59 protein-coding genes (2 of these 59 only partly in view) are annotated in these 57,671 nt (G+C 42.2%); 39 read left to right on the top strand and 20 right to left on the bottom strand.

What is annotated here, in order from left to right; genetic code table 11:
- From G400_RS0102590 to G400_RS0102580, 3 genes are all read left to right on the top strand, one after another.
- A protein-coding gene (locus tag G400_RS0102590) for a pyridoxamine 5'-phosphate oxidase family protein (RefSeq protein WP_017262096.1) crosses the window boundary here: on the top strand, positions 1-468 show its 3' portion. 36 nt of this gene lie to the left of the window's left edge; 468 of the gene's 504 nt are visible here — the last part of the coding sequence; its start codon lies beyond the left edge, outside the window; it ends in the stop codon at positions 466-468.
- A gap of 107 nt (positions 469-575) precedes the next feature.
- Positions 576-1,082, top strand: coding sequence for a hypothetical protein (locus G400_RS0102585; RefSeq protein WP_017262095.1), 507 nt, complete (start codon positions 576-578; stop codon positions 1,080-1,082).
- An 88-nt stretch (positions 1,083-1,170) separates the two neighbouring features.
- Positions 1,171-1,587, top strand: a complete 417-nt coding sequence (locus G400_RS0102580) for a pyridoxamine 5'-phosphate oxidase family protein (protein ID WP_017262094.1) — start codon at positions 1,171-1,173, stop codon at positions 1,585-1,587.
- Between the two features lie 82 nt (positions 1,588-1,669).
- Here the strand turns inward: G400_RS0102580 and G400_RS0102575 are convergent, their stop codons facing one another.
- On the bottom strand, positions 1,670-2,416 hold the full coding sequence (locus G400_RS0102575; RefSeq protein WP_017262093.1) for a glucose 1-dehydrogenase: 747 nt from the start codon (positions 2,414-2,416) through the stop codon (positions 1,670-1,672).
- Positions 2,417-2,594: 178 nt separating this feature from the next.
- Between G400_RS0102575 and G400_RS0102570 the strand changes: the two genes are divergently transcribed.
- The gene (locus G400_RS0102570; protein ID WP_017262092.1) at positions 2,595-3,197 is read left to right on the top strand and encodes a nitroreductase family protein; all 603 of its coding nucleotides are present in this window, start codon (positions 2,595-2,597) and stop codon (positions 3,195-3,197) included.
- 302 nt (positions 3,198-3,499) lie between these two features.
- Positions 3,500-4,078, top strand: a complete 579-nt coding sequence (locus G400_RS0102565) for a hypothetical protein (RefSeq protein ID WP_017262091.1) — start codon at positions 3,500-3,502, stop codon at positions 4,076-4,078.
- 88 nt (positions 4,079-4,166) lie between these two features.
- Here the strand turns inward: G400_RS0102565 and G400_RS0102560 are convergent, their stop codons facing one another.
- The 5 genes from G400_RS0102560 to G400_RS15620 all read right to left on the bottom strand — a co-directional run bounded on the left by G400_RS0102560 (position 4,167) and on the right by G400_RS15620 (position 6,566).
- Positions 4,167-4,352, bottom strand: coding sequence for a hypothetical protein (locus G400_RS0102560; protein ID WP_017262090.1), 186 nt, complete (start codon positions 4,350-4,352; stop codon positions 4,167-4,169).
- A gap of 193 nt (positions 4,353-4,545) precedes the next feature.
- Complete coding sequence (locus G400_RS16535; RefSeq protein ID WP_017262089.1) at positions 4,546-4,677, bottom strand: hypothetical protein; 132 nt, start codon at positions 4,675-4,677, stop codon at positions 4,546-4,548.
- 105 nt (positions 4,678-4,782) lie between these two features.
- On the bottom strand, positions 4,783-5,079 hold the full coding sequence (locus tag G400_RS14295) for a DUF2922 domain-containing protein (protein WP_017262088.1): 297 nt from the start codon (positions 5,077-5,079) through the stop codon (positions 4,783-4,785).
- A gap of 25 nt (positions 5,080-5,104) precedes the next feature.
- A complete protein-coding gene (locus G400_RS0102545; RefSeq protein ID WP_017262087.1) occupies positions 5,105-5,308 on the bottom strand; it encodes a DUF1659 domain-containing protein in 204 nt (67 codons plus the stop codon).
- Positions 5,309-5,525: 217 nt separating this feature from the next.
- Positions 5,526-6,566: a DUF3114 domain-containing protein gene (locus tag G400_RS15620; protein ID WP_017262086.1), complete on the bottom strand. Its 1,041-nt coding sequence runs from the start codon at positions 6,564-6,566 to the stop codon at positions 5,526-5,528.
- A gap of 201 nt (positions 6,567-6,767) precedes the next feature.
- Here G400_RS15620 and G400_RS0102535 point away from each other — a divergent pair, with 201 nt between their 5' ends.
- The 10 genes from G400_RS0102535 to hisS all read left to right on the top strand — a co-directional run bounded on the left by G400_RS0102535 (position 6,768) and on the right by hisS (position 18,255).
- Positions 6,768-7,619, top strand: a complete 852-nt coding sequence (locus G400_RS0102535) for a bifunctional hydroxymethylpyrimidine kinase/phosphomethylpyrimidine kinase (RefSeq protein ID WP_017262085.1) — start codon at positions 6,768-6,770, stop codon at positions 7,617-7,619.
- A gap of 147 nt (positions 7,620-7,766) precedes the next feature.
- Positions 7,767-8,768, top strand: coding sequence for a LacI family DNA-binding transcriptional regulator (locus G400_RS0102530; RefSeq protein ID WP_017262084.1), 1,002 nt, complete (start codon positions 7,767-7,769; stop codon positions 8,766-8,768).
- 299 nt (positions 8,769-9,067) lie between these two features.
- Positions 9,068-11,245: an ornithine decarboxylase gene (speC, locus tag G400_RS0102525; protein WP_017262083.1), complete on the top strand. Its 2,178-nt coding sequence runs from the start codon at positions 9,068-9,070 to the stop codon at positions 11,243-11,245.
- Positions 11,246-11,321: 76 nt separating this feature from the next.
- The gene (potE, locus tag G400_RS0102520; RefSeq protein WP_017262082.1) at positions 11,322-12,638 is read left to right on the top strand and encodes a putrescine-ornithine antiporter; all 1,317 of its coding nucleotides are present in this window, start codon (positions 11,322-11,324) and stop codon (positions 12,636-12,638) included.
- Positions 12,639-12,735: 97 nt separating this feature from the next.
- Positions 12,736-13,533 (top strand): PfkB family carbohydrate kinase, encoded by a 798-nt coding sequence (locus G400_RS0102515; RefSeq protein WP_017262081.1) that lies wholly within the window; start codon positions 12,736-12,738, stop codon positions 13,531-13,533.
- 267 nt (positions 13,534-13,800) lie between these two features.
- Positions 13,801-14,970: an MFS transporter gene (locus tag G400_RS0102510; RefSeq protein WP_017262080.1), complete on the top strand. Its 1,170-nt coding sequence runs from the start codon at positions 13,801-13,803 to the stop codon at positions 14,968-14,970.
- Between the two features lie 10 nt (positions 14,971-14,980).
- Positions 14,981-15,472, top strand: a complete 492-nt coding sequence (locus tag G400_RS0102505) for a pyridoxamine 5'-phosphate oxidase family protein (protein ID WP_017262079.1) — start codon at positions 14,981-14,983, stop codon at positions 15,470-15,472.
- 39 nt (positions 15,473-15,511) lie between these two features.
- Positions 15,512-16,084, top strand: a complete 573-nt coding sequence (locus tag G400_RS0102500; RefSeq protein WP_017262078.1) for a TIGR01440 family protein — start codon at positions 15,512-15,514, stop codon at positions 16,082-16,084.
- Between the two features lie 7 nt (positions 16,085-16,091).
- On the top strand, positions 16,092-16,598 hold the full coding sequence (locus tag G400_RS0102495; RefSeq protein WP_017262077.1) for an ECF transporter S component: 507 nt from the start codon (positions 16,092-16,094) through the stop codon (positions 16,596-16,598).
- A gap of 370 nt (positions 16,599-16,968) precedes the next feature.
- Positions 16,969-18,255: a histidine--tRNA ligase gene (gene hisS, locus G400_RS0102490; RefSeq protein ID WP_017262076.1), complete on the top strand. Its 1,287-nt coding sequence runs from the start codon at positions 16,969-16,971 to the stop codon at positions 18,253-18,255.
- A 148-nt stretch (positions 18,256-18,403) separates the two neighbouring features.
- Here hisS and speC (G400_RS0102485) read toward each other — a convergent pair whose 3' ends face one another.
- Positions 18,404-20,581: an ornithine decarboxylase gene (speC, locus tag G400_RS0102485; RefSeq protein WP_017262075.1), complete on the bottom strand. Its 2,178-nt coding sequence runs from the start codon at positions 20,579-20,581 to the stop codon at positions 18,404-18,406.
- A gap of 97 nt (positions 20,582-20,678) precedes the next feature.
- Positions 20,679-22,172: a BglG family transcription antiterminator gene (locus tag G400_RS0102480; protein WP_017262074.1), complete on the bottom strand. Its 1,494-nt coding sequence runs from the start codon at positions 22,170-22,172 to the stop codon at positions 20,679-20,681.
- Between the two features lie 839 nt (positions 22,173-23,011).
- On the opposite strand from G400_RS0102480, the gene hdcC reads away from it, so the two are divergent.
- From hdcC to G400_RS0102455, 5 genes are all read left to right on the top strand, one after another.
- Positions 23,012-24,472: a histidine-histamine antiporter gene (gene hdcC, locus G400_RS0102475; RefSeq protein ID WP_017262073.1), complete on the top strand. Its 1,461-nt coding sequence runs from the start codon at positions 23,012-23,014 to the stop codon at positions 24,470-24,472.
- A gap of 150 nt (positions 24,473-24,622) precedes the next feature.
- Positions 24,623-25,195, top strand: coding sequence for a TIGR01440 family protein (locus G400_RS0102470; RefSeq protein WP_017262072.1), 573 nt, complete (start codon positions 24,623-24,625; stop codon positions 25,193-25,195).
- 12 nt (positions 25,196-25,207) lie between these two features.
- Positions 25,208-25,714: an ECF transporter S component gene (locus tag G400_RS0102465; RefSeq protein ID WP_017262071.1), complete on the top strand. Its 507-nt coding sequence runs from the start codon at positions 25,208-25,210 to the stop codon at positions 25,712-25,714.
- A gap of 275 nt (positions 25,715-25,989) precedes the next feature.
- The gene (locus tag G400_RS0102460) at positions 25,990-27,069 is read left to right on the top strand and encodes an AEC family transporter (RefSeq protein ID WP_017262070.1); all 1,080 of its coding nucleotides are present in this window, start codon (positions 25,990-25,992) and stop codon (positions 27,067-27,069) included.
- A 34-nt stretch (positions 27,070-27,103) separates the two neighbouring features.
- Positions 27,104-28,102 carry an NAD(P)-dependent oxidoreductase gene (locus tag G400_RS0102455; protein ID WP_017262069.1) on the top strand — a complete coding sequence of 333 codons (999 nt, stop codon included), beginning with the start codon at positions 27,104-27,106 and terminating at the stop codon, positions 28,100-28,102.
- A gap of 100 nt (positions 28,103-28,202) precedes the next feature.
- On the opposite strand, the gene G400_RS0102450 is transcribed toward G400_RS0102455, so the two are convergent.
- Positions 28,203-28,889 (bottom strand): response regulator, encoded by a 687-nt coding sequence (locus G400_RS0102450; RefSeq protein WP_026017160.1) that lies wholly within the window; start codon positions 28,887-28,889, stop codon positions 28,203-28,205.
- 1 nt (position 28,890) lies between these two features.
- A complete protein-coding gene (locus G400_RS0102445; protein ID WP_017262067.1) occupies positions 28,891-30,519 on the bottom strand; it encodes an ATP-binding protein in 1,629 nt (542 codons plus the stop codon).
- A 221-nt stretch (positions 30,520-30,740) separates the two neighbouring features.
- On the opposite strand from G400_RS0102445, the gene G400_RS0102440 reads away from it, so the two are divergent.
- From G400_RS0102440 to G400_RS0102430, 3 genes are all read left to right on the top strand, one after another.
- A complete protein-coding gene (locus tag G400_RS0102440; RefSeq protein WP_017262066.1) occupies positions 30,741-31,076 on the top strand; it encodes a thioredoxin family protein in 336 nt (111 codons plus the stop codon).
- 155 nt (positions 31,077-31,231) lie between these two features.
- Positions 31,232-32,023, top strand: coding sequence for an alpha/beta fold hydrolase (locus G400_RS0102435; RefSeq protein WP_017262065.1), 792 nt, complete (start codon positions 31,232-31,234; stop codon positions 32,021-32,023).
- Between the two features lie 125 nt (positions 32,024-32,148).
- Positions 32,149-32,370 (top strand): hypothetical protein, encoded by a 222-nt coding sequence (locus G400_RS0102430; RefSeq protein ID WP_017262064.1) that lies wholly within the window; start codon positions 32,149-32,151, stop codon positions 32,368-32,370.
- Between the two features lie 127 nt (positions 32,371-32,497).
- Here the strand turns inward: G400_RS0102430 and G400_RS0102425 are convergent, their stop codons facing one another.
- Positions 32,498-32,956: an OsmC family protein gene (locus G400_RS0102425; protein ID WP_017262063.1), complete on the bottom strand. Its 459-nt coding sequence runs from the start codon at positions 32,954-32,956 to the stop codon at positions 32,498-32,500.
- Between the two features lie 182 nt (positions 32,957-33,138).
- On the opposite strand from G400_RS0102425, the gene G400_RS0102420 reads away from it, so the two are divergent.
- From G400_RS0102420 to G400_RS0102410, 3 genes are all read left to right on the top strand, one after another.
- Positions 33,139-34,287 carry an NAD(P)-dependent malic enzyme gene (locus tag G400_RS0102420; protein WP_017262062.1) on the top strand — a complete coding sequence of 383 codons (1,149 nt, stop codon included), beginning with the start codon at positions 33,139-33,141 and terminating at the stop codon, positions 34,285-34,287.
- Between the two features lie 168 nt (positions 34,288-34,455).
- Positions 34,456-35,016, top strand: a complete 561-nt coding sequence (gene citX / locus G400_RS0102415; RefSeq protein ID WP_017262061.1) for a citrate lyase holo-[acyl-carrier protein] synthase — start codon at positions 34,456-34,458, stop codon at positions 35,014-35,016.
- On the top strand, positions 35,013-35,897 hold the full coding sequence (locus G400_RS0102410; RefSeq protein ID WP_017262060.1) for a triphosphoribosyl-dephospho-CoA synthase: 885 nt from the start codon (positions 35,013-35,015) through the stop codon (positions 35,895-35,897). The genes citX and G400_RS0102410 overlap by 4 nt, the downstream gene beginning before the upstream one ends.
- A 100-nt stretch (positions 35,898-35,997) precedes the next feature.
- On the opposite strand, the gene G400_RS0102405 is transcribed toward G400_RS0102410, so the two are convergent.
- The 3 genes from G400_RS0102405 to G400_RS0102395 all read right to left on the bottom strand — a co-directional run bounded on the left by G400_RS0102405 (position 35,998) and on the right by G400_RS0102395 (position 37,278).
- Entirely contained in the window at positions 35,998-36,261 is a 264-nt protein-coding gene (locus G400_RS0102405; RefSeq protein ID WP_017262059.1) for a hypothetical protein, read from the bottom strand.
- A 139-nt stretch (positions 36,262-36,400) separates the two neighbouring features.
- The gene (locus G400_RS0102400) at positions 36,401-36,796 is read right to left on the bottom strand and encodes a DUF3021 family protein (protein WP_017262058.1); all 396 of its coding nucleotides are present in this window, start codon (positions 36,794-36,796) and stop codon (positions 36,401-36,403) included.
- Positions 36,797-36,819: 23 nt separating this feature from the next.
- A complete protein-coding gene (locus tag G400_RS0102395; protein WP_017262057.1) occupies positions 36,820-37,278 on the bottom strand; it encodes a LytTR family DNA-binding domain-containing protein in 459 nt (152 codons plus the stop codon).
- A 169-nt stretch (positions 37,279-37,447) separates the two neighbouring features.
- Between G400_RS0102395 and G400_RS0102390 the strand changes: the two genes are divergently transcribed.
- The 3 genes from G400_RS0102390 (at position 37,448) to G400_RS0102380 (ending at position 40,847) form a co-directional block, all read left to right on the top strand.
- On the top strand, positions 37,448-38,191 hold the full coding sequence (locus tag G400_RS0102390; RefSeq protein WP_017262056.1) for a glucose 1-dehydrogenase: 744 nt from the start codon (positions 37,448-37,450) through the stop codon (positions 38,189-38,191).
- 576 nt (positions 38,192-38,767) lie between these two features.
- Entirely contained in the window at positions 38,768-40,276 is a 1,509-nt protein-coding gene (locus G400_RS0102385; RefSeq protein ID WP_017262055.1) for an NlpC/P60 family protein, read from the top strand.
- Between the two features lie 388 nt (positions 40,277-40,664).
- On the top strand, positions 40,665-40,847 hold the full coding sequence (locus tag G400_RS0102380) for a hypothetical protein (protein ID WP_017262054.1): 183 nt from the start codon (positions 40,665-40,667) through the stop codon (positions 40,845-40,847).
- 72 nt (positions 40,848-40,919) lie between these two features.
- On the opposite strand, the gene G400_RS0102375 is transcribed toward G400_RS0102380, so the two are convergent.
- The 4 genes from G400_RS0102375 to G400_RS0102360 all read right to left on the bottom strand — a co-directional run bounded on the left by G400_RS0102375 (position 40,920) and on the right by G400_RS0102360 (position 45,110).
- Positions 40,920-41,906 (bottom strand): ADP-ribosylglycohydrolase family protein, encoded by a 987-nt coding sequence (locus tag G400_RS0102375; RefSeq protein WP_017262053.1) that lies wholly within the window; start codon positions 41,904-41,906, stop codon positions 40,920-40,922.
- Between the two features lie 68 nt (positions 41,907-41,974).
- Complete coding sequence (locus tag G400_RS0102370; RefSeq protein WP_017262052.1) at positions 41,975-42,943, bottom strand: diacylglycerol/lipid kinase family protein; 969 nt, start codon at positions 42,941-42,943, stop codon at positions 41,975-41,977.
- Between the two features lie 178 nt (positions 42,944-43,121).
- On the bottom strand, positions 43,122-44,894 hold the full coding sequence (gene rnjA, locus G400_RS0102365) for a ribonuclease J1 (RefSeq protein ID WP_017262051.1): 1,773 nt from the start codon (positions 44,892-44,894) through the stop codon (positions 43,122-43,124).
- A 3-nt stretch (positions 44,895-44,897) separates the two neighbouring features.
- A complete protein-coding gene (locus G400_RS0102360) occupies positions 44,898-45,110 on the bottom strand; it encodes a DNA-directed RNA polymerase subunit epsilon (RefSeq protein WP_017262050.1) in 213 nt (70 codons plus the stop codon).
- Positions 45,111-45,436: 326 nt separating this feature from the next.
- Between G400_RS0102360 and G400_RS0102355 the strand changes: the two genes are divergently transcribed.
- A complete protein-coding gene (locus G400_RS0102355; RefSeq protein ID WP_017262049.1) occupies positions 45,437-45,964 on the top strand; it encodes a hypothetical protein in 528 nt (175 codons plus the stop codon).
- Between the two features lie 99 nt (positions 45,965-46,063).
- Here G400_RS0102355 and G400_RS14285 read toward each other — a convergent pair whose 3' ends face one another.
- Together G400_RS14285 and G400_RS0102345 are read right to left on the bottom strand one after the other, a co-directional pair.
- Positions 46,064-46,513: a MarR family winged helix-turn-helix transcriptional regulator gene (locus tag G400_RS14285; RefSeq protein ID WP_017262048.1), complete on the bottom strand. Its 450-nt coding sequence runs from the start codon at positions 46,511-46,513 to the stop codon at positions 46,064-46,066.
- A 20-nt stretch (positions 46,514-46,533) separates the two neighbouring features.
- Positions 46,534-47,145, bottom strand: coding sequence for a peptide deformylase (locus G400_RS0102345; protein ID WP_026017157.1), 612 nt, complete (start codon positions 47,143-47,145; stop codon positions 46,534-46,536).
- A gap of 558 nt (positions 47,146-47,703) precedes the next feature.
- Between G400_RS0102345 and pdhA the strand changes: the two genes are divergently transcribed.
- The 9 genes from pdhA to G400_RS0102295 form a co-directional block, all read left to right on the top strand.
- Positions 47,704-48,822, top strand: coding sequence for a pyruvate dehydrogenase (acetyl-transferring) E1 component subunit alpha (gene pdhA, locus G400_RS0102335; RefSeq protein ID WP_017262045.1), 1,119 nt, complete (start codon positions 47,704-47,706; stop codon positions 48,820-48,822).
- Positions 48,823-48,824: 2 nt separating this feature from the next.
- Entirely contained in the window at positions 48,825-49,802 is a 978-nt protein-coding gene (locus G400_RS0102330; RefSeq protein ID WP_017262044.1) for an alpha-ketoacid dehydrogenase subunit beta, read from the top strand.
- Positions 49,803-49,866: 64 nt separating this feature from the next.
- Positions 49,867-51,204 (top strand): 2-oxo acid dehydrogenase subunit E2, encoded by a 1,338-nt coding sequence (locus G400_RS0102325; RefSeq protein ID WP_017262043.1) that lies wholly within the window; start codon positions 49,867-49,869, stop codon positions 51,202-51,204.
- Between the two features lie 7 nt (positions 51,205-51,211).
- Positions 51,212-52,642, top strand: coding sequence for a dihydrolipoyl dehydrogenase (lpdA, locus tag G400_RS0102320; RefSeq protein ID WP_017262042.1), 1,431 nt, complete (start codon positions 51,212-51,214; stop codon positions 52,640-52,642).
- A 261-nt stretch (positions 52,643-52,903) separates the two neighbouring features.
- Complete coding sequence (locus G400_RS0102315; protein ID WP_017262041.1) at positions 52,904-53,854, top strand: Rossmann-fold NAD(P)-binding domain-containing protein; 951 nt, start codon at positions 52,904-52,906, stop codon at positions 53,852-53,854.
- Entirely contained in the window at positions 53,835-54,113 is a 279-nt protein-coding gene (locus G400_RS0102310) for a UPF0223 family protein (RefSeq protein ID WP_081495853.1), read from the top strand. The genes G400_RS0102315 and G400_RS0102310 overlap by 20 nt, the downstream gene beginning before the upstream one ends.
- A 50-nt stretch (positions 54,114-54,163) precedes the next feature.
- Entirely contained in the window at positions 54,164-54,943 is a 780-nt protein-coding gene (locus G400_RS0102305; RefSeq protein ID WP_017262039.1) for an inositol monophosphatase family protein, read from the top strand.
- Positions 54,944-55,053: 110 nt separating this feature from the next.
- Positions 55,054-56,901: a translational GTPase TypA gene (typA, locus tag G400_RS0102300; RefSeq protein ID WP_017262038.1), complete on the top strand. Its 1,848-nt coding sequence runs from the start codon at positions 55,054-55,056 to the stop codon at positions 56,899-56,901.
- 305 nt (positions 56,902-57,206) lie between these two features.
- On the top strand, positions 57,207-57,671 hold the 5' end (the start) of the coding sequence (locus tag G400_RS0102295; protein ID WP_017262037.1) for an FtsW/RodA/SpoVE family cell cycle protein. 711 nt of this gene lie beyond the right edge of the window; only the first 465 of its 1,176 coding nucleotides appear in the window; it begins with the start codon at positions 57,207-57,209; its stop codon lies off the right edge, out of view.

Below are 57,671 nucleotides of genomic sequence, written 5' to 3'. Positions count from 1 at the left end.
GATCTTAGCAAGATAACTGCAATTTTGAATGGATCACACATTATTCACACAGCAATCAACACGGAAGACTTTCCCTATGTGGTGCCGACCAATTATGGTTTTGAAATAACGGACGATGGTAAATTAACGCTGTACATTCATGGTGCGCCGGAAGGTCAGAAAGTTGATTTGATCAAACTAGATAATCGGGTCGGTTTTGAGATTGACGACGGGGGTTCCTTGATGCCGACTGAATCGACAGAGGCTAGTCATAATTCTTGGCTTTATCACAGTATTATCGGTACTGGTGTGGCTCATCAAGTGACAGACACAGAAGGTAAATTACACGCATTACAACAAGTACTGATTCACGAAACAGGTCATGCATGGAAAAACATTGATCCCCATGGTGTTAAGTACGTAAACGTTTATCGAATTGATGTGCAAGAATACAAGGCTAAACAACACGAGACACCGCAGGCTCAATAGCGGCCTGAACGCACCAAAATCAAAATTTACACGTCGGCCTTGTTAGTTCAAACTATTTGAGTCTCACAGACTGGGACACGAATTTAAAAATTTTGGGGATAATATAAATGACAAGTGGATTAACCACACACCTGATTGCTAATGCAGGTCGTGGTCAACGTTTTTTACTTACCAATGAAGATGGTCACGAATTGGGCCGTGTTAAAAATCACGGTTGGACGAATTTGTGGAACCAATTCTTTGGCTGGGCTGTGGCAATGCCAATTCATGACGAACTCACCGTGGAAGGAATGACGTTAACGGTCGAGTCCAAGACACATTTATTGAGTGGTAAATACCGTTTGGAGATCAACCATCAGCCGGTGGCATTAGTGGTAACTCATAATTTTCAAAACGGTTATCTCATCAACGTGAAGAATGAACGCTACCAGTTGAAGGCAGGGCTTGGCAACGTTAGCTTTCAAATATTTCGTTCAGCCGATCAAACACCGGTAGTTAGTATGCGACAGCAAATTGATAATCCAGATGCGTTTTCGGTCACTGTAAATGAATCCTTCGGCCTGTTGACCGGTATTGGGTTAGCAATGATCATCATGCGCGAACAGGGAAAGTAATAAAGAATCGCTACTAAAGAACAGAAAAATAGCGCGACAATGGGATGTCTTATATACTGGATTCAATTAAGCTTGAGGAGGTTTCAGTATGGCAAAGTTGACATCCGAAATGAAAGATTTGATTTCACAAGCGTTTCCGTTTATTGCAACCGTTGATGAGGATGGAAATCCACAAATTGGTCCAAAAGGCACGCTGAGAGTCATGGACGATGAACATTTAATCTATAATGAGGAAACTGGGCGCCAAGCTTGGCACAATTTGCAGGCAAACCATAAGATAGCCGTTGCCGTTCATCCTTATCCAGGTAAGATTGGGTTGCGAGTTGAAGGGTACGCAACAATCTATAAAGATGGCCCCGTGTTTGAGGCGGCTCATCAGTATGCAGTAGATAATCAATTGCCTGATTTAATTGCAGCGGTTGTCATTTCCGTTGACCGAATTGTGAGCCTTAATGCAGGTCCTGACGCTGGTACAGAAATCGCAAACGAACCAGTTTCAGATTAATTTAATCAATGAAATGCTAAAAGCCCAATTTGTCGGAATTGGGCTTTTTATAATACGCGTAAGAGTGAACGTAAAGTCTATTTTATTGAGCAGTGTAGCCACCGTCGACGACAAATTCTGATCCGGTAGCGAACTTAGATTCGTCGGAGGCGAGGTAAACACAGATGTTTGCAATATCATCAGGTTCACCGATGTGACCAACTGGTGTTAATTTTGTTTGAGCTTCTTCCATTCCTGGTTGGGCTTCCACTAATGGTGTCTTGATGTACCCAGGATGCACAGTGTTGACGCGTACGCCGTAGCCTTGTTTTGCGGCATACAATGCTGCAGACTTGCTGAATAAGCGAACGCCACCTTTAGATGCATTGTAAGCAGCTAATAGTGGGTCACCGATGAAGCCTTCAATGGAGGACATGTTGATAATAGAGCCGCCGTGGTCCTTCATTGCAATCATGCCGTACTTCGTACCGTAGAAAACACCGTCCAAGTTAATTCCCAGCAATTGATGCCATTCATCAGCTGTGGTGTGCTCAACATCTTTCGCAATGGCGATACCGGCATTGTTGACAATGATATCAAGCTTACCAAACTTAGCAACGGTATCGTCAATAACTTCTTTAAAGCGAGCTTCATTAGAAGCATCTTGTTGCATATAAAGGGCGTTGTCACCGCCGTTTAGACCATCAAGTGCCGTTTTACCGTCATCCTCATTACGCGAGGTGATAACGACTTTCGCACCTTCTCGCAAAAAAGCGGCAGCGGTTGCCAGTCCAATACCCTTGGTTCCACCTGTGATAATTGCAACTTTATCCGTTAAACGATTTGCCATTTTCATAACCTCCATTGGTTTAGGTTGCTACTACACCGTTATTTTCGCATGTTTGGTAAACAATGTGAAGCAATATACAAGGTGAAAATAATTGAAAATATTGTTGCTTACTTTTCGTAAGTGCGATATAGTAAACCCCGTTATAGAAAACAATGACAAAACTTTGGAGGACGATGACATGGAAACAGAACTTTTAAGCTTGATGAAACAACGTCGATCAATTTACAACTTGGGTAAAAAGGTGGATCAGTCGCAAAAAGATATCACTGCGATGCTTAAGGATGTAATCAAGGAGTCACCGTCCGCTTTTAATAGTCAAACAACGCGTGTGGTTTTCGCTTTTGGCGACGCTCACGAGAAGGTTTGGGACATTGTGTTAGACGAACTGAAAAAGGTTGCGCCTGCGGAAGCATTTGAAGGCAGCAAGCAAAAGGTTGAACAGCAGTTTAAGGCTGGATTTGGAACGATTCTGTGGTTTACCGATATGGATAAAGTTAAGGAATTGGAAGATGGTTTCCCACTGTATGCTGATAATTTCTACGACTGGTCTGAACAACATATTGGTAATAGTCAATTTGCCGCTTGGACTGCATTGGCCGAGAACAATTTAGGTGCATCGGTGCAGCACTACAATCCGCTTATTGACGAAAGTATCGCCAAAGCTTTTGATTTACCAAGTAGCTGGCGCTTACGCAGTGAAATGCCATTTGGGTCGATCGAAAGTACACCTGACGATAAAGATTATATGGACGATGAAGATCGTTTTAAAACAATCGATTAATAGAAGTGGTTTCAGTAAAAGCACATCTTAAATGATGTGAAGGTCCTGTTTGTATAGGGGATTTACCAATTTTAAAGCGGCTTTTCACAATATTGGTATATATTATACTGATAAGTGGTAAATTGTTTTACTGGCTTAACTAAATGCCTGTATAAAAACATTTGTAACTGATGATAAATAAAACGCGTACAACTTAAAAAGTTTATTTTTAAGATTTGGTATATCCTTTTTATGAAAAAACGGTTATAATGTCCATATAGCAATTATCAATGGGCATTAACTGTTTCAAAGGAGGGTGTACCATGGCAAACATTCTATTTATCAATGCGGATCAGCAGAGTACACAAACGTTGATTTCGGCAATGGCTGCAGCTCAACCTGCGGATCGCTTGCGTTTGACCACGATGCATCCCCACAGCTTATCGAAGCAGGTACGCGCACGTTTTGAAATTCTGGTTGGTGCGGCTGACGATGGTCTATTCATGGCTGAGGCCACGGCCGGTATCGACGCTGTGTACCTAACTTCAGGGATGGCGACAGTTAAATACTTGCACACCTTGAGTTGGGCACTGACTAATTTCAAACGGCCGGTAAAACGGATCATTTTAACGAACAGTGCTGCGTCCGATAGTGAAGCGAAGACCGTAACACCATTTTGTTCGGATCGATTGGCGGTACTGACGGCATTAGGTGCAACACATGTGGCATTTGTCTTTGTCCAACAGGTTGCTGCCAAAGTTGCTGATCGTGTTTTGATTGAGACAGTTGATGCCCGTAGTCGAGTTTTGCGCCAGGTTATTGAGTTGCAGCAGTGGAATCAATGGTTGATTACACTGTTGTCAGCAAATGTTGCCAAACCATGGGTCGGTATCGCAAATTAAGCGATTTTATATTTGAAATGAAGAACGGCGATCACTGAATTTCAGTGATCGCCGTTCTTGTGGATCGATTAAATTTTAAATTACTGAACTAGTCGTCAATTCGGGCAAATTGCAGGCTCAACAGACTGTTGAACAGTGACTGATCAAAACGATGATTTTCTGACCGAACGCTACTTGGTACGATAACAGTTCGATCTTCTTTTGTCTGTGCCTTTGTTTTAAATAAGCGACGTAGTTTTGATGTAATGATGTTGCGATGTGCTTCAGTTTCCATCTGCTGTCCCTCCATGCGAGAAATCTAAAAAAATTGACTACTTATAAATACCATCTTTTTTAAGATGGGTCAATAGAAATGCTCGATAAAAGTCAGAAAAGGTCAAACTTTTTACAAAAACATATGAAAGCGCCATCATTGGTCCTTGAAGTGATTGCTTTTTTAACGTGCTCGAGGTAAAAAATAAGCAATGTTAAGAGTTCATCATGAAGATTGATTCGATAAGATAATGACAAATTTTAGATGGCGATAGAGGCATGTTAAAGATGGTCACGGCAATCCACCAGTACAGTAGACCAACGGTTAAAGTGGTTAAACGTTTCATGTAATCTCCTCCAGAAACAGTTTTAGAGTTTAACGTTACGCATACATAGAAAGAGGCACGCCTCCAGCAATGGAAGGGCGTGCCATTTTTGCTAAAACTTGAGGGTTAAACTTGTGGTTGTGCGGTGGTGCCTAGGACAGATGATGCAGGCGGTGTTGGAACATGAGGTTTCTTGGCCGGCTCATCGTCAAAGATCACCGTATTCACAGTGTCGATATACTGAGCTGAAACAGGGGTTACATAAGTCAGATGGTTGTCTTTATCAACCACCACGTTTGATTCTGCGATGGTCTTCATTGCGGCACGGACTGCGGATTCAGTTAAGTCTTCACTAACGTATCGTAATTTTAGGTGGCTGGCCTTGCCGTCACCGTTTTTAAACTTGAGACTCAATTCTTTCATAAACTAATTCTCCTTTGATTGTGAGTTAGGCGTTCGCTTCTTGCTTTGTGGTAACAAAGATGTCGTTAACACTGTCGTTGGACAGACTTGCAATTGCTGCGCCAAACTTGTTCAGTTGATCATCAGTGATGTTTTGAGCAACGGTATTATAGTTCCGTTTGATCGGCGTACTGTGACCTTCACCTGAAATAAGATATTGAACGCTCGTTTTAAGCCATTTTTGTGACATGTGTTTCGCTCCTTAAATGTTGAGGTATTTGTATATCGTGGCCACGACTACATCATTAGTAACGAAATGAAGAGCGCACTTTGTAAAGGGAAGGTAATTTTTATGGCGTAGGAAGTCTACAAAAGCTTCGCGCAAGTGCATTTTGGCATAAAAAAACTTTGCCAATCCTAAGTAAAAAAGTACCAAGGTGACAAAGTTTAAGATGCTCCATATTTAATTAACGCTGTTGAACGGCTGCGTCGTATTGTTGCTGAAGCAGGGCAATGGCACGTGGCTCTGCCCGTGGACTGGTGTATGGCTTCATTGCCAGTCGACGAACCATCGGGTCATTTTCGCCATAGTTTACGTCAAACAAAGCGTGCCGACTTTCAGGTTGACCATAATCGTTTGTGTCAGCATAATTGAAAGATGCCCCATTAACTAGGGCGTTGCGTTCTTCTAAGGTCAGACCGCGAACGTATGCCGGCACATCATTTACATTAGCAATTTGTCCCAGTGGCACAATGATAAACGTCGGTTCGGGAACGGGGGCAATTACAAATTCACTATGAAAATCGACTAACCGTTTGAAATTAGCGGTTGGAAGTGCCGGCAACACGCCGCGTGCTAAAGCCTCTGGCTGCTTGTTGTGCATGCGGGAAGAATCCGCTTTACTGGCAATATTGCCGTGAGCGATGGCGTCTTTGTCAAACGCAATGAGCGCTTCAAGATCGTTTTCTCCGTTGAGCTCAAATGAACGTCGCACAAACGCGACGTTATGGGCGTCGATTAGGTACCGTAACTGGTGAACCATGCGGACCGTTGCGTCATCTTGAGCCAGTCCGTTTGGAAAAGCTGCCTGAACAGTATGAGCAAGTTCGCGCCAGAAGGGGTCGCTGGGACCGGCTTCACGGGCGAATTCATGATCCGCGACTAAATCGCCAGTGTTACTGTTGAGATGAGCACCAAGGATTGAAAGCAATTGACGCATTTTGTCCATCGGTGCCATCGAACTGGCGGCAAATAAAGTGGTAAATGCTGAACTGCCTACGGTGGCACTGGATGCTTGCCAGTTACTAAACTGGGTCTTTAAATTGGCGTCGTTAACTGTTGACGCGATTTTTTTAGTTAAAGCTGTTAAGGCAGCTTCGTCCCACTGCTGATGATCTGCCAACCGTACCAGCAAATCGTAAGTTCCTTCGACATAGGCTGACATGTTACTGTCAGACAAACTGACAGGTGGTTCAATTAGCGAAATAAGTCTTTGATGTTGCGCCATAATGCGCCTCCTCGTTCTTCTTAGCGTAAGGGTAACACATTGCGATGGGTAAAAAGGAATATTTGAATGAAAATTATCCATTTGATTAGTTTAAATGGGATTTGCGAACGCTAATCTACATGAACAGTGGTAAATTGAGAGAAAGTTCTCGAATAGCCGAATTCGATTTTTATTTCAGAAGAAAGGGTCATTAATTATTCAATGGAAAAGCAAGCGAGCAATGTTTTAAGTACACTCATTATTCAAGATTTTACTGCTCTTGGACAGATGTCCATGACATCTGCATTAACGGTAAGCCAATCGATGAATATTTTGACAGCCTCTTTGCCTGTACAAATGTTATCAACGCAAACAGAGGGGTTTGGTCAACCTCATAGAGAAATAATGGCTGACTGGATGGAACAAGTTTGGCATCATTGGGATACCATTGATATCAAGCCGTTTACTTCGACACTTATTGGATACTTAGGAACAAATGAGCTGGCTCAACTAGTGAATATGGAAATTAGGCAGCATCGCAATCCAAACCTTATTGTTGATCCAGCCATGGCTGATCAGGGCAGACTCTATCCATCTCTGACGAAAAGTTACGTTGAGGAAATGAGACGGTTAATGAGTGGTGCGCAAATTGCTTTGCCTAACGTTACCGAACTGGGGCTGTTGTCAGAAAACGATTTAGAAATGACCCCGTCGGATGACAAATTGCGGCAGGCACTGAAACGGTGTCAAAGTTTTGCTCCTGACTGTCAGATTATTGCAACGGGAGTCAAAAAGGGCAGCGCGATTGGTTGTGCTTGGCTCCGTGGTAATGAAATTGTGTGGGCTGGCAAGAACATAATCAAAGGGCACTTTTTTGGTACCGGTGATTTGTTTAGTGCCACGTTTAATGTATTGAAACTTAGATTCCCAAAGCTTGATGTGGACCAGCTGGTTTCAGAGGCGATGGCGGTTGTTTACGCAGCAATCCAAGAAACAGCAGCTCTTCCAGCCGCTCAATGGAAGTTAGGCCTTCAGCTTAAAGATGCAATTTCGTTATTGATGACTTTTGAATAAATTTATCATCAAAAAATGATGGCGGGTACAAAAGGCTGAATGTGTCCATATTAAAGGGCTTACATTTCACTATGTTTTTTTTGTTAGTTGGCTTATGCTATGTAAAGTGACGAATAAAAGAGTTATTTATGAAGAGTAGGGTAAATTATGTCTAAGAAAACGACGATAACTGATATTGCAAACGAGGCAGGCATTTCGCCAACAACTGTTTCACAGATTCTTAATGGTAAGGGTGAGCGCTTTAGTGCCACGACACGGCAAAAAGTGCTCGGTCTCCAAAAAAAGATGGGCTATCACAATACGGGGAATGATAAGCCATTTGAATCAAAAGTGACGGTTGGAATGATCGTGCCGAGCTTGGATAATCCGTATTACCGTGAATTGATCCATGGGGTGCAGGACGGTTTGGTGTCACAGTTTGCAGAACTGTCAGTGGAATTTTCAGAAAATTCTGAGGGCATCGGATATCATATTCATGAATTAAGCGAACGACCAGTAGATGCAATTATCGTTGCAGGAGATAATATGGATCTTGCTTTTGTGCAAACGCTGCTGGCCAATACTGGTCTGCCTAGCATCATCATGGATCCGCAACAGGACAACGAGTCTTCTGTGGCCATTAATGAACTTGAAGCCGGCAGTAAATCGGCCGAATATTTACTTGATAATGGACACAGAAAAATTGCCTTGCTAATGAAGGCAGGAAATAGTGAAAGTAAACTGCATCGAATCACAGGCTTTTCAAATGGTTTGAAAGAATATCATTTGGATTTAGACCCAACATTATTTTTTGAGCAGCCTGATGATTCTAAAGTAAGTGGTTTTAATTCAGCCAAACAGGTTATTGATAGCGGCGCAACCGCAGTTTTTGCTTTCTCTGATGAGCTCGCTGTTGGATTGAACCGTGGCCTCCTTGCTCATGGCAAACGTGTGCCGGAGGATATTTCTATTCTTGGCTTCGATGATATTGAAATTACGCGCTATGTCCAACCAGAATTATCGACGGTTCATCAACCAATTCAAGAAATGGGTGAGAAGCTAGTTAAAATATTATTCGCCAAAAAAAGTGACGAGGAATTTAAACCGGATTCAGATGAAAGACTCTTTTCAGTTGTTCTGAAAAAACGCGGAAGCATTAAGCACATCTAATTGAATCCATTAAAAAGATAAGACAAGACAATCAATTGTGATAATTGATTGTCTTTTTTTGTGTTCATTTGGTCAGGTAAAAAAACGTAAAATTATAAAATGCTAAGAAAATCGCAAAAAAGATGCGAATTAGTAGGCGTAATAGGGGTGCTAAACTAGACAAAAAATGAGCAATGTAAAAAAAACGTAAAAGAAAACGTTTACAAAATTGCATTGTAAATGCAAAAAACGGGTAGTAAAAATATAGCCGTGGCAAGTTTTACTTGTTCTTTACCAACAATATTTTTAGGAGGTACGACATGGATAAGCTCAAAATTGCGTCAACGGAAAAGGCCATGAACTTTTTTGAAACAGACCGAGAAATTGTGTCTGCAACAGAAACTGACTTTGTTGACGTCGCGGCTGTAGTGGTCATGGATGAAGATACATCTGTTGTTGAAGCGGCAAATGCAACAAAATTTGGGATTCCCGTTTTTGTCATTTCTGATGACAGTTCCAAGATTGACGGTTCTACGATGGAAAAGATCTATCACATTTTGGATCTCAAAAATCAATATGACCATCAGTTGTATAACCGTGAAATTGAGGCAGCTGCCTCAAAATATGAAGATGGCGTTTTACCACCATTCTTCAAAGAATTAAAGGCTTACGTTGAACGTGGGAACATTCAATTTGACTGTCCTGGACACCAGGGTGGTCAGTATTTCCGTAAGCATCCAGCAGGTCGTCAGTTCTATGATTTCTTTGGCGAAAATGTCTTTCGTTCAGATATCTGTAATGCTGATGTTGATCTCGGTGACTTGTTAATTCATGAAGGCCCAGCGATGGACGCCGAAAAACATGCGGCACAAGTATTTAATGCTGATAAGACGTACTTCGTTATGAACGGAACGACGACCTCAAATAATATTGCCATCACCGCCGCCGTTGCTCCAGATGATTTAGTTTTATTTGATCGAAATAATCATAAGTCTGTCTACAACGCGGCATTGGTTAAAGACGGCGGCCGCCCAGTTTACTTAGAAACTTCACGAGACCCATACGGTTTTATCGGTGGTATTTATTCCCGCGATTTTGACGAGGATTATATCCGTAAACAGGCTGCAAAAGTGGATCCAGAAAAGGCTAAGCAAAAACGGCCATTCCGATTAGCCGTTATTCAGTTAGGTACTTATGACGGCACTATTTATAATGCCAAACAAGTTGTTGAACGCATTGGTCACTTGTGTGACTACATTCTTTTTGACTCTGCATGGGTCGGTTATGAGCAATTTATTCCAATGATGCGTGATTCTTCACCATTGTTACTTGATCTGGGACCTGAAGATCCGGGTATTTTGGTTACTCAATCAACGCATAAGCAACAAGCTGGTTTTTCTCAAGCATCACAAATTCATAAAAAAGACGCACACATTAAGGGGCAAAAGCGTTACATCGATCACAAACGATTCAACAACGCTTATATGCAATATGCTTCAACATCCCCGTTCTACCCATTGTTTGCAACCTTGGATGTTAACGCCAAGATGCAAGAAGGCGAAGCCGGTAAAAAGTTATGGCGTGATGCTTTAATCACTTCAGTAAATGCACGTAAAAACTTGATGAAGAATGCCACAATGATTCGTCCGTTTGTGCCACCAGTTGTAAATGGTAAAAACTGGGAAGATGCTGACACTGAAGAAATTGTCAGCAACATTGATTATTGGCGATTTGAAAAGGGTGCAAAATGGCATGCTTTCGATGGCTATGAGGATGATCAATACTTTGTTGATCCAAACAAATTTATGTTAACAACGCCTGGTATTAATGTCCAAACGGGTGAATATGAAGACTTTGGTATTCCGGCAACAATCTTAGCTAACTACTTGCGTGAACACGGAATTATTCCTGAAAAGAACGATTTGAATTCTATTTTGTTCTTGATGACGCCAGCAGAGACACCAGCCAAGATGAATAACTTAGTATCTCAAATCGTTAAGTTTGAATCACTTGTTAAGGCTGATGCGCCATTGGAAGATGTGCTTCCAAACCTGTGTGCACAACACAAAGATCGTTACGCGGGTTACACGATTCGTCAACTGTGCCAAGAGTTACATGACTTCTATAAGGGAAACAATGCTAAAGAATATCAAAAAGAGATGTTCTTGGCCGATTACTTCCCTGAACAGGCAATGACGCCATATGAAGCAAACGTTGAGTTGCTGCACAATAACGCCAAGCTTGTACCGTTGAAAGATATTGAAGGTGAAGTCGCCTTAGAAGGTGCACTTCCATACCCACCTGGCATTTTCTGTGTTGTCCCAGGTGAAAAATGGAGCAAGGTTGCTCAAACCTACTTCTTAATCTTGGAGGAAGGGATTAACCGTTTCCCAGGATTTGCGCCTGAAATTCAAGGTGTCTATTTCGAGAATGAAAATGGACAGACTACTGCATACGGGTATGTCTACGATCCTAAGTCAGAAAACAAGGGTGAGTAGTTCCATTCAACGTGGTGGACGTCATGTCTACCACGTTTTTTTTATAAATTTTAGAAAAACGGATAGAGGTAAAATCATGGCCCAGGAAAAGAAAAAGATGAGTGTGGTTCAGCTCACGATTATTACGGCCATTAACATGATGGGTTCAGGAATTATCATGCTGCCAACCAATTTAGCGCAGGTTGGTACGATGTCGATATTATCTTGGATTGTCACAGCTGGTGGTGCAATGTGTTTAGCCTATGCTTTCTCGAGAGCAGGGATGTATACCAGAAACTCTGGTGGTATGGGCGGTTATGCTCAGTATTCTTACGGTAAAGCAGGATCGTTCATGGCTAACTATACGTACGGTGTTTCACTTGTGATTGCTAATGCAGCGATTGCAATTTCTGCGGTTGGTTACTTTGATGTCTTATTCCATTTACACATGTCACCAGTTGGCGTTGCTTTGGCCACAATTTTTACGCTTTGGTTGGCTACGGTTATGAACTTCGGTGGTGCAAGAATTACTGGACAAATCAGTACCTTCACTGTTTGGGGCGTTATCATTCCGGTTGTCGTTATTTCACTAGCAGGCTGGTTCTTCTTTAGTGGCCACCTTTATGCAGCATCTTGGAATCCACACAATATGGGATTCTTTAAGGGGATTAGTAATTCAATTTCGATTACATTGTGGGCATTTTTAGGCCTGGAATCAGCTTCGGCAAATATGGATTCTGTTGAAAATCCTAAGAAAAATGTTCCCATTGCTGTTTTAGGTGGAACCATTGGGGCAGCCGTAATGTATATCGTTTCGACAAACGTTATGCAGGGGATTGTGCCTAACGCTAAGTTAGCCGCATCAAATGCACCGTTTGGGGTGGCCTTCAGTCAGATGTTTACACCGATGGTCGGAAATATCGTTATGGGATTGATGATTATTTCATGTTTTGGATCATTATTGGGTTGGCAATTTACTATCGCTGAAGTCTTTCGTAGTTCCGCACATGAAGGGTATTTCCCGAAAATATTTGGGAAAACAATTGCCAATGGTACACCTATTATTGGTATGATTATTATTACTGTTTTGCAGTCTTTATTGGCTCTTATGACGATCAGCCCATCCCTGTCAAAACAGTTCACAATTCTAGTAAATTTGGCGGTGGTGACAAATGTTATTCCATACTTGCTATCAATGGGTGCGCTTAAAACAATGCAACTCGATGCCAAGGTATCGGCATCTGCACGACGCACGACAAATATCATTGCTACGATTGCATCGCTCTACAGTCTCTATGCACTGTACGCAGTCGGCTTTGAAGAACTTGCATACGGTGCACTTGTGACATTTGCAGGTTGGACCTTGTACGGATTTGTGTCACATAAATTTGATTTGTCCAAGACTACGAATTGATGACGCATCCTCGATTGAATAAAGTAGTGCGAAAAAAGCAATTCGCGCTTTGGTTCTTCGGCAAAAAACTAAGTTGAGGCTGAATGAGGGTGAGTAAATGGATGAAAGCATACCGTTGGCTTTAACTGTAAACGGGCTATATTCAATGGGCAATCGCTATTTACAAGCGGACTTAAACACCTTTTCAGTGAAACGTGTTTATGGCGTCACAGTTTTGACCTCGATTTTTAGCGATGGTGAAATGTCATCGAAAGATGGCATTGTGTTGTCGGCAACTTCAGTTGATCGTCAATTTGGTTCGATTTTAAATGGTCTGCATATCTCTAGCTGCAAAGTTGGGTATTTGCCTAATTTGGATTTAATTACGGCAGTTGAACAAGCATGTCGGAATCAAAGTGTCGGTCCGGTTGTTTTAGATCCAATATTGTTTGATGAAACTGGTTCACCTATTTTGGACGACACAGCTTTCTCAAAGTATGTGACTGATTTGATTCCCTTAGCCAATGTTATTACGCCAACAATTGAAGAAGCCGAAAAAATAGTTGGCTTTGAAATTACATCAGATGATGATGTGATTCACGCAGCGAATGAACTTCGCGGTATCGGTGTTCAGAATGTTCTTATTAAGGGAAGTAACGAACATCAAGGTCGGGATAACATTCGTGATTATGTATTGCTTGAAGATGGCGATGATTTTTGGCTAACAGATAAACACGCACCTTTTCCACAACCATCTGGTAAGGATGATGCTTTGTCTGCATGCATTACGGCAGAACTAGCAAACGGACAGAAAACGGAGAATGCAATTCGGACAGCTAAGGAATTTATCACTGACGCGACCCGAAATGTTCTACAAGTTGGCGATTCGATTGAATCGATTAATTTTTGGTCATAGCCTTGTTGAAGGAGCTGTGACATAAGTCCGATTTGAGAATAAGCATTAACGTAGAACTGACCCATTCCCGAACCCTGGGAATGGGTCAGTTTTGGGTTAAGCGGAATGCTCAGAAATTTGGGTGCACAATATTGCTTACATTATTATTCGTTCCAAATGAACTTATGTCACAACCGCTTGTGTAATTCGTGCTTAAAGTTCCGCAATTGATTTTGGTAATATGGACGTGTAGCAATCGATTTTGAAGATAGTTGAGGAGTGAATAAATTGGCGGCCAAGTTACAGATCAACCGTATTATGATAATGGCATTCTTAGTGAATGCTATTTATAGCATGATCTGGCCGGTCAGCACTTTATATATGCATGACGCCTTCGGCTTATCTCTGCCAATAATAGGTGTCATACTAATGTGCTACTCCTTGGCTAATGCAGCCGGCAGCGTAATTTCAGGATACTTATTTGATCGGATGTCTCATCAAAGGATTTTGATGAGTGGTTTTTATTTATTGCTGACTGTATCTTCTATTGGAATGTTTGGCGATGGGTTAGTTGCCTTTATATTATTTTTGGTGCCATTTGGATTTATTACAGGTTGGTGCTTAACAGTTCAATATGCTTTAGTGAGTGATTTACAAGTGCCTAATCCGGAAAATGATTCGAGAAAAAACTTTAATTTGCTTTATTTGGCCGTCAATTTGGGATTAGTAGCCGGATCCGGATCATTAGGATTACTGTATCGGCATAATGAAATTAAAACGTTGATGGCTACAGTAACGGTGATTGCATTAATTGTAACGTTAATTGGAATAGGGACGGGTCAGCACAATGTTGCAGAGAATGCCAATCAAGTAAGTGTTCAGGAGGATGACAGTCAAGGCGAAACGGTCCTCAAAAGAGATGTAATCATCCGTATTTTTATCACCTTATTTTTATTTTGGATCGTGTATGTACAGTGGATGACCAATTTTTCCGTCTATTTTACAAGCTTGGGCTATTCTGCTGGGTTTTACAGTCACGTCTGGGTGATTAATGGCATCGGAATCACACTTATTCAAGTGTTTTTACTTCGATTCGCTCACTTTTTTAAAACATCAATTATGCAGTCCAGATTTGGCATTTTCTTCTTGATGCTTTCGTTTAGTTGTTTAATTTCTGGTACCAATAAAATGTGGTTATTAGTGGCGGCCGTATTTTTAACAATTGGTGAAGCGCTTTTTGTGCCAGCTGCGCCAGTTGTTGTGGATCAAAATTCGCCAGTGAAAGTTAAGGGACGCAATCAGGGGCTAGTGAACGTGTTTTCGTCTATTGGGAAAGCAGTTGGTCCCGCTTTAGGCGGAGTGGTCATTGTGAAGGGTGGTTACCAAACACTGTTTTTGATGGCAATATTGTTGCTATTATTTTCAGAAGTTTTGCTTTTGAATTTTAAAAGGAAATAAGGAGGACGTTATGCGGTTACAAGATCGGCAAATCGTGGATCAAGGGTTAATAGATTCAATTTTAAAGGACAGTCACGTTTTACACCTGGCACTAAACGACGGTGATTTTCCATATGTGGTGCCCACAAATTATGGTTACAAGATGAATGAAGATGGCAAACTCAGTGTGTTCTTTCACGGCGCACCGCAGGGAAAAAAGTTTGATTTATTAAAGGCCAACGACAAGGTTGGCTTTGAAATAGATGATGGCGGCGCGCTGATGCCAAGCAAAAGCGCCGAAGCTAGCGATAATTCTTACTGGTATAGAAGTATTATCGGGTATGGACAGGCCGTTCAATTAATGACACGTGACGAAAAAATGATGGCCTTACAAACGTTACTAGTTCATGAAACTGGTCATGAATGGTCACAAATTGATAGACAAACTTTGGATTTTGTCAGTGTCTTTAGAATTGTTGTTGAAAACTACACGGTAAAGGGACATATTGAACCTAAGCTGTAGATAATGCTTAAGATGCCATGCCAAACAGGGAGTTAAAAGATGACTAGAGAAACTATAAAAAATGACCTCAATGAGCTTTTAACTGAATATTTTGAAAAAGTTACATTGCCGGAAAATGGAATTTTTGTCGTTGGTTGTAGTACCAGTGAAATTTTAGGTAAGTGGAAAGGAACAGATTCGAGTTTAGACGTTGGTAAAACTGTCGTAGAAACGGTCCAATCATTTCTTAAACCCCGTCATCTGAACCTAGCTGTTCAAGGGTGTGAACATATTAACCGGGCACTAGTTCTCGAACGTGCGGTAGCTGAACGCCATGGGTTCGAAATAGTTTCGGTTAAACCCGCTATTCATGCCGGCGGTGGTACGCAAGTGGCTGCTTACCAGCAGTTTGATGATCCAGTCGAGGTGGAACATATCGTTGCGGATGGTGGCATTGATATTGGTGGCACGGAAATCGGGATGCACGTGAAGTTTGTGCAGATTCCGGTTCGCTTGACTCATCGAGATGTTGGTGAAGCGCGTGTTGTAGGCCTTTCATCTCGGCCTAAACTGATTGGTGGGGAACGAGCTCGGTATACGTTTACTGAAGATAATTTGAAGGATATTCGGTGATTGGATAATGAACGATTCGTTTATGTCGCACCAAAAGCTACGGCGTCTGACATTGACCATGATGTTGGTGGCAGTCACTGTGGTTATTAGTAGAATCTTTCTCATTCCCATCCCGCTAACGCGTGGGAACGTAAATCTATGTGATGCTGGAATATTTTTAACAGCGTTGAGTCTTGGACCTCGAGAAGGGGCCACAGTAGGTGCACTAACGGGTTTTATATTAGATTTACTGTCCGGTTACGCCCAATATATGTTTTTTTCTTTGGCAATTCATGGAATAGAAGGACTCGTCGTTGGCCTGTTGGCCGCTAAGTTTTTAGGAAAAGCAGGTCAAGCATTAGTTCTATGTATTGGAACGCTGATTATGGTTAGTGGGTATTTTGGATCGGACAGTTTATTGTATGGAATTTCAATGGGACTAATTGGAATTCCTGCCAATTTAATTCAAGGCATGGTTGGGGCGATTGTTGCCTTTTTTCTGAATGATAAAATTGGTGGCTTGTTACGGCGATAATGATTCCTTAAAAATGAGAAGACGTAAGTATTGACTTTACAAAAAATAGTTATACGATGATGTCAGAGGTTATGAGTAGAGCAAAAGCTTCATTGTAAGTATTAGAGATCCAACGGTGGTGAAAGTTGGCGTTTGAGGTGAAACACATCTACGAACCAAATTTGCGAAGACAATTAGCATTCGAGTAGCAAGTTTCGCGTGATTGCGTTAACAATCTTGAGTCTTGGAGCTCGCGATCTGAGACTCACTGAGGTAACAGTTGTGAGACTGTTATGAATTTGAGGTGGAACAGCGTTTTGACGCCCTCCAAAGTTACATTATGTAACTTTGGAGGGCGTATTTCTTTTTATACAGAAAAGGGGACGTTTATATGACTGAATATGATTATCAAAGACCAAAGGGCACTGCAGACATTTTACCAGGTGATATTGAAACTTGGCAGAAACTTGAAGGTGTTGTCAGAGATCTCTTTCCGAAGTACGGATATCGGGGTATTCGAACCCCGATGTTTGAAGACTACAATGTTTTTGCTCGAAATGTTGGTGATACTTCAGATATTGTTGAGAAACAAATGTATGATTTTGAGGACAAGGGTGGACGAAGAATTGCCTTACGACCAGAAGGTACTGCTGGTACAGTTCGTGCATATGTGCAGAATAAGTTGTTCGGTCCCGAATATCCTAAACCATACAAAGTGTATTACATGGGACCAATGTTTAGATATGAACGACCGCAATCAGGGCGTCAACGGCAGTTTAACCAGATTGGGTGTGAAGCTTTAAATAGCGAATCACCGCAAATTGATGTTGAGGTTATTGCCATGGCACTGCAGTTCTTTAAGACACTTGGGGTAAGTGACTTAAAACTGGTAATCAATTCTCTGGGAGATCAGGAAACTCGTGATAATTATCGTGCGTCGTTGATTAATTACTTGAAGCCATTTTATGATCAACTAAGTGATGACTCAAAGACGCGTCTGTACAAAAATCCGTTGAGGGTCTTGGACAGCAAGGATGAGGCTGATCAAAAGATTGTTGCAAATGCGCCGTCAATTTTAGATTCTTTGAGTGACTATTCAAGAAATTATTTTGAGCAGGTCCAGAGTCTTCTGGATGAACTAAACATTGATTATGAGATTGACTCGGATATGGTGCGAGGTTTGGACTATTACACACAAACTATCTTTGAAATTATGTCAGATGCCAAGGTATTTGGTGGTGGTTTTGTCACAGTTTGTGGTGGTGGTCGTTATGATGGGCTGATTTCGCAATTGGGTGGTCCTAAAGAGGGTGGAATTGGTTTCGGAATGGGAGTAGAACGTTTGCTACTGTTGCTGAAAGCTGAGAATCCTAACTTTGCTCCCCAACCACAAGCTGATATTTTCTTTGCATCGGCGGATGAGGATGGCGACAATCTTGCGTTTAAGTTATTGAACGGTATGAGGCAGAAAGGTTTAGCGGCTGATAAAGATTATCAAGGCATTAAGGTTGGTTCACAAATCAAAGAAGCAATTCGGAAGAATGCCCGTTATTATGCTGTTGTTGGACAACGTGAAGTCACGGATAGAAAAATAGAATTGGTAAAGGCCGATTCAGACGTGAAACAAGTAGTTGATATTGACGACTTACTAATGAATCCAATGACATATTTAAAATAGATAAATGATTAGCGTTGATCTTAGATAAACAATACAAAAGATGACATTGCTGAGGGTGATAAAAATTCAGCAGTGTCGTTTTTATATAGAACAAAAAAGAAGACATCAATAAGATGTCTTCCGTGAAAATACTGAGAAAATAGATGAACTAATCTTTAGATGCGTTGGGATCGTAAACATATCCGTAGGCAACTTCCTGACCGTTTTCTTCCTTATAATACATTCCTTGAACCTCAGTACTAAATCCGGGGAACTTATTCGTAGATTCTTCAAGCACTTTAAAGTAGTTCAAAATCGTTTGAGTCCAACGTTCGCCAGGGGCGATGGCAAAAATACCAGGTGGATAAGGAATGATTCCTTCCACGGCTATTTTCCCTAGAATGTCATCTAATTTGACGAGCTTAACATTGTTACGGCGATATTCTGTATCAGCTTCTTCCAACGTCATCGCTCTTTCTGGCAGATGCTCCTTGGTGAAGATGTCCTTTTGATATTTCTTTGCATTGTGTGATTTGTAGAAATCATGAATTTCTTGGCAAAGTTGACGGATTTTGTAATTTTTGTATCGATCTTCATACTGCTGGTACAGATGAGGCAATACTTCCTTAAGTGGGGCATCTTCGTTGATGTATTTTTCCAGCTTAAGGATTTGGTCAACTAAGTTGTTCATCTTTGCATCATCTTCGGCGGGTGTAATTAAGAACAGCACCGAATTTAAATCATTCTTTTCATTGATAATGCCGTGTTCGTGTAAGTAGTGAGTCACGATTGAGCCTGGCACACCAAAGTCTTCATATTTGTCATTTGGAATATCAAGACCAGCAGTGACGAGCATGAGCTTATTTGGATCAATGAAATATTGACCTTTGCTATAACCATCAAAACCGTGCCAGTTTTCGTCGGGATCAAAAGCCCAGTAGGCTTTGTCATTGACGATTTCCTGATCATCTGCGTCTTCCCAAGGTTTTCCATGGACCATAGGTGGAACGAACGGACGAATCATTGTTGCTTCGCGTAATAAGCGTTTACGTGCTCGAACAACGGTTAACATGGTGTCGTTCCACATCTTTTTACCAGTTTCGCCTTCTTGCATTCTTGCTGAAACATCGATTGAAGCAAAAATACCATAGAATGGGGATGTTGAGGAATACTTCATGAAAGAGTTGTTGAACTGTTTGTGACTTATATAGCGACGCTGGCCCTTGATATGGCTGTCTTTTTTAAGAATTTGTGACGCTTGAGAAATACCAGCCTGCTGTTTGTGGATTGATTGAACAACGAGCAAACCGGGATCTTCAGGGCCAAGGTTAACTAAGAGGGGAGAAGTCTCTTTCATCATTGGAATAAACTGTTCATAGCCTGCCCAAGCAGAATCGAAAAGAATATAGTCACAAAGATGACCTATTTTATCGACAATTTGTTGTGCGTTTGCCATAGTACCGTCGTATGTGTCGTGTTCAATGATTGCTAACCGGAATGGTCGTTTTTGATCAGCCTTTTCGGGTGCTACCTTACGAATTTCATCGCGAAGTGTCTTTTCGTCGTACCCAGAATCCTTGATGCCACCGATTAATCCATACGAATTATGACTTGTTTCCAGATAAATTGGAATACCGCCGTTCATTACGAGGGCATTATTGTAAGCAGATTTATGGTTATTGCGATCAAAGAGTACTAAATCACCCTTTGTGACAGCTGCGGTGATAGCAATGTTATTTGACGTTGTTGATCCATTTAGTACAAAGTATGCTTTGTCCGCATTGAATACTTTTGCTGCGTGCTTCTCTGCTTTTAAGGCGGCGCCATCATGAGTTAGAACATCACCAAGTCCATCTTCCGAGATTGAAACATCTGCTCGGAAGAATCGTTCACCATAAAAGTCGTAGAATTTACGGCCAACGGGGGACTTAAGATAGAATGCGCCTCCTTGATGACCAGCACATTCAAATTGCCACGATCCACGGTTAACAACTTTGTTTAATTCTGCAAAGAATGGTGGCATTAAATTCTCTTCATATTCACTAGCAGCGTGCTCAACTTCTCGAGAATAAATTTGTTTGTTAAAATCATTGTTTAGATCAATTAGGTGATCAACAGCATTGAGATGCTGATTATTATCAAGTGCATTAGTATCGTGTGTGGCTAAAAAAACGGGTATTCCAAAAGTCGTTTTTTTGACCGTGTCGGCGATTTCTAGCTCATCATCCGTCAATACAACTGCACCAACGTTGGTCCAGTCTGTAACGGATGCGACATCAACGACCTCCCGATCAGATTGTACATAGTCCTCAATTTCGGGAGCCATCGCGACGATCAATTTTGACATTTTTCCTGCTTCCTTTCGATAGATGAAGTATTGGAAAGCTTTTTTAGATTTAAAGTTAAATATTCGATTGAAACTGGCATGTACTAATTTTGAAAAATTACAAATTGCGCATTGTTTTGAATCTTTTACGATATACATCAACAAGTTTCCAGTAAATTGTTGAAATCTCTTCCTCGCGCGGAAGAACTGAAACGTACATCACAGGAATCGTACGATCAACAATAGTTGTGGTTGAGACTACCAAATCAAATTTTGTCAGGTCTGTTTTGGATAATTCGCTGGGCGCAATGAGTGTCATTTCGTTGTTTGAGGGCAGGTTGTTTTGCAAGGAAAGTAAAACGAATTGAGAAATTTCTGCCCCTGCGTGACAAACGACAAGAACATGGTTTGAACGTCTATGTCGTTCAGCAGCAACGAGAAAATGCAAAGACAAGAGAGAGACTTCATCGTCATACAAGTTAATGTGGTAGTGAGTTTCCAACTCGTCAGCACTATTTTTAACGGTTTGAGCAATAACGCGGTGATGTGCAAAAATTTCAGACTTAAGTGAATCCGTAATATGCAATCCTAAGTTCAAACGGGCAACCATAGGAATTAAATGATAAATAGTGACTTTTAACAGTTCACTATCAGTATTGAAATCCGTTTCAAGTTCTTGTCCGACACGTTCAATTAAGTGTTTGGCCGCTATAGTGAAATCGTATTTGGATGAAAAGTTGTTTGGATTGCTGCTAATGCCGTGCCCCAACAGTAAAAGGTTTAAGAAACGAAGATTCTCGTTAGTAAAAGTTACGCCCGCATGTGATTTGCATGTTTCTGCCAAATTTGAAACAACACGAGATAGGTCGGTACCCTTTTGGAATTCGAATACAATAATTTGATTTTTAGTCCCAGTCAGATGGAGACCGTGCTTAACTCGGTTTAAAAAAATCAATAATAATTCACGTAAGGAGTCTGGAAGGTACTCATCTTGTACGTGTGCATCTTGAGCCGAATTGTCGTCTACAAAATTTGTGGAAATTTCAAAAATTGCGGTACCAAAGATGGCAAATAGTTGAGATTGCTTTAAATCAGAATGAGCAAGGTACATATCTAAATATTCTTTAAATGCTTGCTCAATCTTAATTTCAACCTCAAAGGAGTGAACTAGGCTTGTTTGATCGGGCAGGCTAATCTTTTTGTCTCGTAAAAAAGCGTTGATTTCATCAAAGTCTTTTTTTATCGATTGAACAGAGACGAAAAAAGACTCGGCATACACCCGATAGCTATTACGATCAGAAAACAATAGCTGTGCGAAAAGATACAATCGTCGATATTGAGGTGTAAATTTTGTATCAAGTTGAGTAGCAACTTTTTTACCCAAGATTAGGCGGAGGTGCTGCTTCCTTTCACTTGATCCAGTGATTAAATAGCCTTTTCTTGGCATTCTTTCCAGGAACAAGCCATGATTATTTAAATATGTTTCTACACCCTTGCTATGGTTGTAGATTGTTTTTTTGGAAACACCCAATGCGTTTGCGTAATAATCCGCTGAGCGATAGGAAGTTTCTGCAAGCATTAAATTCAAGAGATTTTGATCGTAATTTGTCATATTGTTCACTTACTCCAGAGTTTACAATCGGCGGATTTGCCATTTAGTCATCAGACGGTTTTGAAGACTGATGCTAGGGAACTACTGAAGAAATCTTTAAAAGATAAAAATTAAGTGACATACCACCTGCAAAAGTAATCGCATACTCGATTTTTAACGACATGTCGTGAGTTGAACAAAGAACGTAAATGAAGCCATTTACGTGACTTATTTAAATCGAATTAACCAAAGCTAGCTTATAAACAACACGTAAAACAATTTTTGAGAAAACGCTTTAATGCTGTTCACGTGATTAATGTATCATGCGTACATGCGTGCTTTTTTACCTTTACTTGCCGCATTTATTTCTACGTAAGTGTATGGTTATTTATCGATAAAATGCGTTAACGGCGTGGTATCGCTATTGAGGAGGACTGTAAGTTGCACTCAATTTTGTTTTTGATTTTGCATATTTTGTGCAAAACCATGAAAACGTTTTCTAAAGATTCTGTTTTTAGGACAAAATATAATTAATTCCTTATTGGATTGATAAAGTATTTTAAGGAGAAAGTATGCTTAATGAACTTTCAACGCAAAAAATATGATTACAGCCTTTGATTCTGCGCAATTAAAAAATTTGAATTTAAAAAAGGAAATTCAAAAACTTCGTTAAAACTATATTAAGAAGGGCGATTTATGGACATCACTTAGTAGTCAATCATCGTTCTATTGAATAGATGGTCTGTTGACTTTTAAAAAAGTGCATGGTAGTTTGCCAAATGAGAAAACGTTTTTAATTGCTGTCCACAATCTGATTTTTTTACTTAATTGGCCAATCGGCTTTAAGGAGAATTTAGACTATGGACGAGAGCAATAAAAAAGCCCAAGCGGGTAAGCTGGGTTTTGTTGGCCTAGTTGCACTTACAGTTAGTGCGATGGTCGGATCTGGGGTTTTCGATTTACCTAAAAACATGTCGCAAGTTGCCGGTGTTAATGGGCAGCTTCTGGCGTGGATAACGACTGGAATTGGTATCTGGTTCATCGCAGAGACCTTTGTTATTTTGAGTGATGTTAAACCTGATTTGACTGCAGGCTTGTATAAGTATGGTGAACAAGGTTTTGGAGCGTTCACTGGTTTCTTTACTGCATGGGGTTACTTTGTTTGTGAATGTGCTGCTAATGCGGCATATGCTGTTTTAACAATGAGCACACTAGATTATTTCTTCCCAGGACTTTTCACTGGTGGTAACAACTGGCCTTCAGTTATTGGGGCAACAATTCTCACCTGGGGATTAACTGCATTGGTTTTACGTGGTGTTGAAGTGTCAAGCACGGTTCAAAAGTATGCTACTGCAATTATGTTAGCCGTTGTTGTTGTTTTTGTTGTAACTGTTGCTGCACATTTCAATTTGCATACGTTTACGACGAATGCTAATGCAACACAAGCAATTGCTTCTAGGGGCGATAAGCCAATGGGAAGCATCTGGCATCAACTAATGTCAACGATGATGGTTACATTATGGCTATTTGGTGGCGTCGAAGGTGCTGTTGTTATGTCCGGTAAGGCACGGGATGTTAAACAAGTGCCTAAGGCAACAATTACCGGTTTTATCATGTGTATGGTTATGTATACCCTTGTAGGGATGTTGTCCTTGGGTGTCTATTCATATGGTCACTTGGCTAAATTGACATCACCTTCAACTGCATATATTTTGACTAATTTATGGCACAGTACTATTGGTCGGGATGTCATTACAGTTGCACTATTGTTTGCGGTTTTCGCAAGCTGGATTTCATGGATTCAAATGTTGGCAGAGTTACCACAGCACGCTGCTGCCGAAGACGGATCTTTCCCGAAAGCCTTTGCAAAAGTTTCGAAAAATAATGTCCCAAGTTTCTCCGTTATTGTGGCAACATTGGTAATCCAGGTAATTATTGTCATTGCGCACTTTGACTTGAATGCTTACCAAATGTTGTTGACGGTTGTGGGAACAATGACAGTTCCGCCATATTTAATTTCGGAAATGTATCTCATGAAGATAAGTCGAAAAAAAGGTGAATTCGCTGAGGGCTCCAAACACAGTCCGAAGAAGGCCTTAATTATTGCCGGTTTGGCCTTTGCATACACATTGGTGATGGCAATTGCAGCCGGTCCAAGATATATTGCTATTGCATTTATTGTGTATGCGTTAGGTATTCCGATTTATATTGTTGCTCGTAAACAACACAATAAGGTTACCTTTACTAAGAAAGAACTAGTATTTGCAATTATCATTGTCCTTGTTGCAATCTATGGTGTATACGCTTTGATTGCAGGTTAGACAAAAATATTATGTTCTTAATTGCACTGTACATTTTATAAGCTTGCGTATGCAAAGTTCCTACTAATACAACAAATTAGAAGCGTGGGTCTCCATTATCAATTTTGATTTTGGGGATCTTAGTGTATAGATGAAAAGAGGAGTTAATAGATGACTAGAGAAACTATTAAAAATGACCTCAATGAGCTTTTGACTGAATATTTTGAAAAAGTTACATTGCCAGAAAATAGCATTTTTGTCGTTGGTTGTAGTACCAGTGAAATTCTAGGCAAGTGGAAAGGGACAGATTCGAGTTTAGACGTTGGCAGGACTGTTGTTGAAACGGTTCAATCATTTCTTAAACCTCGTCATCTGAACCTGGCTGTTCAAGGGTGTGAACACATCAACCGGGCACTAGTTCTCGAACGTGCGGTAGCTGAACGCCATGGGTTCGAAATAGTTTCGGTTAAGCCGGCAATTCATGCCGGCGGTGGTACACAAGTGGCCGCTTACCAGCAGTTTGATGATCCAGTAGAAGTGGAACATATCGTTGCGAACGGCGGCATTGATATTGGTGGCACGGAAATTGGCATGCACGTGAAATTTGTGCAGATTCCGGTTCGTTTGGATCACCGTGATGTCGGTGAAGCGCGTGTTGTAGGCCTGTCATCACGACCTAAACTGATTGGTGGGGAACGGGCTCGGTATACGTTTATTGAAGATAATTTGAAGGATATTCGTTAAAGGTGTGACATTATGAACAATTCTTCAACTCAGCACGAGACGCTCCGACGGCTGACTTTGAGTGCCATGCTTATTGCCGTAACCGTTGTCATTAGTCGATTATTTATTATCCCCGTACCCATGACCCACGGGAACATCAATCTGTGCGATGCCGGTGTCCTCATTGCGGCCATGTTATTGGGACCACGTGAAGGCGCTAGTGTTGGTGCAATTAGTGGTTTTCTACTGGATTTGTTATCGGGATACGGGCAATATATGTTTTTTTCCTTTATCGCTCATGGCTTAGAGGGTCTGGTCGCAGGTTTAATGTTGTCGAGAGTAAGTAAGAATGCATCAAAGATAATTAGTTTGGTACTCGCTGTAATTATTATGACAATTGGCTACTTTTTAGCTGATAGTCTTTTATACAGTGTTTCGATTGGCCTAATCGGCGTAGCTACAAACCTAATCCAAGGTCTCGTGGGCGTTGTCATTGCGTACGTTGTAGGACCAAAGATTGTTCAACTGATCAAAAAATGAGCTTTAAAATAAAACAATCCACAAAACCCCGGCTTGCCGGGGTTTTGTTGTATAACAACAAGTTAAATGATTGTGTATGCAGCTTCAAACGTTGTCTAACAGACATTTCAACATTGTTGAGACTAAGCACATATCGTTGACGGAAGTATTGGTTTAGGCGCTTACATAAGTTACAAAAGGTTTCATTAATTATAAAATGTTCATTATTTCACAAATAACAAATACACTAAATTCATTGCTAAATTAAGTTATTTCAATTATTTGGAGGAATTATCATGAGCATTGCGAAGGCCCTTGAGGCTACGTTCACAAACGTCTCGATTATTAGTTCGATAACATCGACCGTTTTTATCATTTTGTTAGGTTTTTATTTACGTAAACGGGGCACCTTTGGTGAAACGTTTGGAAAAATTTTGTCAAAAGTTGTTTTGTCGGTTGCACTACCAGCTTTAGCGTTCAATTCATTTATGCAGCCAATCAGTCATGAAACTTTTACACAGGGTTTAAATGTTCTGATTTGGGGCATTTTAATCTATATCATCCTAATTTTCGTAACGCCGTTTTCGTATACGAAGTTTCCTAAGGATAAGCAAGAAACATTAGCTATCTTAACGACGTTTGGTTCAACAACATTCTTTGGTATTCCAATTGTTGGTGCCGTGTTTGGTGCAAAGGGGATTATGTATAGTTCCATTTTTAACATCGGTTACCGAATTTTCTTATATTCATATGCCTACATCAAAATGTCCGGATTGAAGATGGAAGCAAGCAATATCAAAAAAATGTTTTTAAATCCTATCGTTATTGCAACATTTGCTGGCTTGATTTTATGGATGATTCAAGACTTCATGCCAATGGTTGCTGTTAAGCAAGCTGTAAATGGCGTAATTGCACCAAATGCGCCAACCATCAACGTGGCTTTCTATCGGATTGACCAAACTGCACTTTGGTTGTTCAAACCACTGCAGTACTTGGGTAATTTGGCATCACCATTGGCTTGGCTTTCGATTGGTGCAACATTAGGTTCGATTTCCATGAAAGATGCAGCTTCTGATAAAGCCTCATGGTATTACAGTTTTAACAAGGTTATCTTGGTTCCTTTATTGAACTTAGTGCTGCTATTTATCCTAACGATTACTCACATTTTGCCAGTTAGTTACGTTGCCTTGGCAACCGTTATTATCATGATGGCAACGCCGACGGCTTCTGTAGCCTCGGCATACGCGATTAGTTTTGATCGGGATGCTGTATTAGCGTCAAATGCATCGCTGATTTCGACGATTTGTGCCGTTGTTGCGACACCTATCTGGATTGCCTTGCTAGAGGTACTGAATCAGGTTGGGATTTTTAAATAATGACGTTCTTTGATTAAAGTTGAGGTGGATAATGATGTTTAAAATTACAGCATATGGTGTTCGTTCAAACGAAGTGTCGTATTTCAACGATTTAAATAAAAATCAGTATGAATTAAACTTAATAGGCGATTTGTTAACACATGAGAATGTCGAAACTGCTAAGGGTTCAGATGCCGTATTATTGCGTGCCAACTGTGTGGCCGATGCCACGAATTTGGCTAAGTTTAATGAATGGGGTATTAAATATGTCTTCACTCGGACGGTTGGCTTTAATCACATTGACTTGAAGGCCGCAGCTAGCTATAACATGAAAGTTGCACGAGTCCCAGCATACTCACCGTATGCAGTAGCAGAATTAGCGATGACACTGGGGATGATGTCCTTGCGTCACACGACATTGGCAACCAGCCGTGCTGAAGATGGTGACTTTACGGTGGCCCCAGCACTATTTTCCCGTGAAGTCCACAGCAGTACGGTAGGAATTATTGGTACTGGGAAAATTGGCGCAACGGAAGCGAGTTTATATAAGGGTATGGGTACAAGAGTACTGGGCTATGATCCTTACCCTTCGGATTTTGCACGTCAGTTTGTTACCTTTGTTGATCTCGATAAACTTTTGGCGGAATCAGATATTGTCTCGATTCATGTACCTTATTTCCCAGGCCAAAATGAAAATATGGTTGATGAAGACTTTTTGAAAAAAATGAAGAATGACGCGGTTTTGGTTAATACTGCGCGTGGTGAGTTGGTGGATCATGGTGCTGTTTTGCAAGCATTACAAACCAACACACTTGGTAGCTTTGCCACTGACGTTTTGCCAGATGAAAAATTAATTTTTGGTCATCAATTTAGTGGTGAGTTACCAAACAAAATTGTTGAAAGTCTCCGTGAACTTTATCCTCGTGTTTTAATGACACCACATATGGGTTCATATACCAAACCGGCATTGACGGATATGATTGCTGTTAGCTATCAGAACTTTGAACAAGTATTAGCTAACGGTCATACTGATAATGACGTGAAGTTAGATTAAAAATTGCACATGCAAAAAGCGGTCACACCAAATTGGTGGGCCGCTTTTTCATTGCTGGTTACGTCGAAAATGGGGTACAAAATCGACTCAAAAAAAATATTTAGTTCGCGAATTTGTAAACGGTTAAAGGACGTCCAACTGCTAAGTATTTAATGCTGGAAGATAGTTGATGTGTGTCGATTAAATAGTCTAAATATTTTTTTGTTGAAATTCGGGATAGCTTGGCCGCCTGTGCAGCGTCTTGAACAGAAAAGGGTGCTTGTAAAGGTTGAATCGCTGTTAGTACACGTTCTAGTGACAATCGAGACAATCCCTTGGGCAGTGTCTGTGGCAACTGAGAGGATTGTGCGGAGGGAGTTGTAAATAATTGATCTAAGTCCTTTTGTGCCAGGGGACCCGTATTTTTAAGTGATTGGTGTATTTGCAAGAATTTGGTCACTGATTGTTCAAAACGATCAAATGTAAAAGGCTTGATTAGGTAGTCGAGGACACCGTAGTCGATAGCTGCCTTAACATGGTCTGTATCATTTGCGGCCGTTAACATAATCACTTGGGGATGTATTTCAAGGCGCATTAACTCTGTCAAAACCTCACTGCCGGACAGTTTGGGCATATAGACGTCAAGCAAAACGAGGTCCACTGGCTGTTGCTTTAGAATCGACAATGCGTGAGCGCCATTGTCGGTTTTTGTGAGACTTAGCTGGGCTGATGGAATAATTTTTTTTAGATATTGTTGATTAATCGCACTGACCATGGGATCGTCTTCCACAATTAAAACATTCATCATATTAGTCATCGCTCTCCGATTTTTGATTAGATAGTGGTAATTCAACGTAAAAAGTAGTGCCTTGCGGATGATTATTGGTCACAGATAAGTAGCCATCACGGGCATCAACGACCTGTTTAACCAGTACTAAACCGTAGCCGCGATCTTGTCCCTTAGTTGAATAGTGTTGCTCAAACATATGAGCTTTCACTTCTTTTGAAATTCCACAGCCGTTATCTGTTACCTCAATGACTAGGATATTGCTTTCATCATCATAATTAATTGACAAAGTGATTTCTGATTTAACGTTGTTATCGTTATTAACAGCGTCAATTGCGTTATCAATGAGGTTTCCAAGGACTTTAATTAGGTCCACACTTAGGGCTTCTGAGGCGACTTGCTTGGGAAGAAGACTATCAGGCGTGATGGTAAAGGCAACTTGCTGTTCATGAGCCTGGTTTAATTTTCCCATGAGAAATCCAGCTACTGCTGGCGATTGGATATGATTGTTGAGGTTTCCGAATTGGGCTTGGTAATCTGCTGACGTATTGGTAATAAATCGTTGAACTTCATCATATTGATGCAATTCGATTAGACCGGAAACGGCCTGAAGTTTGTTTAGAAATTCATGCGTTTGTGCTCGCAGTGCCTGAATATATTGTGTTGTCCCAGCTAATTGGTCGGCTAGTAGTTGATATTCAGAACGATCACGTAACAATGCCATACTACCTAGGCGTTTGCCAGCCGAAATCAGTGGACTGGTCGACACAATTAATTCTTTAGACTGGATTAATACGGATTCATTAATCGTGCTTTTTGAACCCTTAAACGTCTGCCCAAATAAAGCGTCAAACAGGTCATCATCAAGTGGATCACCAATTGTCAGGGCCGGAAATAGTTCATTAGCGATATCGTTTGCCGTGATCAGCCGCCGTTGTTGATCAATTGCGATAAGTCCCTCCGACATACTGTCATTGATGACAGATAATTCAGTCAACCGAGTAGCGATTTCTTGGGGTTCCATTCCCAGCAGCCGGCGACGAATATGGGTTCCTAGCAACCAGGCGGCGATGATACCGATAATCAGACCAAGCAGTGACCCGATGACAATGGGAAACTCGGCGGCCCGTGTTTCACTATTGATCGATTTTTCCGTTAAGCCGACACAGACGATGCCAATTTGTTGATGCTTAGCATTGTAGATGGGGGTAAAAATTCGGTAACCATTTCCTAGCACACCTGTTTCACGAGAAAAATGTGTGTGACCGGTTAGAGACTTGGCGGCATCTTTTGGGGAACTAAACCGGTGACCAATGACGCGGGTGTCCGGATGTGAGTAACGGATTAGGCGACGGTTCATAACAACAATGAAATCGACATGAGTGGCGCGTTGAATTCGCTTGGTGTATCTTTGAATGTCGCCATGTGCTGATGGCTGTTTAGTTGTTAAATTATCTTTAACAACCGTACTTGTGGCAACAATTGTGGCCGTACTACGGATATTTTGCTTAATGTTTCGTTGTTGCGTTTGGACAACGTTGTGTAGTACGAGAAGTGCAGCAATGGATAAGGAAGTTGCGACCGTTAATAAAACCACTAGAATAATCGTTGTGCGTAGCGACCATTTGCGATGATCAGATTTTTTTTGCATGATGATTGATTGACTCCATTTAAAATAGCTTGATACTATAATTATACAGGTGTGCTAGCCCGTTAAGTCATCCGAATGTAAAATAATTGACGGTATTGAACGTTTATTCCAAACAAACAATTGTTGACTTTTTTGAGAAACACTATAAAATAGTAAGTAACTTTTAAAGAAGATCTCGACTTGATTACTAATGACCATGTCAGGATCTAGGAGGCTTTTTAATGACACCAATGACAGATTTAAGTAATGCACAATTAGACGATATTATTAAAAAAGACGGCAAAGTGATGTTATTCTTTAGTGCCACTTGGTGCCCCGACTGTGCTTTTATTAAACCAGTGATGCCGCAAATTGAATCCAAGTACGATCAATATCAATGGGTTCACGTGGATCGCGATGCAAATATCGACTTCGCTCAAGAGCTGGGCGTAATGGGCATTCCAAGCTTTGTTGCGTTTGAAAATGGTAAGGAAATCGGTCGCTTCGCTAACGCTGATCGGAAGACCCGTCAAGAAGTTGAAAGCTTTATTGATAAGTTAGAAGGACAGCCGGCATAAGCGTGTCCAGAATTGAACAGTAACGATTAAGGTCAATGTCGCTTGTCGGGGTTGGCCTTTTTTTAATTGTCGAGGAATGATTGATTATTTTAAACACGGGGATTTAGGGGGGAATGTGATATGCTAATGACAATAAAGGCACTGGGGAGGCAGACATGATAATAACCACAAGTGATCACGTCAGATTGGATTATACGGATGAGGGCGAAGGACAGCCAGTTGTTATTCTGACTGGCCTTGGTGGTGCAAAAGAAATTTGGCACGCGCAGGTTTCGGCACTAATTTCAGCCGGCTATCGCGTCATCAATGTGGACGCCCGCAATCAAGGCGCTTCGGAACATACTGGCAAAGGATTAAGAATTAGTCGCCACGGTATGGATCTTGCGGAAATGATCGATAAATTGCACCTTGTAAAGCCTATCCTGCTGGGGAACTCGATGGGCGCAGCGACTATTTTTGCTTATTTGTCATTATTTGGAGATGCAAACGTCACTGCGGTGATTGATTTAGATCAAAGCCCGAAAATGATCAATGATGCGGAATGGAAATTTGGTTTTAAAGATGTGACCTGGGCAGAGTTTCCGGACTTCTTCCGAATGCCATTGGGACCGTCCACATTCAAGCATATTGACGATGATACGTATCAACTTGTAACGGCTGTGGCTGCCACGTCTCCATACGATGCAGCACTCAATGAACCATTTTTGTTTGATCATGCTTTTGCAGATTGGCGCGATGTGATTCGTCAGATAAACGTGCCATTTTTAGTGATGGCGGGGGGCAAATCGCCGTACTTTAACCCTGAATTTGCCAGTGTAACTGCTAAGATGGCTGCACATGGTCAGTCAGTTGTTATTCCAAATGCTGGTCATATCTTAATGGCAGAACAAAGTGCGGCAACCAATGCGGCATTGTTGAGCTTTTTGAAAAACCTGCCGCATGTGTGATTCTTCGACACATAAAGCCATATGAGATTCCTTAAGTTGAGCGAGTTATTTGGATAGGTTTGAATTATGTGATATTATGAGCAAGAAAAAATAGTTCGCATTATTTAAAGGGAGGCAAGTTAACAATGGAGAAAACGTTAAATTACGCCGAACAGGTACTTGCAGAAGCAGCAGATGGGCAAGATTACGAGTGGAAAACGGAATATACTGGTCATCCCACGATGCCAATGCGTATTCGTCACATGAACAATTGTGGTTTTGAATTCGAATTATCTCCTGCAGATTTTGCGGCTGGCAAGCGGTGTTATATTCATTTGCACTGTGGTTGGGTTGGTTCAAATTATTAGTTCCAATGAAGAGTGAGATTGTTAAATATTGTGTATTTAGAATTTAGATGGTAGACCAAAAAAGCCAATCCTCGGGCTTGAGGATTGGCTTTTTTATATGGCGTGATACTGGTGTTGCTGGCAATTTTTATAAAACTGTACTTGCACCATCATCCCACGCATCGACAAGCGTGAAGGTGACGTTATCGCTGCCACGTACCAATTTTGACACAGGGCAGCGACTTTCGGCGAGATCAAACCACGCCTGTGCGGTTTTACGGTCCACTTCTGATTCTGGAATGTAGACATACACATCAACAAAAAATTGAAGACCGTGCGTATCATGAGCTTGATCAACGTCTACTCGTACCTTTGTTTGATGCTCGTAACCATCACGTTTTTCAATGGCTTCAAAAGTGGCGTTCAAACAGGTGGCTAAGGCCATTCCGAGTAGTTGTTCAGGATTAGTTCCATTGGTGTCATCGTTTGTATTCCGAATCTGTAGATCGACACGGTTCTTACCTTGAGCAAACGTGTGACCAGAAACACCGTCTTCGTTAACAATTGTCGTATGATATGTTGTCCGTGGTCGTGCGTCTTTTTCCATTTTGTAACCCTCCAAGCGAATTATATTAACAGCTTCATTCTACAGACTGACCAATAAAACAACAATCAATTAGCCTTATTGCTGTTTTTAAGGCTGTTAAAATGTTTCAAAAAAATCCATCAATTTTGATATTTTTTAAAAGCGGTGTATATTAGAAATAGAATAAATGAAGGAGCGCACACATGGCGGATCAATTAGATGACGTATTAAAGTTACATGCTTTACATAATGGGGTTCTTGGCATTGAATCTGAAATGGCTGTTAAAAATCGATCGGATTTGGGCAAAGCGTACACACCAGGGGTTGCTACAATTTCAAAGATGTTGGCTAAAGATCCAAGTTTGCGAGATCACTATACGTTAAGCGGCAAGTTGGTAGCCGTGGTTTCTGACGGTTCGGCTGTTTTGGGTCTTGGCAATATTGGTCCGGCCGGTGCACTACCGGTTATTGAAGGTAAATCATTACTATATAAAGACTTAGCGGGTGTTAACGCTTTGCCATTATCAGTTGCTCAGGTATCCACTGATGAATTCGTCAGCACGATTAAAAATATTGCTGGCAGTTTTGCAGGTATTCATTTAGAGGACATTGCAGCGCCAAGATGCTTTGAGATTGAAGATCGGTTAAGCAAAGAACTCAACATTCCGGTTTATCATGATGATCAAGAAGGAACTGCTATTGTAGTGATGGCCGGCCTTTTGAACGCAGCCAAGGTTGTGAATAAACCATTTAACGATTTGCACATTTTGATTAACGGAGCCGGTGCATCGGGGATTGCGGTTGCTCGCTTGTTGTTTGCCGCTGGTGTGAAACACATTACACTAGCTGACATTCATGGTGTCGTTACGCCTGATGATGACCGTTATAACAAATTCCAGCGTGGCTTGGCGCGAGAATTGGGCACACAAACAACTGGTGCAACATTGCAAGAGGGCATTAAGGGCCAAGACGTGTTTGTCGGATTATCTGATGCAAACGTGCTCACCGGTGATGATGTGCGCAATATGGCCGATCAGCCGATTATTTTTGGCCTGGCCAATCCAGTGCCTGAAATTGATCCAGCAGTTGCTAAGGAGGCTGGTGCAGCGGTTATTGCGACAGGTTCTAGTCAATATCCAAACCAGGTTAATAACATTTTGGTCTTTCCAGGATTATATAAGGGGTTACTGGCCAGTGGTCTTAAACACGTCACGTTTGTTTTAGAAGCAACAACGGCTAAGGCGCTCGCTAGCTTAGTTGAACATCCGACAGCAGATCATATTGTACCAGGCGTATTCGATGATGGGGTTGTTCAGACAGTTGCTAAGGCAGTTGTTGATTTTGCGAAATAATTCGCTTTTTAAAGTTAAAAGATGCATTAAATTTAAAGACCGCTATTGGTGCAAAAAACGCTGATGGCAGTCTTTTGTTATTGACAAGTATTAATCGGCGAACGAGACAAAAATGATGGGTAGGCGTAAACTGTTAACCGTAATTTAAAGAGGAACGGAGAGAAAGTCGTGGCAGAAGATATATTTTCAACTGGTGAACCCCAAACAATCGATGACGTATTGGCAAACAAAGACGAGCGTGTGGCGCTTCAGCAAAGTTTAATCGCTAAATATCCGGGGAGAACAGTGGTGGCTTTAAAAATGAATATTCCCGGACCAATTAAAAATAATAGTGCTTTAGAAAAGTTGTTCAAAGCCGGTGACGCGCAGTTGAGAAGCATGATGACTCAACACCAATATGTCATCATTGATGATGAACATTGGAATCGTCCAACAGGCTCGGAAGCGTTTTATGTCGTTGATATGAAAGCTGACCAGGTCAAAAAATTGGCAGTTTCGTTTGAAGATGAGTTTACACTTGGCCGCTTATTTGATGCCGATGTACTGATGGGCAGCGACGGCGGTGCGCGAGCGTTATCGCGGACTAACTTTGGTTTGCCGGCGCGAACCTGTTTAGTTTGCGGTCGGCCGGCTAAGGATTGTGCTCGTTCGCGTCGCCATAGCGTGACAGAATTGCAGGCCCACATTGCCGACCTGTATACGACTTACTTTGGAGGACAGCTGCTATGACACTTGATTTGAGCGCCCAACAGTTGTCGTCAACACTTTCACAAGTAGGTGAACGGGCGCTCCTTTATGAAGTAGCTGTGAATCCAAAGCCTGGCTTGGTTGATCCCGTTTCCGCTGGTCCGCATCCTGATATGACGGTGTTTACTTTCATTGATAGTGCAACCAGTTTACGGGAATACTTGCACAGATGTGCGCTTGCCGGGCAGCGTTTTGAACAAACTGAAGGTGAATTGCCTGAACTGTTCGGTCAGTTACGACGTTTGGGACAGCATGCCGAGCAGATGATGTTTGAAACGACGAATGGTGTGAACACACATAAAGGTGCGATTTTTTCATTGGGCGTATTAGTTGCGGCGACAGCACAGCAACTAACTGTTAATGACAAATATGCGACAAATGAAGTTATTGCCATTACCAAACAAATGCTTCAAGGATTAACTGAAAATGACTTCAAAAAGATCAAGGCGACTTCACCAGCGTCGCTAACAGCCGGTGAACGTCAATTTCTAAAGTATGGTAAGGCTGGTATTCGTGGTGAAGCGGAGGCGGGTTTCCCAACTGTGGTTGAACTAGCATTGCCATTTTTACGGCAACGTCAGGGAACAACGATGGAACGTTTGCTTGATACATTAATGCGCATTGCCGGCAATACGGATGATTCAAATTTAATCAAGCGGGCTGGTGACGCAAAAATCACTGATTGGATGCACGTTCAAAGTAATCATTATTTCGAATTGGGGGGCAGTCGAACATCAGCTGGTCAAGTTTTCTTAAAACAGCTGAACGAAATATTTTTGTCACGTAATTTGAGTCTCGGTGGCTCGGCAGATCTGCTTATTTTAACGATTTACTTTGCCCTGTTAGAGGGACAACTTTGTTAAGTTTGAAAATTAAAAAGGACACAGATCAAATGACGATTATTGTAATCGCTTGATCTGTGTCCTTTTATAGTTGTCAATAACAAAACGCTGAAAAATAAGCTTATCCTTTGCCGAATCGCCATTCGGTTAAACCGTAAACAATGCCGCTAAGCACCGCTAGGCCCAACATTATGTTCATAACTGCAAAAGCACCGAACACAGCAGCAATCAATACACCAATCAATGTGATAATAACAATCCATAATGCGATAAGCTGAACGGTTGTATTATGTTCTGCGTGTACGCCTTGCTGTGCTCCTAAAGTGGTACCCGCTCCTGCTGGCGTTGAATCAATAGCTTTTTCAGCATTATTTTTTTCTGACATGATCAGACCTCCAGACATGCTTTTTGATAAAACTAATTATATTATTAATTTAATGCTGTTGGCATTCAAAAGCAATCATCTGTTATTCTCCATTCGTTATAAATTTGACGCCGGATAATAACTTTTTTATGGTAGAAAATCACTGTTGCGCTTTTAAGTCGTGATTCACGCTATTAGCTAACCAGCGCGAATACAGCCAGTATCCGAGCCACGACACAATATACCAAGTGGCAAAGCCAACGAATGTGAGTGAAATGCTAACCGTCGTCAATGGCATCCAGTGAAAGATGCCGGCAAAGATCAGATAGATAATTGATGTAAACACAATAATCAACGCATATTTAATCACTGGTTTGATCGACAACCACTGTAGTAGATTGATAAACGTGAGGCTTAGACAAAATATCCAAACCTCAATAATCAATTGATGAATGTGCGGTATTCGTGAAATCAATAGGTTTAAGACGATAAAAAAATTGCCAATTGAAAAAGACGTGAGAAAGCTTTTGAATAAACTCGTCATTTTTTGTGCCATGATATAACCCCCAAAGCTGTTATTTACTTTTGTGTTTGCAATGTTTTAATGCGTTGGCGTAATAAGGGGACAAACCGCCGAGAAACAGCGACTTGCTGACCGTTTTTTAAATGTGCCGTCATTGTTCCAGAAAAAGAAGCTACCAATGAGTCCAAGTACCTTAAGTTGATGGTCGCAGACTGCGAGACTAAGGCAAAAGAATGTTGTGTGAGTTTTTCCATCATTTTTGATAGGGCGCCACGAACATGGAAAATATTGCTCGTTGTCGTGATCGTCAGGTCCTTATTCTGAACTTCAACTGTGATGATCTCTGAAATCTGAATAATGCTCATCCGACCGTTTTCGTGAATCACGATTTGATTGTCACCTTCGTTATACTCGGTAATGTAGCCAATCAAGTTAGTGACACTGTCCGTTTGTGCTCGGGCATAAACGACAACAGTAGTGTCAGATTGATCAATTTGTTTATATGTGACTTTCATATGAATCACCTCTATTTGATGAACTAAGCTTATTAAACGAGCGGCTTAAAAACAATGATTTGCGCGTGAATGGTTGGAAATGTGGCGAAAGTGGTATTGAAGTTCAAAAATGTGCATTTTGCCTTACCTGGGCATAGAATGATGTTATCAATTACTAGGAGGAAAGATTATGTCAGAGCGTTTATCAGGTAAGGTCGCCATTGTTACAGGTGCCGCCGCAGGAATTGGTCAAGCCATTGCGGAGGCCTTTGTTAAAGAAGGGGCCAAAGTTGTTGTTACCGCAGATCATAATGTTGATGGCGGACAAAAGGTTGCCAGTAAATTAGGTGACGCAGGCTTGTTTGTTCAGCAAAATGTGGCCAAAGAGGATGATTGGAAAAAAGTTATCTCAGCGGCTGAAGATAACTTCGGAAAAGTTGACATTGTCGTTAATAATGCCGGTATTGGCGGTAAGAATGGCCCTGTTGAAGACTTATCATTAGCTGAGTGGCAGCAAGTGATCGACGTAAACCTTACCGGGAATTTCCTAGGTGTTAAATACGGTATTCAGGCGATGAAGAAGAATGGTGGTGCAGGTTCAATCATCAACATTTCCTCAGTCGCCGGTCTTCGTGGGTTACCAATGGCCGCTGCTTACTCTTCAAGTAAGGGTGGCACGCGGTTGTTGACCAAGGCGGCTGCTCTATCTGCAGCCCATGAAGGACTGAAAGTTCGAATCAATTCTGTTCATCCAGGTTGGGTTGACACAGCAATTATTCCGGATGAGGTTCGTGATTCTGTTGTTAAAACAATTCCAATTGGAGAAATGGGCCAGCCGTCAGACATTGCTAATATCTGTGTTTTCCTAGGCTCTGATGAATCGAAGTATGCTACTGGTGCTGAATTTACAATTGACGGTGGGCAAAACGCCTGAGTTTATTAAAGTAGACCAATTAAGCGCTCTCTAAAAAATTAGGGGGGCGTTTTTTTGATGTAACTGTAATTTAAACGTGAATAATACCAATGCATTGAACATTGAGATTAACGAATTTTGTTAATGCCAATGTTGATAATGAAGCTGTTGATAATAACTTCTTTCCGTGGTCTTGACCACAGATTGTGTAAATGTGTTAATTGTGCCTATAAAACGGATGTTGTATGATGCAATTGCTGTTTTTGAGTTAGGTAGACCACTTTAGATAATTGACATGGTTGCTAAATATTTAAGTGCCGCTGCGCAAGAAGAAATAGACATTTTAAGCGTAGTGGCAGAGGGCACAATTGTCAGATCTTACTTTTATATGTATGTAACAATATGCATTTTCAAAGGTGGTGCACTAACTATAATAGTTCTGCATAATGCCCATTATTGACTGCCACATTTTTATTTTCAATTCATTTAAAATTGAGGTTTCTGTTTGGTTAAAGGGCTGTTATACTACACATATGACATGCTTAAACTTTTCTTAATGTTTTAAGCATAATTCAGACAACATGGGAAGTGCTGAGAATGGGAACAGAGCAAAGTAATCGTGTTCTGGCTGCGATTGGGGCCGTTAGTGCCATTTTAGCAGCTGGTGGATCATCAGTATTTGCATCACAAATTAAAGCGCAGAAAAACGACGCACCGTCAGGTTATACGCGACACACACATGTGTCACTACAATCGATAGAAACCCTAAATAAGGTTAAGGACGGTGCTGATCGTCAAACCTCTGTTATTTATACGGGACATAATGGTGCACTGGATAACGTTAAGGTTCAAACTATGCAACCAGTTTTGCGCACCGTCAACGTTCAAACGTCACCACAGCATACATATGCAGTCAAAACCGGGGACAGTTTATGGTCGATTGCGGCCGCAAAGGGTACCACTGTTGGTGAATTGATGGCCAATAACCAACTCACTAGTTCTATTATTCATGTTGGTCAGAAGCTGTCCTTAGAGGAGCCGCAAACTCCAAGTAGTGAAGCATCGGCAACGACTGCTTCGGCTGCACCGATTGAAACTGAAGAGGCTCTTAAGACAGTCAACCTTGTTTCTGCAGTTGATAGTAAAGTTGATCAGACAAAAGATGATACCGTCGTGCAAAGTGATGTTAAGTCAACTTCCACGGATCAAATTGCTAATGCTAGTGCAGACGGTTTGAATTCAACCGTTGTTACTTCTGCTGCGACATCTGCTCTTGTTGCAGTTTCAGCGGGGTCTGCAAGTAAAAGTAAAGCCACGACGTCTATAGCACCTACAAGCCAGCAGACTAAGGCTGTCACGACTAACAATGGCATCTCAACCTTGGCAGCAGACAAAACGGGAACATCTCACGTTAGTTCAACTGCTACTTCAACACAGACCGCGACGTTGAGCTCCTCAAAAGTAGCGACCAGCAGTGTTGCAACGTCTGTCTCCAGTTCGACTAAGCAGTTGAAGAGTCAATCTAATAGTGATGTTTCAAACGTCGTAACATCGAATGCGACAATTAAGCAGACAAATTCTATTTCTTCACAGGCGGTGCCTGCTTCGTCAGCATCTGCCCAAGCATCGACGTCTACCCAAACGAATGAGCCAACCCAGTCAACTACGTCACAAGCCGCCACCACAGCGGTTAGTGCAGCACCAACACCATCTCAGCCAAATTACACGGCTGATCAGTCAACACGGACAAAAGTTGTTCAGACTGCTGTTGATTATCAGAATCAACAAGTGCCATACGTTTGGGGCGGTGCGTCGACTCAAGGTGCTGATTGTTCAGGACTTGTTCAACAGGCCTACGCATCGGCCGGTGTTTCGTTGCCACATAATACTGTCGCGCAAGAAGCATATTTTAACGCTCAACCTGTTAATGCAGCCCAACCAGGTGACGTTTTGTTTTGGGGACCGCAGGGTGCGACATATCACAATGCCATTGCAATTGGTGATAGTCAGTACATCGCAGCGCCTGAACCAGGAAAGAACGTTCAAACGTACACGATGGATGGTCGAACCTTTATGCCGAGTTTCTCAGGGAGTTTGCGTCAGTAAGATGTTTGGATAGTTCAACGATGACGAAATAGACTGTTGTAAGTGTTTCCGGCTAATTTGTATGACACTTAACCGATTATCGAAATATGACAATTTGGAAACAAAATAATTCTAAAGCAAGTTGAACGTTTTACAAATGAAAATTTAGGCCCGTTTCCATACAGATACAAACCCCGTCAAAATCAAATATTGCCATATACACTATAAAAGAAAAAATTAATTTAAAATGAACGTTGAAATACTTCAAAAATGACACAAAAAATCCTTGGTCAAAAGTATTCACAGTTTGGCTGAAAGGTGTTATAGTCACTTATGAATTTGAAGGAGCTTTAATTGCTACCGTCATAATCTGGGTCGTCGACCTATAGTATGAAATGGAGTGTTAAAGATGAGTAACAAGTTAGAGATTCTTGAAGAATACCGCGAAGCTACACATGAATTAGCGGAACTCCAAGATGAATCGAGCGCGTCAACACATCGGATGGCATCGCATGATCAGATCGATTCCCTCAGGGGTAAGTGTGACCAACTGGATGCAATTCTCGAGGCCATGGACGCTGCTGAAGATTAATATGTAATCAAACAAAAAGGGTGATCGCCAGATTTTTTGGCGGTCATCCTTTTTGTTGCTTTAATTAAGTTTTCAGTACTTGCCGGATCGAAGTGCATCATGGATTGTATTAGCAATTACGTTACGACCCAGCAATTCATCCTGCCAGTCTCGTGGCAGTGACGTCAGGCCACCCCTAATTGCTGCAAGGCCACCAGCGATGCTTGCGATGGTGTCTGTGTCACCACCAAGATTGATGGCGTTCAGAACAAGATCATGATAATCCGTAAAGCGGTTGAGTAACCACCAGACGCTTTCTGTAGTATCAACGACATAGCCGCTGGTGTTAAGCTGAGCGGCAGCCAGCTTATAGAAAGCAGGATCAAGAAGACGATTGTACTGGGGCAGCTCGCCGGCTAACTCCGTACGGTTCTGGACGATTTGCTGCACATCTTGGACCGCTTGAGTGAGAAACTGATTGGTCCAACCAGTTGATTCTATAAGCCGTGTTAAGAGTGCAGAGTAAAGTAAGCAGGCGACAGTTGAACGAGCATGGCGATGTGTTAGTTCAGCAACTCCGATAATTTGATCAACTAGCTCCGGCCGGTTTACTAATGTTTGACCCTTGTCCAATTGATGAATAGCCCATAGTGCGACTGGAAACATACGCATAAGCGCACCATTACCGTTGTTTTTGACATCGGCGCTACCCGCGTCTCTAGGGTCATGTGTTTCACTGTAATGACGTAGTGCTTGGCGAGTTCCGTTACCGACATCAAAAGTTTCATGAGCAGGGGTGAAATCTGCATCGTTTAACCAAGCTATGAAGTTATTCATGACTGGCTCTAATGGAATGGCGGTGTCAGTTGCGTTAGCTGCAATTGCAGCTAGGGTAGCAAGCGTCATGCTAGTATCGTCCGACCAGGTACCGGGCAATGTTTGATAGGCACCCATAAGCATTTCATGTACTGGATTTTGTTGCAACTTTTCGTAACTTTTAAATTGTGTTGACTGACCAAGGGCGTCACCGATAGCGATACCGTAAATGCCTGCGGTTAATGCTGCTGATGTATGGTTCATGTGCAAGACTCCTCTGAGATTAGTAAGACTTTTCATGATGAAATAAATGAGAAGAAAATTTAGCTACACTACTTTGCATGTCGGATAGGGGCAAACCAAAATGGATATTGTTCAACAGAGAGATAAATATCAAAGAAACGATTCCCCATTTCTTCACCGTCAACCTGACCGTATTCTAAAGATGATATTGTCAGATGCAAATGCTCGGCCTGATAATGATGAACATTTTTAAAATTCAGATGACGCCCAAAAGCCATCATGATAAACAAAAAAATGAATTTTGGTAGAATCATTTTTTCCGCGATAATGAGCGATAGTTTTCGATCATGAACGTTTGCGATAGGCAAAATGGGAACACCACCACCGAAGTAAGGGTGGTTGCTTGTTGTTACCAAGAAACCATTGTCAAAAATATCACGACGGTTACCAACATGAACCGTAACAGGAAAGGCAGTTTGCTGCCCTAGCACCTTGATGAGTTGTCCAATATAGGCCAGGTTGCCTAAGTGTAAACGGTTGAGCAAGCCCTTTTTAGTACTGTGATTCGCAGCACTAACAATTGCGGCATCGAAACCAATACCAACATTATTAACGAAGTAACGTTGTTCATGTTGGGTTGTTTCATCATAATGACCGATGTCCAACATTTCCGGCTCAGTGGCTGTTAGAATCTGTTTGAGCGCGTTTGAAGCGTTGCGGGATACCTGTGCGCCTCGTGCAAAATCATTGCCAGAACCGGCAGGGATGTACGCTAGCGGCAAGGGAACGGCTACATCGACCTTCTTTAGCCCATTTAGTGCTTGATTGAGAGTACCATCACCGCCAACGACCAAAACAATATGTGAACCCATAGGGACATTTGCATGATGTTTCGCGTACTGTTCAGCAAGAAGAATCGCATGCTCAGCATATTTTGTTTCATTCATTTGATATTCAATTCCCAGTTGATCCAGCTGTGGTTGAATCGTTTGCCAAACATTGTTTGCGTAACCGCGGCCAGCGTGACGGTTTAAAATGACGTAAAAGTGACGGGTCATAACAGTTCCTCTCAATATGAAACACTTTCTCTTTATTCAGTATACGAAATGAGCGACGGATGAGGTGGAACCATTAGTAGTTGTTTAAGGTTTCTTAAAGAACATTGTGCATAAGAAAACCGGTTCCTCTGATGAAGAACCGGCAGCAATCAACGATTTTTTTGCATCGTGTTGATTATTATTCGTTTGTTGCTTGTGTTTCAGCTTTGGCATTAACTTCGCGCCGTGCTGGTGAATTACGATGTGTGGCAGCCTTTTTGTGAGGTGCATTTGTGCTAGTCATAATCAATTCTGGCAGAATCATCGGATGACGTTCAGTCTTCTCATACAAGAAACTTTGCAAGTCGTCGATGATGGCTGTTCGAATCGAGGCTTCTGTTGCATTGTCATCACGCATTGCGCGACGAATGGTACGGAACACCCGACGACGACCTTCATTAATCATGTCACCAGATTCACGCATGTAGACAAAACCACGACTGAGAAGGTCAGGGCCGGCCTGAATTTCCTTGTTTTTAAGATCAATTGTCGCAACAGCGACAACTAATCCTTCTTCGGACAACATCTGACGGTCATGTAAGACGACGTTGCCAATGTCACCGACACCATTGCCATCTACATACACATCGCCAGCGTTGAAATGACCAGCGACACGGGCAGAATCAGCGGTGAGGGCCAATACATCCCCGTTTTGCAGAATAAACGTGTGATCTTCTGGAACATCACATAATTGTGCAAGTTGTGTATGGATCTTCTGCATTCTGTACTCACCATGGATTGGCATGAAGTACTTTGGCTTGATTAATCGAAGCATTAACTCCTGATCAACCTGACCACCATGTCCTGAAGTATGGATGTTGTTAACAGCACCATGAATAACTTCAGCACCAGCTTCTTCTAGTTCGTTAATGACCCGGTTAACACTAGTTGTGTTACCAGGAATTGGGTTACTAGAAAAGATGACTGTATCGTTTGGTTGAATCGAAATCTGTCGGTGGGTACCGTTAGCAATCCGTGATAGGGCGGCCATTGGTTCACCCTGAGAGCCAGTACATAAAATCAGTGTTTCATTCGCTGGAATATTGCGAAGCTCGGAAGCATCAACCAAGACGTCATCAGGGATGTTAAGGTAGCCGAGTTCACGACCATTAACTAGGGCTGCTTCCATTGATCGACCAAATACGGCGATTTTCCGATGATGTTCAATGGCCGCTTCGGCAGCTTGTTCAATACGTGAAATGTTTGATGCGAAAGTGGCGAAAATGATTCGACCATCAATTTTGTCAAACAACTTGTGGATTGAGTGGCTGACCCAGCGTTCAGACTTAGTAAATTCTGGCCGTTCGGCATTCGTTGAGTCAGAAAGAAGACACAAGACACCTTCTTCGCCAAGCTTCGCCATTTTTTGCAAGTTCGGTGCAGGCGTGTTGATTGGCGTGAGGTCAAACTTAAAGTCACCAGTTTGAACAATCGTACCAGAAGGAGTCTTAACTGCGACACCAAGAGTATCAGGAATACTGTGGGTGGTTCTGAAGAACGAAACACTCGTCTTTCTGAACTTCAGCACAGTGTCCTCATCGATTTCATGCAGTTCAGTTGTTTCCAGCAAGCCGTGTTCTTCCAATTTGTTTTTAATGAGTGCCATTGGAAGTGGACCTGCATAGATTGGTACATGAATTTGTTGGAGTAAAAATGGAATACCACCGATGTGGTCTTCGTGTCCGTGGGTGATGACAAGCGCCTTAATTTTTGATTCGTTTTGTTTAAGGTAAGAGTAGTCCGGAATCACGTAATCAATTCCCAGCAATTCGTCTTCGGGGAACTTAATGCCGGCATCAATCATAATGATTTCATCCTGAAACTGGACACCATAAGTGTTTTTCCCAATTTCGCCTAATCCACCAACTGCGTAAACTGCGGTTTCGTTATTTTTAATATTGAGTTTTGCCATAAGCTAAAACTCCGTTAACTTGTAGTTGGCGCCTTTTTGCTCGTATTCCAAAGCGTTGCCTTCAAGTGGTTCCAAATATTCAACATTGTACTCAGTGTTAGCTTCAACGGTGCTCATTGCTTCGGCTTCATTATCAGCCTCAATGTATAATGAGTGAGTGTCTTCCCGTTTAGGGTTACGAACTTTTGATTCTTGATAATAAACTTTGAAAATCATGTGTAAAAATCTCCTATATATAATAAATTTTTATTGTATGAAAAACAGAACCGTCACACCTAAGCGAGGCGGTTAACAAACGAAAAATTAAGGTGTTTTCTCCCGAACAGCGGTTGCGCGAACACAACATTTGAGTTCAATATTACCATAGCCGGCGGTCGATGTACACTCACACGACGCACTGCCAGTGTATTCAGACCCCATTTACAGAGTTACTTGCTAGCATAAGGGATCATTTCCAGAAAACGCCGATTGTTTTGCCGTCAGCTAGCGGTTACTGACGAGAAGATATGGTAAAATTAAGTGTAGAAACGGAGGGGTTCTGAATGAAACTGGCACTAATCATTATTATAGGAATTATCCTCGCATATTTAATTTATCATTATATTCATCGCTTGATTATTCGCCGGGCAACAAGCATTGTTCGTAACGATGCTCAGGCGACGACAGAAAGCGCCATGAAGAGTGCGTTGAATCAGTTGGCTGACGAACACACCTTGAGTCAAAGCCAAAATCATTTTACGGCGTCTGACACTGTGGCTGACGTGTGGGGTCGCGGCGTGATGGCTTTTGAATTCAGTATCACCGCTGATAATTTGCAAGCGGATCAACTGCCAACTTTAAGGCGCCCATTAAACAATGCGCTGGGCGAGTATGCAGTTAAAAATCATGTCAAACGGTTATCGACGAGTCACCCCACGTTTGTTGTGACTGATTTGTGGTTATTTGAGGGGCAGTTGCACATTGATGTAGCCTATTTAATGAATGAATCTACCATTGAATATGTACAGGATCTTAAACGACTTAATCCTTCAGAAAAAATGCCAGCGTCCAATGCTGAGGATAATCATTAGGAATCATCATTTAAACGTTAACTTTACACTTCTAGTGAAATAAAAATCCGTCTTGAATTAGTATAATTGCTAATTCAAGACGGATTTTTTTAGTTCACATTAATTATGATGTACCGAGTTTTCACTCAAGTTGTCGTCGATTGTATCCAACATGGTCGACAAAGCGGTTAAGTCCGTGCTGCTGAGACCTGAAAAGGTCAGGTCATTAACATGCTGTAATTGCTCGTTTATCTTGTCAATCAAATGAGCCCCGTCATCGGTGAGCAAGACACGCCATGCTCGTCGATCCGTAGCCGTCTTGACCTTGCGTACAAAGCCTAAGTTGATCAATTGATCTAATCGTCGCGTAACATTGCTAGGACTGAGGTAAATCCGCCGATACAACTGATCCTGCGTTAAACCGGTTTTGGCATCGATCTTTAAAAGGAGATAATAATTGCTTGCCGAGAGATTAAGCGGTCGTAATTGATCGTCAAGCAACGCTGTTAATTTTCTTGAGGCGGTGTTTAGCTGGGCAATAAGATCATCGTTTAATGCTGAAAATGCCATGATTACTTACCTCCAGGTACTTAGCCAATCAGCAGAGTGTTTTCTTCGGCCGCAAAGGGTTGCTCCTTATTAATATGGTCGTAAAACAACACACCGTGCAGATGATCAATTTCATGCTGACAAACAATGGCAGGATAATTCTTCAACCGAACTTTGTGGTCGTTACCGTCGACATCCTGATAGCGTAAAGTAATGCGGTCAGCGCGTGGCACGTAACCGGGTTTATCTTCATCCACTGATAAGCAGCCTTCACCTTCGGACAGCGCGCCAAGCTGGACAGATTGGCTAACGATGACGGGATTGATAATTACATCCTTAAAGACTGGGTTGTCTTGAGCTTCCTGGGCAGCTTTTAAGACATCATCATGATTATCTGGATCATCTGGTTCTACAGGCGAGGGTACAAGGACGGCTGCCATTTGAATGGAAACGTCCACTTGTGGGGCGGCTAAACCGACTCCTGCCCGGAGACCGTACTTTTCAGCAAGGTCCGGATTTTGACTAACTTCCAGATATTTCATCATGTCCTTTGCAAGTTGTTGGTGTTCCTGACTAAGCGGAAAGGTTACCTTGTCAGCGTACTTACGTAAGGTAGGGTTACCATCCCGAATAATGTTGTCCATTAATATCACGTGCTGTTCCTCCTCATATACTACTAACAAATAGTGTACCATACGCTAGAAATTTCGGAACGGCTAAGCATAAAGATGAATAGAAATAGAAAGTCAATAAATGAGCGCAAAGTATTGATACTTCGCCCTTTGAAGGCCGATATGTCCGTTAAGTAAGCTAACAACGATTCGTGAAAACCAACGCAAAGAAAACTTATTTTAGAGTTATTAAAATTGTTTTCAAAGTATAAAAATATTGGCATGTGAAACGTGAAAGAAGTATGAAAACGGGATTGCTTATTTAATAAGCAGGGAAAAAGTTTATGTAACAGCGTTTTATGGTCGATTGGTTGGTTGCTATACAAAAAGCACTAAAAATGTTCAGAAACTTCACAAGTAAATGGGTTGTGTCAAGGACAATTGTGAGATTTTTAACAATTATGAAACCCCTTGCAAACGATTTCTATCTAGCGTTACAATTGTCGGTGAAAGATGAAAGCGCATACATTTGCTTGTTGCAAGTCTTAGACAGTGAGCGGATGGAAGCTGTCATCAGAAAAAGAAAGGAATGTGTGCATTATGGCAAACAACGATTCATCTAAGCCAATTGTAGACTTTGCTGCGATTAAGGAAAATCTCGGTAGTGAATACAAAATGGTTCAAGTTCTAGACGGTTCTGCCAAAGTTGTTAATCAAGAGGTGTTTGACTCCTTTAGTGATGAACAATTGGTTGATTTCATGAAGAAAATGGTTTGGGAACGTGCTTTACATGAGCAGACCATGAGCTTTTCACGTCAAGGTCGGTTGGGGTTCTACGCTCCAACGGCTGGTGAAGAAGCCAGTGAAATGGGCAGTGTCTCAGCTTTTGAACCTCAGGATTTCTTGTTCCCAGCTTACCGTGACCTACCACAACTGATTCAACACGGTGGTTCAGTTGAAAAAGGTTTCTTATGGTCACGTGGTCACGTTAAGGGTAATCAATATGATCCAAAGTATCGTGCATGGATGCCACAAATTATTATCGGTGCTCAATTCGTAGAAGCTGCCGGTGCTGCTTTAGGAATTAAGAAGAACGGTGAAAACAACGTTGCCTTTGTTTACACCGGTGATGGTGGGACTTCGCAAGGTGATACTTATGAAGGCTTGAACTTTGCTGGGGCCTTCCAAGCACCATTAGTTGCTATCATTCAAAATAACGGCTTTGCAATTTCTGTTCCACGGAAGAAGCAAACGGCTGCCACAACGTTGGCTCAAAAGGCTGTTGCTGCTGGGATGCCTTCTGTTCAGGTTGACGGGATGGATATTTTGGCTGTTTACTCCGTTGCTAAAGCTGCTCGTGAATACGCTGCGGCAGGCAATGGCCCAGTATTGATTGAAACCTTGACTTACCGTTATGGTGCCCACAGCTCAGCCGGTGACGATCCTTCACGTTACCGTACTAAGGAAGAAGAAAAACCTTGGCATGATAACGACCCATTAATCCGTTTGCGGAAGGTACTGGAAGATAAAGGGCTTTGGTCCGATCAACAGGAAAGCGACTATGTTGACGAATGCAAGACACAGTTCAAGGCTGACTTGAAAGCTGCCGATGCAGAACCTAAACAAACAAATGTTGAAATGTTAAAGAACACGTTCGAAGTACCAACTCCGAACATCAAGGCACAAATTGCCGAATTTGAAGCAAAGGAGTCGAAGTAATCATGGCTACGAAAACTTATATTCAAGCGATTACTGACGGACTTGATCAGGTCTTAAGCGACGATGACAAGACGTTAATCTTCGGTGAAGATGTCGGTAAAAACGGTGGTGTTTTCCGTACCACTCAAGGATTACAAGACAAGTACGGCGAAGACCGGGTATTTGATACACCATTGGCTGAATCAGGTATTCTTGGTTTGGCAATGGGACTAGCAGCAACTGGCTGGCGGCCACTTCCTGAAATCCAATTTATGGGTTTCACATTCGAAGCCGTTGACTCCATTGCTGGTCAAATGTCGCGGACGCGGTTCCGTTTCGGTGGCGAAAAGAATATGCCAATTACGATTCGGACACCATTTGGTGGTGGGACACACACCGCTGAAATGCACTCAGATAACTTGGAAAGCTTCTTCACTGACGTTCCCGGATTACGTGTGGTAACACCTTCCAATCCTTACGATGCAAAAGGCTTGATTATTTCAGCTGTTGAAAACAACGACCCCGTATTGTTCATGGAAAACTTGAAGTTGTACCGTTCCATGAAGGCTGAAGTGCCGGATGACAAGTACACGGTTCCGTTGGACACCGCCAAAGTGGTTCGCGAAGGAACTGACATCACCGTTGTTGCTTACAGTGCTGAGGTTAATGAAGCGCTGAAGGTAGCTGACAAACTGGCTAAGGAAAACATTTCTGTTGAAGTTATCGATTTGGTTTCCCTATCGCCAATTGACACAGACACAATCTTCAAGTCAATCGACAAGACGCATCATGTTGTGATGGTTCAAGAAGCACAACGGATGGCTGGTGTTGGTGCGACGGTTGTATCTGACATCGCTGAAAACGACATTCTTTCATTGGACGCCCCAATTGGACGGGTAGCCGCTCCAGACAGCATTTACCCATTTGCTTTGGCTGAAGACGACTGGATTCCGGATGCCGCTGAAATTGAAGCAAAGGTTCGTGAAATCCTCACATACTGATACTGACGTTTGAGAATCAGATCAGACGGGGTTACCCGTAAATTCGATGAAAGGAAGATATTCCATGTCCTACAAATTCAAATTGCCAGAACTTGGTGAAGGAATGGCCGAAGGTGAAATTGCTGCTTGGGATGTTAAGGAAGGCGACAAGGTCGCTGAAGATGACACCCTGGTAGAAATTCAAAACGATAAGTCCGTTTCAGAATTACCATCACCAGTTGCTGGTACTGTTAAAAAGATTTTTATGCAAGCAGGTGAAACTGCTAAGATTGGCGATCCACTGGTTGAGATCGATGATGGTTCACCTGACACACCTGATGATGACGCTGCGCCTGCAGCACCAGCTGAGGCTTCTGCTGCACCTGAAAGTGCTGCGCCAGCTCCAGAACCTGCTGCCACACCAGCGCCAACTGCACCAGCCGCTCCGGCTACCGGTGCCAACCCGAACCCTGTATTGAGTAACCCAAGTAAACTTGTGTTGGCAATGCCTTCGGTTCGTCAGTACGCTCGTGACAACAATGTTGATATTTCAATTGTTGCACCAACCGGCAAGCATGGTCAGGTATTAAAGAGTGACGTTGATGCCGCTAAGAATGGCGCAGCACCAGCTGCAACCACTGCTGCACCGGCTGCCGCAGCGAGCGCTCCTGCTGACACTGCCGCAGCACCAATCAAGCCATACGTTTCCGCAACACCTGATCTTGAAACACGTGAACCAATGTCAATGACACGGAAGGCTATTGCTAAAGCAATGGTTACCTCCAAACACACTGCACCACACGTAACTTCATTTGATGACGTCGATGTGACTGCATTGATGGCTAACCGGAAGAAGTACAAGGCAATTGCCGCTGACCGTGACATTCATTTGACCTTCTTGCCATATGTTGCCAAGGCTTTGGTTGCCGTCTTAAAGGACTTCCCAACTTTGAATGCGTCAATTGATGACAGTACTCAAGAAATTGTTTACAAGCACTATTACAACATTGGTATTGCTACGGACACACCACATGGTCTGTATGTACCAAATGTTAAGAATGCTGATTCCAAGGGCATGTTTGAAATTGCTAAAGAAATCGCTGATAACACCCAGAAGGCTCAAGACAACAAGCTGTCAGCTGCTGAGATGTCCGGTGGTTCCATCACCATTAGTAACGTTGGCTCTATCGGTGGTGGCTGGTTTACACCAGTTATTAACTACCCAGAAGTTGCGATCCTTGGTGTTGGTAAGATTGCTAAAGAACCATATGTCAACGACGATGGTGAAATCGTTGTTGGTAACATGTTGAAGCTGTCACTGAGTTATGACCACCGTTTGATTGATGGTGCAACTGCCCAACGCGCATTGAACGAGTTGAAGCAATTGTTGCACGACCCAGACATGCTGTTAATGGAGGGATGATTTAACAATGGCTGATGTAGAACAAAAAGACACGGTGATTATTGGTGCAGGCCCCGGCGGTTACGTTGCCGCTATTCGGGCAGCCGAACTTGGTCAACAAGTGACGGTGGTTGAACAATCAGAAACGCTCGGCGGTGTTTGTTTAAACGTCGGTTGTGTACCTTCAAAGGCGCTAATTCAAGCTGGCCACCGTTTACAAGAAGCAAATGATGCCTCAACTTATGGCATTACAACGGCTGGTCCAGCAACAATCGATTTTGCTAAAACGCAAGAATGGAAGCAAAAAAAGGTTGTTGACCGGATGACCAGTGGGGTTGCCATGTTGCTGAAGAAGCACAAGGTTGAAGTGATTCGTGGTGAAGCCACATTAGACAGTGATACCCAATTACGTGTTATCGCTCCTGGACCAAAGCAGTTCATGAGTCGTGACACAGGCCGGACACTGGCTTTCAAAGACTTGATCATTGCCTCAGGTTCACGGCCGGTTGAGATTCCTAACTTCAAATTTGAAGGTCGGGTTATCGATTCAACTGGTGGGCTGAACTTACCAGAAATTCCTAAGGAACTGGTTGTTATTGGCGGTGGTTATGTCGGAACCGAATTAGCTGGTGCCTACGCTAACCTCGGTGCTCACGTGACGATTCTTGAAGGAACGCCATCCATTCTGCCTAACTTCGAAAAAGACATGGTTTCACTGGTTCTTAAGAACTTGAAGGCTCATAAAGTTGACGTTATTACGAGCGCGATGGCTAAGAAGTCTGAACAGGATGACAATTCTGTGACTGTCACTTACGAAGTTGATGGCAAGGCTCAAACAATCAAGGCTGATTACTGCATGGTCACTGTTGGTCGCAAGCCTAACACTGACAACCTTGGTCTTGAATTCACGGATGTTAAGACTGACAAACGTGGTTTCATTGACGTTGACGATCAAGGTCGGACAGCTTCTCCGCATATCTACGCAATTGGTGATATTGTGAACAATGGTCCAGCATTGGCACACAAAGCCTTCTTTAATGGTAAGGTTGCCGCTGGTGCAATCGCAGGCCACCACACTGCAAACGATTATGTAAGTGTTCCTGCTGTTTGTTTTGCAGACCCTGAATTGGCCACAGTTGGTTACACCCAAGCTGAAGCCAAGGATGCCGGTTTGGAAGTTAGCACCGCCAAGTTCCCATTTGCTGGGAATGCACGTGCGGTTTCAATGGATCAAGCAGACGGATTCGTTCGTTTGGTCACAACTAAGGAAGACAATACCCTTGTTGGTGCGCAGGTTGTCGGTCCAGACGCCAGTGATTTAATTGCCGAATTAAGCTTGGCCGTTAACTCACACATGAATGCCGAAGATGTTGCTTTGACCATTCACCCACACCCAACTCTGAGCGAACCGATTCAAGAGGCTGCAGATATTGCAATCGGTTTTCCAACTCATATTTAACAAGCGTAATGCACACATCATTACTGAAAAAGAGGCTGGTAACAGTCTCTTTTTTTGTGGAAAATAATGCAGATAACTGATTGTGCTCACCAATTTTGTGGATTGTGTAGTGCAATTACAGCCTCATGCACTGATTTACTTGATATTCGGAGCCGCTTGGGTAAAATTATGGTAAACATAAACTAATATTTCAATTAATTGAGTCAAACGCATATTTATTGCTGTACTTAATACGTTTGACTCAAGAGGGATGGTCTGTTAATGAAGCCAAATGTAGTGCTATATGGGACCGGGAGATTTAATCAATTATTGTTATCCAGTCTAATCGCGTTGGATTTACCAATTGGCATGGCTGTTATGGATTCAGGGGATGTTGCTGCTGATCAGCTTTATGCGGATACACAGGTCGCTGCTGAAGGCTGCACGAATTTGAACGTTAAAATTGCGACACAAACTGATCTAGTGACAGCGGATGCAATTATTTTCGGTGATATTGCGCAGATGGAAGCTGGAACGGAACGCGATGATGCATTAAGCGTTGTGATGCCCCGTTTACGAAACTTTATTCGTGAGGCAATGGCACAAGGCTTTAAGGGGAAGATGATTGTCGCCAGTCAATATGACGATTTGTTGACATACTTTGCCCAGAAGTTTTCCGGTGTTGGCGTCAGTAACTGCATTGGCGTTGGGACATTAGCCCACACAACGATTTTAAACAATACTTTAGCGCGAACATTTAACGTGCCGCTTGATAGTCTTCATGCCTACGTAGTGGGAATTGCCAACGATCACTTGATTGCTTGGAGTCGGTCAACGGTCGGACCGGCACCGGTGCTGTCGTTGATGGCCAATGAGGATATTGATTTCGATGCTGCCGAATTAGGTGAGATTGAACAACAGCTGAATGCAACTGCTATTTCGACGAACGATGCGTTGCGCGCTCAATCAGTAATTAAAATTTTAAGGGGAATCTTTTTCGATCGTCCGTTTATTGGTTCTTTAACAAACTTGCTGACGATTATTGAAGAACGAGTGACACCACTCAGCACGCCAGTTCGTGTCAATGCAGCGGGGGTTTCAAAACTTGTTGATGTAAGTTATTCTGATTTGGAGCAACGTCAATTAGACGAAATTGGGAGTCAGGTTCGTGATAATACATTGGCGATTGAAAAAGGAAGCTTAGAAGAGGACGATGATGAAGACGAACATTGATTTACCGTTGGACGACCAATGGTCTCGTCAAGAGATTGTTGTTGCCACGCGTTTATACGAATTAGTTTTGGAAGCCAATGAGACCGGTGTCAATCGGGAAAAATTACTGGCAGCGTACGATCTATTTACACAAATGATGCCGTCAAAAGGTCAACGTCGTCAGTTAGACCGGCAATTTGAAAAACAGGCTGGCGTCAGTATTTACACGACAATTAAACAGGCTCAGAGTAGTCCTCGCAAACGGCTACGAATTGAGTAAACGTCATTTTGAAAAATGATTAGTGTAAAAATGTAGAAGGGAACAATTAGATGCAAGAAGCAACGTATCAAAAGTGGAATGCACAAGTTACGGCCTGGATTGATGAGGCGAAGGCTAATATTTTAGAGCACTTTCATGAACCGCTAGACGTTGAACAAAAGTCTGGCCGGCGTGATTTGGTTACACAAGTCGATAAAGAAAACGAACAACGTTTTGTGGCCCATATTCGCGAGTCAGATCCAACTGCGCGCATTCTCGGCGAAGAGGGACTTGGCGATGACGTTCAAGATGACAAAGGGCGGCTGTGGATCATTGATCCGCTGGACGGCACGATGAACTTTGTCAAACAACGGGATGATTTTGCCATTATGCTGTCACTTTACATCGACGGTGTGGGTCAGGCTGCCTGGTTGTGTGACGTCATGGGGAACCGGTTATTTCATGGCGCTAAAGGCCTAGGCGTTTGGCTCAATGATGCTAAAATGACAGCTCCTGCCAATTTACCGTTAAGTGAGGGATTGGCAGCGTTGTCCGGTCCACTAGTTACTCACGATGTGGATCATATGCAGGCGATTGCGGCGGCAAGTTTAGGCATGCGAATCGTTGGCAGTGCAGGCATTGCTTTCACTAAAGTCTTACGCGGTCAGCAAGTGTGCTATATCTCATATTTAAGACCTTGGGATTTTGCGACAGGAAAAATTTTGGCAGAAGAACTTGGTTTAGTAGTGTCCACAGTTGACGGTCAAACGCCGACTGTGCTATCATATGGCGTTGTATTAGTAGCTACGAAGCAGGCACAAAAAGCTATTGTTGCCATGCAAACCGCGTAATGTCGGACTGTGACACGAGTTAACGAGGAGTCACAGTTTTTTTACGCCTTGTATAAGGGCGCGCGCTACCGATTAATTTTAAGTTATTTGAAACGAAGGGAAGTTACACTTTGAAAACTAGAGACGATATTCGTAACATTGCTATCATTGCCCACGTTGACCATGGTAAAACAACTTTAGTTAACGAATTATTGAAGCAATCCGATACGCTGGATTCCCATACGGAAATCGCGGATCGTGCAATGGATACGAACGCAATCGAACAGGAACGTGGGATCACGATCCTGTCAAAGAACACAGCCGTTAAGTACGGTGACAAGCAGATCAACATCTTGGATACACCAGGACACGCGGACTTCGGTGGTGAAGTTGAACGTGTTATGAAGATGGTTGATGGTGTGTTATTGGTTGTGGATGCCTATGAAGGAACTATGCCACAGACACGTTTTGTGCTTAAAAAGGCATTGGAACAACACTTGACACCAATCGTTGTCATCAACAAGGTGGACCGTCCAGGTGCTCGCCCTGAAGAAGTCGTTGACGAAGTGCTTGATTTGTTTATCGAACTTGGTGCGGATGAAGACCAATTGGAATTCCCAGTTGTTTATGCTTCTGCTATGAACGGGACTTCTTCATACGATTCAGACCTGTCTACGCAAGAACATACGATGAAACCAATCTTTGATACCATTTTAAAGACGATTCCAGCACCAATCGATAACGAAGACGAACCTTTGCAGTTCCAAGTTGCTTTATTGGACTACAACGATTTCGTCGGTCGTATCGGAATTGGCCGGATTTTCCGTGGGAAGATCAAAGTCGGCGATAACGTTACTGTTATGAAGCTGGACGGTTCAACACAGAACTTCCGTGTAACGACTTTATATGGTTTCCTTGGTTTGCAACGGGTTGAAGTTAACGAAGCCAAGGCTGGTGACTTGATCGCCGTTTCCGGGATGGAAGAAATCAACGTTGGTGAAACTGTGACACCACAGGATCACCAAGAAGCATTACCTGTTTTGCGGATTGACGAACCAACTCTGCAAATGTTATTCCGGACGAACGACTCACCACTTGCTGGTCAAGAAGGTAAGTTTGTGACAACTCGTCAGCTGGAATCACGTTTGAAGCAGGAATTGCATACTGATGTTTCATTGCGTGTTGAAGACACCGACGAACCAGATGCATGGATGGTTTCTGGTCGTGGTGAACTACACTTATCAATTTTGATTGAAACTCTTCGTCGTGAAGGTTATGAATTACAAGCTTCACGTCCAGAAGTTATCTATCGTGAAATCGATGGTACGATGGAAGAACCATTTGAAGCCGTTCAGATTGACACACCAGAAGAATATGCCGGATCCATCATCGACTCCTTGTCTCAACGCAAGGGTGAAATGAAGAATATGGAAAACACTGGTAACGGTCAAACTCGCTTAGAGTTCTTGGCGCCTTCACGTGGTTTAATCGGTTACTCAACTGATTTCTTATCCATGACGCGTGGTTACGGGATTATGAACCACACCTTCGACAAGTACATGCCAGTTATTAAGAACTGGAACCCAGGCCGTCGGAACGGGACTTTGGTTTCAATTAACCAAGGTACTGCAACTACGTATGCCATGATGGGTGTTGAAGGTCGTGGTCAATTGTTCATCGATCCTGGTACCACTGTGTACGAAGGTATGATTGTTGGCCAGAACAGCCGTGAAAACGACATTTCTGTCAACGTTACCAAGGGTAAGAACATGACTAACGTTCGTTCTTCAAACAAGGATATGACTGCTACAATCAAGACGCCAACACACTTGACGCTTGAAGAATCACTCGAATTCTTGAACGAAGACGAATATTGTGAAATCACACCTGAACACGTTCGTTTGCGGAAACAAATTTTGGAAACAAATGCACGTGAAAAAGCTTCTAAGCGTCGTAAGGCTGCTGCCCGCGACAACTAAATTCGTTTTTCAAAGCCCTGTCCATGTGACAGGGCTTTTTTTTATCTCGCGGTACAGCTACTGACAAAACTTAGCATTATAGGCTGACTTGTGAAACGCTAATTGTGATTAGTAATCCTATATAAAAAATGAGGTTCTGCGCGGGTGAATCCTGGTTTCAATGGAGGTGTTTCCAATTAGCATCTTACTAAATACTCATCACACAGTTAAATGTTAAATAAAAACCGTAGATGATTGGCTTGTCGGTAAAGCAGTCGTGAGCGTATGCTATAATATGAAAAGAATTTTTTTGTGAGGAAAACGATGTGAAAAAGTTTAAGATTCTTGATTATTATATTTTAATTCCGTACATCGTTCTCAGCCTGGTTGGTATCGTGATGGTGTACTCAGCTAGTGCGAATGTGGCTCTCAGTAACGGTAGTACCCCAAACGGATACTTGATTAAACAGACCGTGTACGTAATTATCGGGCTTTTCTTAGCCGCATTTTTTTATTGGCTACGCCTATCAGTGTTAAGACAGCGATCCTACGTCGAAATTGCGACATATGTCATGTTCGGTCTGGTGCTGATCGTGTTGGTTATCGGTGCGAGGATCAACGGGGCCAAGGGCTGGATTAATTTGGGCCCAGTAAACATTCAACCTGAAGAGTTTTTAAAACTTTATATTGTGCTTTTCTTGGCCCACTATATGGATTCACATCAGGTTAGTTTAGAAGAACGTTATTGGCATACGATGCGTGCACCGTTAATTTTGTTTGCCATCATGATT

The organism is Furfurilactobacillus rossiae DSM 15814 (assembly GCF_000428925.1).
In the GTDB taxonomy this organism is placed as follows: Bacteria; Bacillota; Bacilli; order Lactobacillales; family Lactobacillaceae; genus Furfurilactobacillus; species Furfurilactobacillus rossiae.
This window is presented reverse-complemented; position numbering and strand designations above follow the sequence as displayed.

What these genes read in the sequence shown, in the direction of transcription:
- G400_RS0102585 (WP_017262095.1), top strand. Translation starts at nt 576, where the DNA reads ATGACAAGTGGATTAACCACACACCTGATTGCTAATGCAGGTCGTGGT.
- G400_RS0102580 (WP_017262094.1), top strand. Translation starts at nt 1,171, where the DNA reads ATGGCAAAGTTGACATCCGAAATGAAAGATTTGATTTCACAAGCGTTT.
- G400_RS0102575 (WP_017262093.1), bottom strand. Translation starts at nt 2,416, where the DNA reads ATGGCAAATCGTTTAACGGATAAAGTTGCAATTATCACAGGTGGAACC.
- G400_RS0102570 (WP_017262092.1), top strand. Translation starts at nt 2,595, where the DNA reads ATGGAAACAGAACTTTTAAGCTTGATGAAACAACGTCGATCAATTTAC.
- G400_RS0102565 (WP_017262091.1), top strand. Translation starts at nt 3,500, where the DNA reads ATGGCAAACATTCTATTTATCAATGCGGATCAGCAGAGTACACAAACG.
- G400_RS0102560 (WP_017262090.1), bottom strand. Translation starts at nt 4,352, where the DNA reads ATGGAAACTGAAGCACATCGCAACATCATTACATCAAAACTACGTCGC.
- G400_RS16535 (WP_017262089.1), bottom strand. Translation starts at nt 4,677, where the DNA reads ATGAAACGTTTAACCACTTTAACCGTTGGTCTACTGTACTGGTGGATT.
- G400_RS14295 (WP_017262088.1), bottom strand. Translation starts at nt 5,079, where the DNA reads ATGAAAGAATTGAGTCTCAAGTTTAAAAACGGTGACGGCAAGGCCAGC.
- G400_RS0102545 (WP_017262087.1), bottom strand. Translation starts at nt 5,308, where the DNA reads ATGTCACAAAAATGGCTTAAAACGAGCGTTCAATATCTTATTTCAGGT.
- G400_RS15620 (WP_017262086.1), bottom strand. Translation starts at nt 6,566, where the DNA reads ATGGCGCAACATCAAAGACTTATTTCGCTAATTGAACCACCTGTCAGT.
- G400_RS0102535 (WP_017262085.1), top strand. Translation starts at nt 6,768, where the DNA reads ATGGAAAAGCAAGCGAGCAATGTTTTAAGTACACTCATTATTCAAGAT.
- G400_RS0102530 (WP_017262084.1), top strand. Translation starts at nt 7,767, where the DNA reads ATGTCTAAGAAAACGACGATAACTGATATTGCAAACGAGGCAGGCATT.
- speC (WP_017262083.1), top strand. Translation starts at nt 9,068, where the DNA reads ATGGATAAGCTCAAAATTGCGTCAACGGAAAAGGCCATGAACTTTTTT.
- potE (WP_017262082.1), top strand. Translation starts at nt 11,322, where the DNA reads ATGGCCCAGGAAAAGAAAAAGATGAGTGTGGTTCAGCTCACGATTATT.
- G400_RS0102515 (WP_017262081.1), top strand. Translation starts at nt 12,736, where the DNA reads ATGGATGAAAGCATACCGTTGGCTTTAACTGTAAACGGGCTATATTCA.
- G400_RS0102505 (WP_017262079.1), top strand. Translation starts at nt 14,981, where the DNA reads ATGCGGTTACAAGATCGGCAAATCGTGGATCAAGGGTTAATAGATTCA.
- G400_RS0102500 (WP_017262078.1), top strand. Translation starts at nt 15,512, where the DNA reads ATGACTAGAGAAACTATAAAAAATGACCTCAATGAGCTTTTAACTGAA.
- G400_RS0102495 (WP_017262077.1), top strand. Translation starts at nt 16,092, where the DNA reads ATGAACGATTCGTTTATGTCGCACCAAAAGCTACGGCGTCTGACATTG.
- hisS (WP_017262076.1), top strand. Translation starts at nt 16,969, where the DNA reads ATGACTGAATATGATTATCAAAGACCAAAGGGCACTGCAGACATTTTA.
- speC (WP_017262075.1), bottom strand. Translation starts at nt 20,581, where the DNA reads ATGTCAAAATTGATCGTCGCGATGGCTCCCGAAATTGAGGACTATGTA.
- G400_RS0102480 (WP_017262074.1), bottom strand. Translation starts at nt 22,172, where the DNA reads ATGACAAATTACGATCAAAATCTCTTGAATTTAATGCTTGCAGAAACT.
- hdcC (WP_017262073.1), top strand. Translation starts at nt 23,012, where the DNA reads ATGGACGAGAGCAATAAAAAAGCCCAAGCGGGTAAGCTGGGTTTTGTT.
- G400_RS0102470 (WP_017262072.1), top strand. Translation starts at nt 24,623, where the DNA reads ATGACTAGAGAAACTATTAAAAATGACCTCAATGAGCTTTTGACTGAA.
- G400_RS0102465 (WP_017262071.1), top strand. Translation starts at nt 25,208, where the DNA reads ATGAACAATTCTTCAACTCAGCACGAGACGCTCCGACGGCTGACTTTG.
- G400_RS0102460 (WP_017262070.1), top strand. Translation starts at nt 25,990, where the DNA reads ATGAGCATTGCGAAGGCCCTTGAGGCTACGTTCACAAACGTCTCGATT.
- G400_RS0102455 (WP_017262069.1), top strand. Translation starts at nt 27,104, where the DNA reads ATGTTTAAAATTACAGCATATGGTGTTCGTTCAAACGAAGTGTCGTAT.
- G400_RS0102450 (WP_026017160.1), bottom strand. Translation starts at nt 28,889, where the DNA reads ATGATGAATGTTTTAATTGTGGAAGACGATCCCATGGTCAGTGCGATT.
- G400_RS0102445 (WP_017262067.1), bottom strand. Translation starts at nt 30,519, where the DNA reads ATGCAAAAAAAATCTGATCATCGCAAATGGTCGCTACGCACAACGATT.
- G400_RS0102440 (WP_017262066.1), top strand. Translation starts at nt 30,741, where the DNA reads ATGACACCAATGACAGATTTAAGTAATGCACAATTAGACGATATTATT.
- G400_RS0102435 (WP_017262065.1), top strand. Translation starts at nt 31,232, where the DNA reads ATGATAATAACCACAAGTGATCACGTCAGATTGGATTATACGGATGAG.
- G400_RS0102430 (WP_017262064.1), top strand. Translation starts at nt 32,149, where the DNA reads ATGGAGAAAACGTTAAATTACGCCGAACAGGTACTTGCAGAAGCAGCA.
- G400_RS0102425 (WP_017262063.1), bottom strand. Translation starts at nt 32,956, where the DNA reads ATGGAAAAAGACGCACGACCACGGACAACATATCATACGACAATTGTT.
- G400_RS0102420 (WP_017262062.1), top strand. Translation starts at nt 33,139, where the DNA reads ATGGCGGATCAATTAGATGACGTATTAAAGTTACATGCTTTACATAAT.
- G400_RS0102410 (WP_017262060.1), top strand. Translation starts at nt 35,013, where the DNA reads ATGACACTTGATTTGAGCGCCCAACAGTTGTCGTCAACACTTTCACAA.
- G400_RS0102405 (WP_017262059.1), bottom strand. Translation starts at nt 36,261, where the DNA reads ATGTCAGAAAAAAATAATGCTGAAAAAGCTATTGATTCAACGCCAGCA.
- G400_RS0102400 (WP_017262058.1), bottom strand. Translation starts at nt 36,796, where the DNA reads ATGGCACAAAAAATGACGAGTTTATTCAAAAGCTTTCTCACGTCTTTT.
- G400_RS0102395 (WP_017262057.1), bottom strand. Translation starts at nt 37,278, where the DNA reads ATGAAAGTCACATATAAACAAATTGATCAATCTGACACTACTGTTGTC.
- G400_RS0102390 (WP_017262056.1), top strand. Translation starts at nt 37,448, where the DNA reads ATGTCAGAGCGTTTATCAGGTAAGGTCGCCATTGTTACAGGTGCCGCC.
- G400_RS0102385 (WP_017262055.1), top strand. Translation starts at nt 38,768, where the DNA reads ATGGGAACAGAGCAAAGTAATCGTGTTCTGGCTGCGATTGGGGCCGTT.
- G400_RS0102380 (WP_017262054.1), top strand. Translation starts at nt 40,665, where the DNA reads ATGAGTAACAAGTTAGAGATTCTTGAAGAATACCGCGAAGCTACACAT.
- G400_RS0102375 (WP_017262053.1), bottom strand. Translation starts at nt 41,906, where the DNA reads ATGAACCATACATCAGCAGCATTAACCGCAGGCATTTACGGTATCGCT.
- G400_RS0102370 (WP_017262052.1), bottom strand. Translation starts at nt 42,943, where the DNA reads ATGACCCGTCACTTTTACGTCATTTTAAACCGTCACGCTGGCCGCGGT.
- rnjA (WP_017262051.1), bottom strand. Translation starts at nt 44,894, where the DNA reads ATGGCAAAACTCAATATTAAAAATAACGAAACCGCAGTTTACGCAGTT.
- G400_RS0102360 (WP_017262050.1), bottom strand. Translation starts at nt 45,110, where the DNA reads ATGATTTTCAAAGTTTATTATCAAGAATCAAAAGTTCGTAACCCTAAA.
- G400_RS0102355 (WP_017262049.1), top strand. Translation starts at nt 45,437, where the DNA reads ATGAAACTGGCACTAATCATTATTATAGGAATTATCCTCGCATATTTA.
- G400_RS14285 (WP_017262048.1), bottom strand. Translation starts at nt 46,513, where the DNA reads ATGGCATTTTCAGCATTAAACGATGATCTTATTGCCCAGCTAAACACC.
- pdhA (WP_017262045.1), top strand. Translation starts at nt 47,704, where the DNA reads ATGGCAAACAACGATTCATCTAAGCCAATTGTAGACTTTGCTGCGATT.
- G400_RS0102330 (WP_017262044.1), top strand. Translation starts at nt 48,825, where the DNA reads ATGGCTACGAAAACTTATATTCAAGCGATTACTGACGGACTTGATCAG.
- G400_RS0102325 (WP_017262043.1), top strand. Translation starts at nt 49,867, where the DNA reads ATGTCCTACAAATTCAAATTGCCAGAACTTGGTGAAGGAATGGCCGAA.
- lpdA (WP_017262042.1), top strand. Translation starts at nt 51,212, where the DNA reads ATGGCTGATGTAGAACAAAAAGACACGGTGATTATTGGTGCAGGCCCC.
- G400_RS0102315 (WP_017262041.1), top strand. Translation starts at nt 52,904, where the DNA reads ATGAAGCCAAATGTAGTGCTATATGGGACCGGGAGATTTAATCAATTA.
- G400_RS0102310 (WP_081495853.1), top strand. Translation starts at nt 53,835, where the DNA reads ATGATGAAGACGAACATTGATTTACCGTTGGACGACCAATGGTCTCGT.
- G400_RS0102305 (WP_017262039.1), top strand. Translation starts at nt 54,164, where the DNA reads ATGCAAGAAGCAACGTATCAAAAGTGGAATGCACAAGTTACGGCCTGG.